The following is a 57,280-nucleotide window of genomic DNA, read 5'->3' on the forward strand; positions in this document are numbered from 1 at the left end:
CGAAAATTGTGCGCTTCGGTCGCAAATCTGAAACGTTTAATAGAATTGTGTTTCGTCGATATGCAATTGGAACGATAGTCTCCCTATCCGGTCATAGTTTCGCTGCTTAGTTTGGCAAAGCAGAACCCATGTTCGCGCCGACGATGTCGGCGCCACGATGTGGACGCCGCAATGTCGAGGATGGAATGCGTCCATCTCTGGTCAGACTGCTCGCGGCAACGATCGGCTTGGCCGTTGGTATTGCGTTGATTGCAGGAAAGCCGCCGGCCGACGGCCATCACAAGGGCCTTCGCCACGCGCACTTCGTTGCCAACTAGAGCATGATCGAGGTTCTGTATTCCGCTCACGCGGGAGGGATAGTCCCTCCCGCACGATTCATGGCCTGATCGGCGCTAGAACTTGAAGTTCGCGAACGCCCTGACGCCGATGCCGGGCAGCAGCACCTCGTCCTTGGTGTAGGACACCGAGTTGCGGATGTTCTCGTTGAGCAGGTTGTTGCCGACGAGGCCGACCAGCATCTCGCGCGCACCGAACGAATTCGGCCTGAGCTTGGTCTTGTAGCTGACTTCTGCCTTCAACAGATTGTAGCCCGCCGTCGGCGTTTCCGCGATCTCGGCCACGTTGTCCTGCGCGAAGGCATGCAACAGGTTGATCCGCATCAGCCAGTTGTCGTCGCGCCAGAACACGCCGCCGCCCATGCGCATGGGCGGAATCCGCGGCACGTTGCTGCCGTCGCTGAAGGTGGCGCGAACAAAGTCGAGCTGGTTCTCGATGCCCCAGATGCCGCCCTGGAAGGCGCCGACGTCGAGCTGCGACTGGAATTCGCCGCCGCGGAAGTTCGCGTTCCGCTGCGAATAGACCGCCTGATTCAGTTCGCCGTCGGGCGCACCGCACGAGGCAAAGTCGTCGTCGCACATGACCCCGGTGAGGCGGCGATAGATGAAATTGTCGAAATGCGTGTAGTAGACGGTCGCCTCGAAGCGGAACGGTCCGGTCGCCCTGCGTACACCGAGCTCGACCGATTTCGCCGTCTCGATGGTGAGGTTCGGGTTGCCGATGTCGAACGTCGCCGTCGCGTCATGACCGCCGCGGGAAAACAGCTCGGCCGCCTTCGGCGCGCGCTCGACATATTGTGCAGTGATGCTGCCGACCATGCCGCCCGGCAGGTCCTGCAGCAGGCCGATGCTGCCGCTCTTCGGCGTGAAGGACGGATTGCGCGCGATCGGCGTCTGCGGCGTGCCGTCGGGCAGGTAATCCGCCGGGAAGTCCGGCGTCGTGCCGTGTAGCTCGACATGCTCGATGCGCCCGGCGACCTGCGCCCGCGTGGTCTCCGTGAACTTGAACTCGTTGAAAGCGTAACCGGCGACGCGCGTGCTGTTGTTCGGGTCCCACAGGCCGTTGAACAGCGTGCCGGGATTGTCCGGGCTCGGCGCGCTCAACTCCTGATGACCGACCTGGAAGCCCAGCGCGGTCGTCACCTCGGCGAAGCGGGCGTTGAACGGCATCAGCTGCACCTCGGTGCGGATCTCCTGCTCCTTGTTGGTGAAGGTCTGCCTGATGCCGTCGGTGTTGAGGTCGGCGGGATCGGCAAGGCCGATCTCGTTGTGCCGGTAGTCGGTCGCGCCGGCCCAGAAGCGGATCGTGTCGATCGCGGCCGCGTCGGGGCGGTACTCGCCCTTGACGTTGATCTTGGTCTGGTGCGCGTCGATCCGCGTCTGGTGGTCGGCCCCGTCGATGCCGGGGATATGGTAGAGCGAGTCGTTCTGCGTGATCGATGCGCCGATATAGCCGCCTTGGAAGAAGTAGGAGCCGCCGATCGAGGCGCCGTCCGAGCGCGTCGCCGAGTTGGGCTGGCGGCCGTTCACGGGACGCGACTGGTCGGTCAGGTAGGGATAGCTCGGGATGTAATAGTCCGAGGTGGTGCGGCCATAGGCGTCGGCATGGAAGGCAAAATTGCCGCCGCCGGTATCGAGCAGAACGCCGCTTTCGACGCCGCGGTCGACCGAGCTGAAGGCGGTGCGCGTCTCGGCGGTCACGCAAGGCGAGGTCGCGGCGCTCGCGAGCGGCGCCTTGGTCGGGAGACCGTAGCTTTGGAACGATGGCGCGCAGGAGGGCAGCGCATCCGGAATCCGGTTGTTGGTGGCGCTGACCACGCCGCCGATCGAGGTCGAGCCGTAGCGCAGTGCCGCCGGCCCGCGCACCACTTCGACCTGGTTGGTTGCGAGCGGATCGATCGGGACGAAATGATCTTCGCCGAGGTCGGAGGCGCCGCCGGCATTGGTGCCGTTCTCGACGATGCCGACGCGGTTGACGTCGAGACCCCTGATGATGGGCCGGCTGGATGCGCCGGGCGCGAAGCTCGATCCGGTGATGCCGGGCTTGGAGAACAGGAGATCGCCGAGCTGACCGCCGCCCTCGCGGCGGATCTCCTCGTTCGGCACCACGGTGACGGTGGCAAACTGGTCGGTGACGATTGGCAGCACGCCCTGCTGAGGCGCGGCGGGCACGGGAGCCGCAGGCGCGGCTTCCGCCGTGCGTTCGCGACTGCGCACTCGCGCCGTTCGCGTGCCCCGGTCCGGATTGCGGGACACCACCGCTCTGCGCACGATGGGGCTCGGAGCCGTCACGGTGACGGCGGGAAGCTCGGTCGACGATTTGTCCTGCGCCGAGTCTTGAGCGAACGCAGATGTGGCGGCAGCGCCGAGCAGGAGCAGGCTGGCTCCGCCAAGACGTTGCGCGCGTCGCGATTTGAATGACATTGTCCTGATTCCAGTCAGGCGCCGTCCGGATGATGGTCTGCTGATCGGAGGCGGCCTGCCGTCGCGGTGCGACGGAATTCGACTTCAACTTCTCCCAGGCATTCGCCCGAAAGCGGCGAGACTGGGCGTGATCAAGCGTTGGATGTCAGGACGCAGGAGGCGCGCGGGGCTGGAACGCCGTGCCGGCCGATTTCAGATGGATGAATTCGGCATCCGTGCTGCGGCGGAGCAGCTCGATCGCCTGTGGCAGCAGCAGCACCGGCGGTGTTGCCGATACGATGGCACCGGCCATCGCAATGACGGCGCAGATCGCGCAACTATCGTCGCCAGGATGCTCGCGGTCAGGACCTGAAGGCGATTGCTTCTGGACCACGACGGGGTCGATCGCAGCAACGCCCTTGGAGCCGTCCGGCTGCTGCAGCGAGGATTGGGCGAGAGGCGCGGCCTGGGCGAACCCATGGCTGTGGCCGAACGTCAGCGCGAGCTGCACCAGCATCGCGAACAACGCGAGCCGGGCGCCGTGCCTGATATTCGACCGGAACCACTTCATCTGGAAACGCCACCCCCACATCGGGGCGTCAATCCCAGGACGCCGCGATGTTACAGTGTAACATCGCCCGATCGATCAGCGGATGTCAACGGCTGGGGGATCAGCGCATGCAGACCGTCGACCCGATGTGTCGTTCCGGCAACTAGCGCCCCTCGCGCACCCAGGTCGCGGCGAATGCGCCGAGCAGCAGCAGCAGGCCGATCAGGCCGGAGAAGATCGGCAGCACGCCGACTCCCTTCACGACGCTGGCATCGCGCATCCGCACGCCCATCCAGCCGTCACCGTTGAAGACACTCGCTGAGCGCACCGGCAGGATGCGCGGCAGCTCGACGCTGGTGCTACTCGCCACGCGCACGGCGTTGCCGCCCGTTGCCTGTGTCAGCGGCTTCAGCGTATCGACCGTGGAGGTGACTTCCGAAAACTCCTTCGGATTGGTCGGGCCGACATTGATCAGCGCCTTCAGCGTGCCGTCGGTCGCCTGCCACAGGCCGAGCTCGTTCGCCGGCAGGTTGGCGCGCCACTCGCCGGGATCGGCAGCCGCCAGCGTCAAATCGTGCGACACGCCCGACGGCGAGGTCACGCTCACCGGCTGGACGCTGTCCGCCATGGTCTGACGCACCACGACGAGGTCCTTGCCCTGCACCTGGAGGCGCAGCGCTTCTTCATCGAGATCAGGCTGCTTCATCAGCCAGTGCGACATCCGCCGGAGCAGATCGAGATGCGGCCCGCCGCCCTCATAGCCGCGCGCCCACAGCCAGATGTGGTCGGAGAGCAGCAGCGCCACGCGGCCCTCGCCGAAGCGCGACAGGAACAGGAGCGGCTTGCCGTCGGCGCCGGTCATGACGGGCGGGTTCACCGCATTGCGGGTATCGACGGTGCGGAAGAAGCGGCTCCAGTGCGGCGGCTCGCTGGCGGAGCCCTCCAGCCCGCGCGTGACCGGATGGCGTTTGCCGATGTCGGACAGATGCGCATAGAACGGCTTTTCGGTCACGCCGACCGGCTCGGCCGGCAGCACCGAATCCAGCGGCGTGCGCCAGATGCTGGTATTGGAGGCGTAGTCGGGCCCGGCCGAGACCAGTACCGCGCCGCCGCCGCGCACATAGCGCGCGATGTTGTCGAAATAGGCGATCGGCAGCACGCCCTGGCGGGCGTAGCGGTCGAAGATAATCAGCTGGAATTCGTTGATCTTCTGCTGGAACAGCTCGCGCGTCGGAAACGCGATCAGCGACAATTCGTTGATCGGCGTGCCGTCCTGCTTCTCCGGCGGGCGGAGAATGGTGAAATGCACGAGGTCGACGCTGGCGTCGGACTTGAGCAGATTGCGCCAGGTGCGCTCGCCCGAATGCGGCTCGCCCGAGACGAGGAGCACCCGCAGCTTGTCGCGCACGCCGTCGATGGCGACGACCGCACGGTTGTTCACCGGCGTCAATTCGCGTTCGAGCGGCGAGGCCTCGATCTCGACGATGTTCGGCCCGGCGTGCTTGATGTCGACGTCGACGCTTGCGCTCTGGCCGCTTCCCAGCGTGCGCTCGTTGATGACCTCGCCGTCCCGGCGGATCGTGACCTTGGCGCGCTCTCCGGAGACGCCCTGGTCGTCGAGGCGGTAGTTGATGGACTGGGTCTGCCCGACGATGCCGAAGCGCGGCGCCGCCGTGATCGCGATGCGGCGGTCGCGCTCGTCCTTCTGTCCCGTGACCAGCGCGTGCACCGGCGCCTGGAAACCGAGCGCGGCGGCGTTCGCCGGGATGTCGTGGACGCGGCCGTCGGTGATCAGGAACGCGCCGGCGACGCGGTCGACCGGGACGTCCGACAATGCCGAGGCGAGGGCGCCGAACAGTTTCGTGCCGTCGGTCTCGCCGTCGGCCTGCCCGGCCTCGACGACGCGGACTTCGAGGCCCTTGATCTTCTTCAGGCTGTCGACCAGCGCTTCCTGCGCCTGGGCGGCTTCGCGGTTGCGGTTGCCGAAATTCTGGCTCGGGCTCTTGTCGACGACGACGGCCGCGACCGAGGTGAGAGGATCGCGGTCCTCGCGGGTGAAGGAGGGATTGGCGAGCGCCAGCAGGACCAGCGCCAGCGCGGCCACGCGCACCGCGGCGCCGCGCGCGCGGGCCAGCAGCAGCACGAGCGCGATGATGACGATCGCGGCGAGCGCGAGCCACAGCACGATCGCGGGAACAAGCGGCGTGAACGCGATTCCGTAATTCATGAGGTGGGCCTATCAACGTAATTCCGGGGCGATGCGAAGCATCGAACCCGGAATCTCGAGATTTCGGGTTCGGCTCTTCGAGCCGCCCCGGAATGACGGGGTGTGTGGATCAAGCGCGTCATGCGCATCTCTATTGCCCCAGCCGTTCGATCAACGCCGGAGCGTGCACCTGGTCGGCCTTGTAGTTGCCGGTCAGCGTGTACATCACGATGTTGGCGCCGGCGCGGTAGGCGAATTCGCGCTGGCGAGGGTCGCCGCCGGTCACCGGCAGCATGGCCTGCCCGTCGGGCCGCACGGCCCAGGCGCCGGCGAGGTCGTTCGAGGTGATGATGATCGGCGAGACGCCGTCGCCGCCGCGCGCCGGCCGCTGCGCGCTGTCCTCGTCCTCCTCGCGCGGCAGGGTCTCGACCCAGGTCTGGCCCGCGGTGAAGCGGCCGGGGAAGTCGCGCAGCAGATAGAAGGTCTTGGTCAGCACGTGCTCGCGCGGCACCGGTTCGAGCTCGGGCACGTCGAGGGACGACAGAATCTCGCGCAAGGTCTGCATTCCCGGCGTCTGCGACGCCCCGTTCGCGCCGGGCGGTGCCTCGATCGCATCGCGGGTGTCGAACAGCACCGTGCCGCCCTGCTTCATGTAGGCATCGATCCTGTTGATGGCGTCCTGCGGCGGCTTCGGTGCGCCCGGCACGATCGGCCAGTAGATCAGCGGGAAGAAGGCGAGCTCGTCGCGCGCGGGATCGACGCCGACGGGATCGCCGGCCTCGAGCGCGGTACGCTGGGCCAGGAACAGCGTCAGCCCGTTCAACCCCGCCTTGACGATGGAATCGACATCGGCATTGCCCGTCACGACATAGGCGAGTCGCGTCTGCGACACCGCTTTCATCGCGAACTCGTCCGCGGTGCCGTCGGCGCGCGCCGGCGTCGGCGCAAACGATATCAGGCCTGCGAGCACCATGGCGAACACGATCATTGCGGGCGCGGCGCGGCGGCGCAGCAGCGCGGCAATCCCACCGCCGAGCACCGCGACGATGATGGCGTCGATCAGGAACAGCGCGAGCGCCGTCGACAGCAGCCAGCCGCGCAAGTCTCGCGGTTCGGCATTGGTGTAGGTGGCGTGCCGTGCGCGCAGGCTCGCGGTGTTCAGGGCCGCGATGCGGTCGGCGGCGGCAAGTGTGTTCACGGCAAGCGGTCCTTCTGCCGGACCATAGAAGCCCGGCGGGTGATCGGGTGTGGCCCGATCGCGATAATCGGCAGGCAACGGCTTTGCGGTCGCCGGCGGCGGGCCGAAGGCGCCGAAGCCGTCGAGGATGTGGAGCGGCGCCACCGTCTCGGCGGTCGCCTCGCTGGCAACGCCCGCGCCGGGCTTGGTGGTGTAGCCGGACATGTCGACCACCCGCCGCAGCATTTCGACGAAGGTGCCCGACATCGGCAGGTCCGACCAGCGCATGTCGGCGCTGACGTGGAACAGGCTGACGAGCCCTTTGCCGCGATGCTCGCCGGTTACCAGCGGCGTGCCGTCTTCCAGCGAGGCCCAGCTCTTGGTGGCGAGCACGGCGTCGGGCTCGGCCAGCACCTGGCGGCTCACGGTGACGTCCTTGGGGACCATGATGCCGGCAAACGGGCCATCGGCCGCGAAGGAGGCCAGATGCTGCGGCTTCTCCCAGGTCAGGCTGCCGCCGAGCGTCCGACCGCCCTTGCGCAGCTTGACCGGCACGAGATCGTCCTCGGCCTGTGCCAGCCTTGGCCCTGCGAACCGCACCAGCACGCCGCCCTGGTCGATCCAGGCATTGAGGCGCTCGCGGAGTTCAGGGGAGATGGTGCCGACATCGGCGAGGATGATCATCGGCAGCTTCTGGTCCAAAAATTGTGTGATGCCCTGCTGCGGCGAGCCCTTGTCGGCGAGCCGGACGTCGGCGAACGGCGCCAGCGCGCGGGTGAGATAGAAGGTCGGCGCCAGCAGCGGCTGCGCGGTCTCGCTGGTCGAGCCCGAGACGATGCCGATGGCGCGGCGGCGCCAGCGCTTGTCGAGCAGCTGCACCGCGCCGGCGGACCGCTCGCCGGATATTTCGAGCCGGGTGATGTCGTTGCGCAGCTCGACCGGCAGATCGAACGCGGCTTCGGTTTCCTTGTCCTGCGGGCCGAACGAATAGCGCGCTTCTCCGATCGGCGAAGCCTTCTGGTCGAGCGCGCGCACGGTGCCGACCGCGATGCCGCTGTCGGTGCGCAGCACCTTCACCGTCATCTTCGCTGCAGCGTTCTCTGCCGCGACCAGCGCCAGCGGCGAGGAGGTGCCGCCTTCGAACACGGTCAGGCTGCGATCGCCGATGGTCTTGCCGAGGCCCTGCACGAAGTCCTCGCCGCGGCCGGTGTCGACGCCGTCGGAGAGCCAGGCGATCTCGCAGTCGCCGGTGACCTTGAGGAAACGGTCGACCGCAGCCAGCGTTTCGACACGATCGATCGAATAGGGCTTCGGCGCGAGCTGCCGCAGCGCGACGCGCGCCGCACCCGCCGGCATCAGGGTGATGTCGCGGTTCGGCTCCGACAGCGGCACGAGCGCGATGGCGCGGCGGTCGTTGTCGGCGTTGGCGATCAGCTCGTCGGCGGTCCTGATCCTGACGTCCCAGTGCGATGCGGCGCTCCAGCCGTCGTCGAACATGATCATCAGCGGCGCCTTGCTGCCGGCGCTGCCTGTTTGCGGATTCCAGATCGGGCCGGCGGCGGCAAAGATCACCAGCGCGGCGGCGAGCAGGCGCAGCGCAGTCAGCCACCACGGCGTCCGCGAGGGCGTCTCCTCCCTGGGTGCGATGTCGAACAGCAGCCGCGTCGGCGGAAACTCGATGCGGCGCGGCCGCGGCGGCATCACGCGGAGCAGCCACCACAGTACGGGCAGGCTGATGAGGCCGATCAGGAGCAGCGGTTGAGTGAAGGCGAGCGGCAATCCCATCATGCGGCCGGCCCCACCTTGATCGTCGTGGTGCGGGCGCCGGACTTGCTCACCTGCATGCCGGCATGCAGGAACAGCAGCAGCTCCGCGGCCGAGCGGTCGGTCGCGTGGGTCGTGAACAGCCAGTCGAGCTTGCCCGTCTCGGCGCGGATTTGGTCGCGGTGCAGGGCAAGGCGCGCGGTGTAATCCTGCGCCCAGCTTTCGGCGCGGCCGGCGGTGATCACGCCAAAGCCTTCCGGCTCGACGAACTCGACGCGGCCGGAATAGGGAAACGACTCTTCGGCGGGGTCGACGACCTGCACGAGGGCGCCATGCGCGCCGGCGCCGGAGAGCCCCGCGAGCATCGTCCTGATCTCGGAGATCGGCGACCAGAAATCCGACAGCACGATGATCTCGGCGAGCGCGGCCGGAACGAAGGACGGCGGCAGGCTCAGCCGGTCGGCACCGTCGTGCAGCATCGCCTGCGCCATCCTGTCGATCACGCTACGGCTTGCGGTCGGCGCCATCAGCCCGGGAATGCCGACGCGCTCGCCGCCGGCGACGAGCAGCTCGGCCAGTGCGAAGGCGACGATCAGCGTCCGCTCGAGCTTGGACTCGCGCGCGGTCTTCGAGGCGAACGCCATCGAGGGCGAGCGGTCCGGCCAGATCCAGACCGTGTGCGAGGCTTCCCATTCGAGCTCGCGGACATAGAGATGGTCGTCGCGCGCAGAGCGGCGCCAGTCGACGTTCTGCGCCGGTTCGCCCGAGACGAAGCGGCGGTACTGCCAGAAATTTTCGCCGGCGCCGGCGCGGCGCCTTCCATGCAGGCCGTGGATGACGTTGGCGGCGATGCGGCGGGCCTCGAGCACCAGGCGCGGCAGCGAAGCGGCGAGCGTGCGGCTTTCGCCATCGGCACGTCGGATCGCCAGTGTCTCCTTCGCTGCGTGCCCGCTCTCTGCTGCCATCAACCGATCCGAGTCTTCAATTGCCGGATCACGTCCGGAATCGTGCGGCCTTCGGCGCGCGCCTGGAACGTCAGCGCCATGCGGTGCTTCAGCACGGGTTCGGCGAGGTCGAGCACGTCGTCGACCGACGGCGCGAGGCGTCCGTCGATCAGCGCACGTGCGCGAACAGCCAGCATCAGCGATTGGCTGGCGCGCGGGCCGGGTCCCCAGGCGATGAACTTGCCGGTTTCGCCGGCGTCCGGACCCGGGCGGGCCGAGCGCACCAGCGACAGAATGGCTTCGACGACGGAATCGCCGACCGGCAGGCGCCGGATCAGCCGCTGCGCGGTGATCAGCGCATCCGCGGTCATCGAGCCCCTGGCCAGCGTCTCCTCCGCGCCGGTGGTCTCGAACAGGATGCGGCGCTCCGCCTCACGATCGGGATAGTCGACGTCGATCTCCATCAGGAAGCGGTCGAGCTGGGCTTCGGGCAGCGGGTAGGTGCCTTCCTGCTCCAGCGGGTTTTGCGTCGCGAGCACATGGAAGGGTTTCGGCAGATCGTGACGCGCGCCGGCGACGGTGATGTGCTGCTCCTGCATCGCCTGCAACAGCGCCGATTGCGTGCGCGGTGAGGCGCGGTTGATCTCGTCGGCCATCAGGAGCTGCGCGAATACGGGACCGGCAATGAAGCGGAAGGCGCGCTTGCCCGCGGTGCTCTCATCCAGCACCTCGGCGCCGAGAATGTCCGAGGGCATCAAATCGGGCGTGAACTGGATGCGCTTGGCGTCGAGACCGAGCGTGACGCCGAGCGTCTCCACCAGCTTGGTCTTGGCAAGGCCCGGCACGCCGATCAGGAGCGCATGGCCGCCGGAGAGAATGGTGACCAGCGTGTTCTCGATCACGCGATCCTGGCCGAAGATGACGGAGGCGATCGCGTCCTTGGCCGCGCGAATCTGGCTCGACACCTGCTCGGCCGAACGGACGATCCCGTCCTCGAGTTTCTCGACACTCTCCGCCATTCGCTCGCTCCTTAAGCCTGCCACGCGGCTTGCTTGCATCGTCACGTCGGCACGTCACGTCAGGTCATCACGTCACGTCATGGGCCCTATGCTAGACTTGCAGGAAGGCCATGTATTCATTGAATTAACCTATCCCCACCTTATCGGCTTCGGGGTATGTACGGCATCACGAAGTGGCGACCTCCACACCGGACTATTCCGGATGGAACCGCACACCCGAGTACAACGTAGACCTGCACCAATCGTGCCAATCACAGAGTCAGGGTAAACCATGGCGAACCAAGGGCAGAGCGCCGATCGCGGTCTTGAGGGGCTGACTGCGGCCGCCAAAGGCGCTGCCAATGCCGAAGGCGCCAAAAAGGGCCTGCCTCCGGTGCATCTGTGGAATCCGCCGTTTTGCGGCGATCTCGACATCCGAATCGCATCCGATGGTACTTGGTTCTACTTGGGGACGCCAATCGGACGTCCTGCCTTGGTCCGCCTGTTCTCGACCATCCTCAAGCGCGAGGGCGACAAGCATTTCCTGGTCACGCCGGTGGAGAAGGTCGGTATCCGCGTCGATGATGCGCCGTTCATGGCGGTCGAGATGCAGAAGGACGGCGAGGCCAACCATCGCGTGCTGCGCTTCCGCACCAATGTCGATGACTGGGTGACCTGCGATGCCGCGCACCGGCTGCGATTCGAGCAGGCACGGGATGGCGGGCTGACGCCTTACTTGCACGTCCGCGCCGATCTCTGGGCCAAGGTCACGAGGGCGCTCTATTACGATCTGGTTGACATGGGTGAGGAGCGGATGGTCGATGGCCAGCCGATGTTCGGCGTCGAGTCGGCCGGCGAATTCTTCGCCATGGCCGATGCGGAGCAGGTGAGGGCCGCGCTTTGAACAAGCCTATCCCGAGAAGCGATCCCGCCATCCTGGGCGCGGCGGATTTCTTCGCCCGCTCCCGGGCGAAGCTCGGCTTCGACGTGCCGCCGGGCCTGTACGATCCGAACATCATCCCGGCCTCGGGCGATCCCGGCACCGACAAGATGCTCGAGATCATCGCGCGCGAGCAGCCGGTGCGGCCGGCGGCGGTCCTGATCGCCGTGGTCGATCATCCCGAACCGACCATCCTGCTGACGCAGCGCTCTGCCCATCTCAACGACCATGCCGGTCAGATCGCCTTTCCCGGCGGCAAGATCGACGCGACCGATTCCTCGCCGCTGGATGCGGCGCTGCGCGAGGCCGAGGAGGAGGTCGGGCTGTCCAGAGACTTCGTCGAGCCGCTCGGCTATCTCGATCTCTATGGCACCGCCTTCGGCTTCCGTATCCTGCCGACGGTAGCTAAGGTCAGGCCCGGCTTTTCGCTCACCATCAACCATTCGGAGGTTGATGATGCGTTCGAGGTGCCGCTATCCTTCCTGATGGATCCGGTGAACCACCAGGTGCACAGCAAGGAATTCCGCGGCACGCCGCGGTCCTACTACGCGATGCCGTTCGCGGAACGCTACATCTGGGGTGCGACGGCCGGAATGTTGCGTGTGCTGTATGAGCGGATCTATTCATCATGATCCGGACGGTTCTGACCGAGATCGGAATCTTCCTCATCCCCTTTGCTGTCTATGCGCTGTTCCTGGCCGCAACGCGGTCCGGCCTGTTCGCGCGATCCTCCTGGCCGGTCGCGATCGTCGCGCGCCTTGCGCTGGTGGCGATCGTGCTCGTCATCGCGGGCCTGATCGGCCTTGCGCATTTCTCCGGCGCGCCGCCGGATTCGACCTACGTTCCCGCCCATATCGAGAACGGCAAGCTCGTGCCGGGCACGGAAAAATAGGGGCCGATCGATGAGCGCGGAGCCGTTGCTTGCCCATGCGCCCTGGCTGACCGCAGGCGGGACCGCGCGTGTCCTGCAACTGCTCGGCACCGATGGCGAGGAGGCGCGCGTGGTCGGCGGCGCCGTCCGCAATGCGCTGCTCGGTCTCTTGCCTGGCGACATCGACATCGCGACCACGGCGCTGCCGGAGGAGGTGATGCGGCGTGCCAAGGCCGCCGGCATCAAGGGCGTGCCGACCGGCATCGACCACGGCACCGTCACGCTGGTGATCGAGGGGCACCCCTATGAAGTCACCACGCTGCGCGAGGACACCGAGACTTTCGGCCGCAAGGCCAGGGTCGCGTTCGGCCGCGACTGGGTGAAGGATGCCGAGCGCCGCGACTTCACCATGAACGGCTTGTCGGTCGATGCTGCTGGTGTCGTGTACGACTATGTCGGCGGTATCGCCGATGCGAGAGCCCGCCGCGTACGCTTCATCGGTGATCCCGGCCAGCGCATCGCCGAGGATTATCTGCGCATCCTGCGCTTCTTCCGCATCCACGCCGCCTTCGGTGCCGGCGATCCCGACCGCGAGGGCTATCTCGCCTGCATTCGGGGACGTGCGGGCCTGGCCAGCCTGTCGGCCGAGCGGGTGCGCATGGAGATGCTGAAATTACTGGTGGCCGGCGGTGCAGCCGCGGCCGTGATGGCCATGGCCGAGGGCGGATTGCTGCAGGCGTTGATCGGCGGCGTCGTCTATACGGGCCCTCTCTCGACGATGATCGCGATCGAGCGCGAGCTCGGTCTTGCGCCAAGCAGCACGCGACGCCTGGCCGCGCTGTCGGTCGCCGTGACCGAAGACGCCAAACGCGTCGCCGCGCGCTTGCGGCTCTCCAATGCCGAGGCCAAGGCGCTGGATTCGATGGGGCATCGCTGGTGGCGCTTCGTCAAGAAGGACGAGGCCAATGCACGGCGGCTGCTCTATCGGCTCGGTGCCGAGCGCTATCACGATCGCGTGTTGCTGGGGTGGGCGAGGAACGGCGACGACGACAGTTGGCCGCGCTGGCGCGCGCTCGCCGAGCTGCCGCAGCGCTGGACCGCGCCGAAGTTTCCGCTGAAGGCCGCCGACTTCATCGCACGCGGTCTGGCCGAAGGACCTGCGCTCGGACATGTGTTGACGCTCGCCGAGGACGCCTGGCTTGCGGCGGATTTTCCACTGGAGCAAGCCGCGCTCGCTGCCATCGCCGATCAAGCCGTCGCGCGCGTCAGCCGCGATGAGAAGCCGTAAGCTTCGGCGTCGAGCCCGCGGTGGCGATCATCGCGGTCTGCGGGAGCTTTGCCAATGCTAGCCGCATGGTCAGCTAGGCCGATCGCCTTCCCGCACGCATGACGCGGCGGTCTTCCGCCCGGGGCGCCCACGGGTCCCCTGAGGGATCGTCACCGAGGCTCTCTGCAAGGAAGTCGATGAAGAGGCGGAGCCGGCTCGGTACGAAACGCCGATGCGGGTAGAGGACATGAACGCCGAGACTGCCCCAGTCGCAGTCATCGAGGATCGGGATCAGCAGGCCCGCCTCGATGTCCTTGCCGCAGACAAATGACGGAAGCCAGGAGACGCCAAGGCCCGCAACGGCCGCCTTGCGCAGCGTATCGGCGCTGGTCGAGGCGAGCCGGGCGGTCATTCTGACCTTGCCGTGCATCTCACGCCGGCGCCAGGACCAATCGAGACGAGGTGCGGGCTGCGAGAAGGTCAGCGCGGGCAAGGCCGAGAGCATCTCGGGCGTGTCGGGAACGCCATGCCGGGCCAGGAAGTCGGCGCTTGCCACGACGCGAAAGTGGGTCGTCGCGAGCTTGCGTCCTATCAGTGCGGTGTCGAGCGACGGCGCGACCCGGATCGCCACGTCGAAGCCTTCCTGCACGAGATCGACCGGGCGGTTCGTCAGGTCGGCGACGACGGCAATGCCGGGATGCCGCGACATGAAATCGACGAGCAGTGGCGCCAGGTGATCCTGGCCGAGCTCGACCGGCGCCGTCACGCGGAGCGTCCCGCGCGACTCCCGGTTTTCCGCCCCGACGGTGCCCTCCGCCTCGTCGACGGCTTCGAGAATCGCGAGCACCTTGTCGAGATAGAGTTGGCCCTCCGGCGTCGGCCGCACCGACCGGGTGGTTCTGTCCAGAAGCCGGGCTCCGGTGCGCTCCTCGAGATGAGCGACATGCTTGGCCACCATCGCGGCCGACATCGCGCAGGCGCGGGCCGCCGCGTTGAAGCCGCCGAGCTCAACCACCCGCACGAAAACACGCATGCTGCTCAGCGTATCCATGGTCTATCCCACACTCCCAGTCAGCATCGATCCTACCAGACGGTGAATTCACGCAAGCGTGGAGGCGACATAGACCGCTGCGTGAGCCCGATCGGGTGATTGCGAACCAGAGGTACCACATGAGGACATTGCTGCAATTCGACTTCGCGTTTGATGGGCCGTGGGGTCAAGATCTCCAGATCGCCTGCCGTGATCTTGCGGACGACATCGCGGCCCAGCCCGGGCTCATCTGGAAGCTCTGGGGCGAGAACCGCAGCGCGGGCCGCGCGTGCGGTGTCTATCTGTTCGAGACGCCGGAAAGCGGCCGCTGCCTATGTGACCAGGCATCGGCCGCGGCTCGCCGCCTTCGGCGTGACCGACCCGACGATCTCGTCCTTCAGCCTCAATCTGCCGCTGTCTCGCACGACGCGCGCGCCGCTGTGAGAGGGCAAGCGATGTACACGACCATTGCCGAAGTCGAGATCGAGAATCTCGCGCGCTTTCTTTCCATCTTCGCAACGGACGGCCGCAGCAAGCGGGAGGCGCATGGGAGCCTCGGGGCCGAAGTGCTGTTCGCATCGGATGGTTCGGACAGGGTCATCGTCCTGATCGACTGGCGGGACGAAGCGGCCTACGACGCCTTTCGATCCGACGCCTCGGTGCCGCCGACGATGGCCAAAGGCGGCGCCAAGGGCCGCCCGCGGTTCACTCCCGTCATCAGGGCGGGCCGGTTCGCCGCATGACGCCGGACGCGGCGGCCGGTTCGGCCGCCGCGTGCCTCGGCGGTTGCCTCGCCGCGGATTCTCCACTCGACGAGGCCGTGTCGCTTCCGTCGCACATCAGGCTGCGGCTCGAAATCAGCCGCGATCAAAAAAATTGACCATCGTCTCAGGCTTCGCCGACATCTCGCTTCTGCAGCTCCTGCTGGTCGCAACGATGGCGTTGTTTGCTTCGATCATCGGCGGTCTCGCCGGCTACGGCACCGGCGCCCTGATGCCGCTGGTGCTGGTGCCGCTGGTCGGCGCCGAGCCCGTGGTGCCGATCATCGCGATCTCCGCGATGTTCACCAATCTCAGCCGCGCCATCGCTTATCTGCGTTACGCCGACCGCCGCCGCGCGCTGATCGTGCTCGCCTGCGCAGGCTTGACGACGGCGCTCGGCGCCTACGGCTATACGCGCCTGACCAGTGCGGGCGCGGCGCTCGTGATCGGCACCATGCTGATCCTGAGCGTGCCGCTGCGCCGCGTGCTGCGACGGCGCAGCGTGCGGATCGGCGACAGCGGCCTTGCCGCCGGCTCCGTCGGCTACGGCGTGCTGGTCGGCGGCACCTCGGGCTCCGGCGTGATCCTGCTGTCGCTGTTGATGGCCACGGGACTCGAAGGCGCCGCCGTGATCGCGACCGATGCGATGATCTCGCTCGGCACCGGCCTCATCAAGATCTCCGTGTTCGGCCTCGCCGGCGCCGTGACGGCGCAAGTGCTCGCCTTCGCGCTTCTGATCGGGGGAATGGCCGTGCCCGGCGCGTTCCTGGCAAAAGCCTTCGTCGAGCGGATGCCTGTGCATATCCACACCGCGATCCTCGACGTTGCCGTCATCACGGGCGGGCTGGTGATGATCTCGGCCGCAGCGAGGCAGTTGATCGCTTAGATGCCTCGGCTCCATCCGGCATTCACGCCCGGACTGTGGATCGGGCCGACAGCGGACACGTGGGGGCAAAACGTTCAGTCGAGTTCCCGGTTCGATGCTTCTGCGCTGAACGTCGTTGAAATCGCCGCCGGGATGACCTAGTTCTTTGCCGTGCACCACGGCTCCGCCCACCGTTTCCGTCGATTCGCCAGAACGGCCATGTTCGTGGCGATATGTGCGTTTGTGCTTCAGGCGACGCTGATTTCAGTCTCGCAGGCGAAAGCGGCCGTTGGCGCCATGCCGGCGCCTTCCGTCACTCTCAGCGGCTCGCTGCATTTTCACGACTACTTGGCAGGTCACGTGCACTCCCACGGCGGTGACGGCGCCGAAGGCCACGTACATGACGGGCCGGACCACGACGATGACGAAGGTGCTCCAAGCTTGGCTTGGAACATCTTTGGCATTTCGATCGCCTCACCGCAGTTCATCAGCCTGCTCAGTTCCTTTGAACCGCTCGGCGCAGTCGAACTCCCGGTTGTGCGAGCCACTGTCGGGGTGAGCCCCGAAGGACTCATCCGGCCACCAAGTACCTTCAGCATCGCGTAATCAGGGCGGCCCTGCAGCCGCCGCCTTTTCGCATGTCTGAAGGACCTTTCCATGTTCATGAATCAGCGCTGCCCGAAACGGCGGCTCGCAGCCCTTGGGCTGGTCGCTCTCGGCTGTTTAAGCCTGCTTTTTGGCTTGTCAGGCGCCCTTGCCCATGAGGGGCACGATCACGGCGACGCGGACCAGCCGGCGGTTGTGTCATCAGCCCATCCGAGGGTCGCCGCACGCTCGGAGCTTTACGAAATCGTCGGCATCCTGAAAGACGGCAAGCTTTCCGTCTTCATTGACGATGCGATCACGAACGAGCCGGTTTCGGACGCTGCCTTGCAGGTCACGATCGGCGATTCCGCCCCGATCGAGGCTCCGAGCCAGAACGGAGTCTACACCGCCGCGATCCCGAATGGCACGCTGCCCGGATCGGTTGAGGTCATCTTCTCGATCAGCGCCGGCAAGGGAAATGATCTGCTGGTGGACTCGCTCGCGCCGACGCGTGCCGGCGATGCCCGGCCCCCGGACCAGGAGCACGAGCATGGCTGGTTCTTCCCAAGTCGAACCGCCGTCGCCGCCTCCGCGCTCGCTGCCCTGGGCCTCGGCCTTCTCTTCGCCTATTGGAGGCGACATGGCCGCGGCACGGCTGTTCCCATCTCCGCCGCGATGGCAGGAGCGTTCGTCGCCCTCGCCGCCATCATGCTCGGCGAGGGCCGGACGAACGCAACACAACCAAATCCGCCGGATGCTCCCGTGCTGAGCGACGCCCCGCGGCGCCTGCAAGACGGCACCGTCTTCGCGGCCAAGCCGACGCAACGGTTGCTCGATGTGCGGACCGCTGCAGCCGAGCCGCGGACAATTCGACCCGCCGCCACGCTGATCGGCCGCGTCATTGCCGACCCGAACCGCAGCAGCATCGTGCAAAGCGTCTACGGGGGCCGCGTCGTTCCGGGCAAGGGCGGCATACCTCGCATCGGACAAACCGTCCGCAAGGGCGATCTGCTCATCCAGATCGAGCCGCATCTGCCGGTCGCGGACCGCACGACGATCCTCGAGAAGGTCGGCGAGATCGAGCAATTGATGGCAGTCACGGAAAACAAGCTGCGGCGTCTGAGGCCGCTGGCCGAGCGCGGTGCGGTGCCGCAAGGACAGGTCAACGACCTCGAAAGCGAGTTGGAAGGCCTGCGGGCGCGCCGCGAAACCGTCGGAAACTCCCGCACCGGGTTTGAGGAGTTGCGGGCATCGACCGACGGCATCATCACGTCCGCCAAGGTCGTGCCGGGCCAGGTCATTCAGCCGCAGGACGTCCTGTTCCAGATCGCCGATCCCCGCAGCCTTTGGGTCGAGGCACTGGCCTATGACGATCTGGGTTCGAAGCCGTCTGAAGCCGCAACGGCAGTGGCCCCGGACGGGCAGCAGATTGCGCTGAGCTTCGTTGGAACGAGCCGGGCGCTGCGCCAGCATGCGTCCGTGGTTCAGTTCGCCGTTCCGGAGCCGCCGGCGGGCCTCAACATCGGTCAGCCGCTGAATGTGATGGTCCAGAGCGGGGCGCCCGTGGCTGGCCTGATCCTTCCGCGCAACGCCGTCGTTCGGAGCGGCAACGGTGAGAATATCGTCTGGCTGCACACCGGGCCCGAGCGTTTCGAGCCGAAACCGGTTCGCGTGCTGCCGGTGGATGCGGCCCGCGTAATGGTGGCGGCCGGTGTCAACGAGGGCGAACGTGTCGTCGTTCGCGGTACCGATCTCGTCAACCAGATCCGGTAGGCCGCTCATGTTCAAGCTCATCGTCCAGACAAGTTTGCGCAACCGCCTGTTCGTGCTGGCGGTCGCCGCCGTGCTGGTCGGCTACGGCCTCTTGGTCCTGCCGAGCGTGTCCGTCGACGTCCTGCCGGACATCAATCGCCCGACCGTGAACATCCTGACCGAGGCAGAGGGACTGGCGCCCCAGGAGGTCGAACAGCTGGTGACGTTCCCGATCGAGACTTCGATGAACGGCATGCCCGGCGTCATCCGGGTCCGCTCGGTTTCGGGAGTCGGTCTGTCGGTCGTCTACGTCGAATTCGATTGGGGTGTCGACGTCTACCGCGCGCGGCAGTTCGTCTCGGAGCGGCTGGCGCTGATCCGCGACCAATTGCCGTCTTCGGTCAATCCCCAGATGGGACCGGTGACGTCGATCATGGGCGAGATCATGCTGATCGCGCTGACGAGCGATGGCACGGCTTCGCCCATGGAAGTACGCGAGATCGCCGATTTTGTCGTCAGGCCGCAGCTTCTCGCCATTCCCGGTGTCGCCCAGGTGATACCCATCGGCGGCGAGGTCCGCCAGTATCGCGTGACGCCGAATGTTGCGAAGATGCAGGCGCTCGGCGTCACCCACGAGCAGATCGAGCAGGCGCTGGCAAGGTTCGGCACCAATAGCGCCGGTGGCTTCGTCGACCAGCATGGCCGCGAATATCTGATCCGCAATCTCGGCCTCACCAGGCGCATCGAGGATCTCGGCAACACTGTCGTCGTCACCCGCGGCGAGCAGCCGATCCTGCTGAAGCAGGTCGCCTCCGTGGATTTTGCAGCGCGCACCAAGCGGGGTGACGCCGGCTACAACGGCAAGCCCGCCGTCATCGTCAGCATCATGAAGCAGCCGGCTGCGGATACGGTGGCATTGACGCGCAGCATCGAAGCCTCGCTCGGGGAGCTGCAACGCACCATGCGCGGGGGGATCAACGTCACCAACGTGCAATTCCGTCAGGCCACGTTCATCGAGACCTCGATAGGCAATGTCGAGCGCGTTCTGGCCGAGGCCGCCATCGTCGTCGCATTGGTCCTGTTCGTCTTCCTGATGAATGGACGCGCAGCGTTCGTTTCGCTGACGGCCATTCCGATATCGATCCTCGTGACGGTCCTGGTGTTCCGCGCGTTCGGCCTCACGATCAACACCATGACGCTTGGCGGCCTTGCCATCGCCATCGGCGAACTGGTCGACGATGCCGTGGTGGACGTGGAAAACATCTTGCGGCGCTCGCGGGAGAATGCCGCGTCGAGCACGCCGCGTCCCGTTCTGGAGGTGATCTCCGGGGCAAGCCAGGAGGTTCGTTCCAGCATCGTCTATGCAACGATGATCATCGTTCTCGTCTTCGTGCCGCTGTTCGCGCTACCGGGAATCGAAGGGCGGCTGTTCACGCCGCTTGGCGTGGCCTATGTGGTCTCGATCCTTGCCTCGCTGCTGACGTCGATCACCGTGACGCCGGTTCTGTCCTACTATCTGCTGTCGGGACGAGCTCGTTCCGTCGGCCGCGAGAGCCTGATCGTCACCAGGCTGAAGCAGGCCAATCGGCGGGTGCTCGGATGGGCGTTCGAGCAGCGGCGCCTAGTCCTCGGCTCCGTCGCGGCGGCGGTCGTGGTGGCCGGCTACGCCGCGAGCCAGATGCCCCGCAGTTTTCTTCCGCCCTTCAACGAAGGGACACTGGTCCTGTCGCTGCAGTACAATCCAGGCATTTCGCTCGCGGAATCGAACCGTCTTGGACTGCTGGCGGAACAATTGCTCGCAAGGGTGCCCGAAGTGAGATCGGTCGGACGCCGCACCGGCCGCGCGGAGCTCGATGAGCACGCCGAAGGCGTGCACTACAGCGAAATCGATGTCGATCTCATACTGTCCAGACGCCGGAAGGCGGACATCTATGCGAGCATCCGGGACGCCCTGTCCGCGCTGCCGGCGTCGGTGGCCATCGGACAGCCGATCAGCCACCGCCTGGATCATCTCCAGTCGGGCATTCGTGCCCAGATCGTGCTCAAGATCTTCGGTCAGGACATCGAGATGCTGCGCCGGCTGTCCGAGACGGTGCGCCAGCGACTATCGTCGATCCCCGGTCTGGTCGATCTCCAGGTCGAGAAGCAGGTGCTTATTCCGCAAGTGCGGGTTCAGGTCGATCATGCACGCGCCGCACTTCATGGCCTGACGCCGGCCGCAATCACCCAAGCGCTCGATTCGCTGTCCAATGGCCGAAAGGTCTCTCAGATCGTTGACGGCAATCGCCGTTTCGACGTCGTGATGCGTCTGTCGGAGCAAGACCGTTCGACGACGGGACTGCAAAATCTGCTCATCCCGACCGGCCTGGAGTTCGTCCCGCTGAGCGCTTTGGCCGACATCGTCGAGACAGACGGGCCGAACCAGATTCAGCGGGAGGGGACCCAGCGCAGGATCGTTGTCTATGGCAACGAGGACGGACGTCGCGACGTCGCCGATATCGCTGCGGACATTCAGAAGGCGGTTCGCGATCTCGATCTTCCGCAAGGCTACACCACGAGCCTCGAAGGCGCATTTCAGGCGCAGCAGCAGGCATCCTGGCGGATCGGTATTCTGTCGCTGGCGTCGATGGCGATGATCTTCATCGTCCTCTACAGCCGCTACCGCTCGACCGCACTGTCGCTGATCATCATGGGCGGCATACCGCTCGCCCTGATCGGCAGCGTTGCGGCGCTGAAGATCTCCGGGCAGCCCCTGTCGGTGGCCTCGATGATCGGCTTCATCACGCTTGCCGGCATCTCGGCGCGCAACGGGATCTTGAAGATCTCCCATTACATCAATCTCGCCATTCACGAAGGCGAGCGTTTCGGGACCGGGCTGGTCATTCGAGGCAGCATGGAGCGCCTCAACCCCGTTCTGATGACGGCGCTTTGCGCAGGGCTAGCGCTGACGCCGCTCTTGATCGGCGCGGACCAGCCGGGCCGGGAAATCCTGCATCCCGTCGCGGTGACGATCTTCGGAGGTCTGCTCAGCGCGACGATCCTGGACACCATCGTGACCCCAATTCTGTTTCTGATGTTCGGCAAGCAGCCGTTGGAGCGGCTCGCGGCCGGACATGCCGCAACCTTCACGTCCGCGGAAGCCTATTGACCTCCGCACAAAACCAGAGGAGCCCCCATGAGAAAATACATTCTCCCGGCCATGATGGCCGCGATCGCGGCAATGCCGGACCTTGCCGCGGCACAGACGAGAGGCAGCAGCGGCGGTCCCGTTGTCAAGTCGCAGGGGCATCCGATCGAGTTTGTCAGCAAGGGCACGGATATCGTCTTCTATGTGGGGGACGACGATGGTTCTCCGCTCTCGACCAGGGATATGCGGGGGCGCGCAACGATTCAGGACGCCGGCAAGACCGTTACCGTTCCGCTCGCTCCGGCCAGTCCCAACATGATGGCGGGAAAGCTGCAGACCGAGCTGTCGCCGAAGGCCATCGTGGTGTTTTCCGCGAGCTTGCACGGTCATTCCCTGACGGCGAGATATACTGTGGAATAGTTGCCGCGTGGAAAGCGAAGCACATGCAGCGCGATCGATCGTCTATTCAATTGCCTGGCGTTCCGTTCGCTCTTGGTGCGGCCCTGCGCGCGTGGCCTCAACCGTCGCTGCGCGCGGCGCTGCGCAGCATCTTGACGAAGGCCTCCGCCGGCGGCGTGAGCGCGAGCCCCCGCCGCTGATAGATATAGTAGCGGCGGCGGATGTCCGGAGCGCGCAGCTTGATGAAGCGCACGTCGAAGTTGGGCGCGAACAGGCGTCCATAGTCCGGAACGAGCGCAAGGCCGGTGCCGACGCCCACCAATGACAAGGCGGTGGTGAGATATTTGACCTCGACGGCCGTCTGCATCGAGAGCGAGCTGTCGTGCGCATGCAGCAGGCGCTCGATGTGGCGGTTGAACTCGCTGGAATAGATCACCCAGCGCTCGTCGCGCAGCTTCCGCCACGAGACGGCGCGTTGCTGCGCAAGCCTGTGCCGGGCTGAGCAGACCACCCGGATCGGGACATCCATCAGGAACGTGCTGGTGACATCCTCGCCGGTGGCGCGCTCGGGGCCGACGCCCAGTTCGGCCTCGCCGCGCCGCACGATGCTCACCACCTCGTCCGCCATCGCGTCGGCCACGCGCAGGCCGATATCCGGATGATCGCGCTCGAATTCGCCGAGGACCGCGGCCACCCACGTGCAAGCCAGCATCTGCGGCGCAACCACGCGCAACAGGCCGGTACGGAGCGCACGAAGGTCCGAAGCGCCCTCCGCGATCTGTTGCAGGTCATCCAGGATACGGCGCGCGAAGGGGAGCAATTGCTGGCCCGCCGCCGTCAATAGCACCACCGCGCCGCGATCGAACAGTTTCAGGCCGAGCGTGTCCTCGAGCTGCTGCACCAGCATGCTGACGGCCGACTGCGTCAGGTGGATCTGGCGCGCTGCCGCCGTGAAGCTGCCGGCGCGCGCGACTGCGGCGAAGGCGCGCATCTGGCGCACGCTGAGATGGGAGAGATCTACGGGGCGCATCGATTATCCTCGGTCGAATGCAGCGACTATCAGAAAACCTGATAAGAGTATTAAAAGAATTCGCTTGTGTGATGGTGGAATTATTTCTCAGAATTCACCGCCATGCATATTGTCGTCATAGGGACCGGAATCGTGGGCGCCTGCAGCGCGGCTTGGCTGCAGCGCGACGGTCACGACGTGACGTTCGTCGATCCTCTGGATGCGGGCGAAGCCTGCTCGTTCGGCAATGCCGGCTCGCTTTCGCCCAGCGCCTGCCTGCCGGTGGGCATGCCGGGCATGTGGAAGAAGGTGCCGCGCTGGCTGCTGGACCCGTTGGGGCCGCTGACGGTGCGCTGGACCTATGCACCGCGCGTGATGCCGTGGCTTCTGCGCATGCTCGGCCATTCATCTCGCGAAGAGGTGACGCGCATCGCCACCGCGCTCCGTTCGCTGCTGTCCCCCATCTTCGACTGTTACGATCCGCTGGTCGCCCATGCCGATGCCCGGGATCTGGTCCGGCGCAGCGGCTGTCTCTACGTGTTCTCCTCGCGCGAGACCGCGGCGCAATGGGCCTGGGGCATGAACCTGCGGCGATCGCTGGGCGTGCGGATGCAGGACGTCGAGCAGGATGAGCTGGAAGCGCTGGAGCCCGATTTGAAGGGACGTTTCCGGTTCGGCATTCTCGCGCCCGAGAACGGCTCGACGTCCGACCCGTCCGCGCTCGTCAAGGCGATCTACAATCGCTGCATCGCCGATGGCGCGCGCCACGTCCGGGACCGCGTCCGCGGTTTCGAACGGCAGGGCCGGCGCGTCACGGGGGTGAGCCTGGAGCGCGGCGAGCCGCTGGCGGCGGATGGCGTGGTGGTGGCGGCCGGCGCCTGGTCGGGGCCCTTGGCCGCGTTGCTCGGCAGCCCTGTGATGCTGGAGACCCAGCGCGGCTACCATGTCACCGTGCAGAGTTCGAACCTGGCACTCCGCCACACGGTGATGGCGGTCGAGCACAATCTCATGGTCAATCCGATGGCCATGGGCCTGCGGCTGGCCGGCACGGTGGAGTTCGCCGGCCTGAAAGCGCCGCCCAACATGGCGCGCGCCGACGCTCTGCTTCGCCAGGGCCGGCAGCTGTTTCCCCATCTGGATACGTCGTCCGTGACGCGCTGGATGGGCCATCGGCCCTGTCTTCCGGACAGTCTGCCGGTGGTCGGTCCGGTCCATGCGGCTGACAACGCCTGGCTCGCCTTCGGCCACGGCCACATGGGCATGTGCATGGGCGCGGCAACCGGCCGCGAGATCGCGCATCTGGTGGCCGGCCGCCCGACGCAGGTGGATCTGGCGCCCTTCTCGCCGGAGCGCTTCCGGTGACCGCCCGGTGGTCGCTTGCCGTGGACATGGGTGGCACCTTTGTCGATGCGGTGGCCTTGCGCAGAGACGGTCACGTCGCGGCGCTCAAACATCCCCGGGCCGGACGCGGGCTGGCGGAGCCGATCGTCGAGGCACTCGATCGACTGTGTGCGCAGGCGGGCATCGTGTCCGGCGACGTCGACCGCGTGGTGCACGGCTCTACGATCGTCATCAATCTGCTGCTGGAGCTGAACGAGCCGCCGGTCGCCCTCGTCCTGACGCGCGGGATGCGCGATGTGCCGGTGCTGGCGCGACAGGACCGCAAGGAATTGTATGAGCCGGTGATCAAGCCGGCCGTGCCCGAGGCGAAGCTGTTTCCTGAATCTTTGCGTTTCGAGATCGGCGGACGCATCGATGCCGACGGTCACGAGGTGGATCCGCTCGAATTGTCGGCGGTCGGTACGATCGCTGATGCCATGAGCGCGGCCGGCGTGCGCGCGGTGGCGATCGGGCTGTTGTTCTCGCACCGCAATCCCGCGCATGAGCGCGCGCTACGTGCCGCGCTTCACGCGCGCCTTCCGGATCTGGACATCTCCCTGTCCAGCGAGGTCGATCCGCAGCCGCGGGAGTTCGAGCGCTGGCTGACCACGGCGCTGGACGCCTATGCCAAGCCGTTGACCGCAGATTATCTGCGCACGCTCGCCGAAGCCTTGAACAAGCGCGCTCTGCCTTCGCTGCGTCTGATGCGATCGGCGGGTGCCACCGCGCCCTGGCAGGAGATGGCGGCGCAGCCGATCGGATTGGCCATGTCCGGCCCCTGCGCGGCCTTGCAGGGCGTGGCCGCCTGCCTGGGCGCATGGCGGGAGCCCGCGATCAGTCTGGACGTCGGCGGTACCAGTGCCGACATCAGCGTCCTCCGCGACGGCCGGCCGACGTTCACCGAAGAGCTTGAATGTGGCGGCCTGCCGATCCGCCAGCGCTGCGCGGACATCACCTCCATCGGCATCGGAGGCGGCAGCGTGGTCTCGGTGCTGCCGGGCGGTGCTCTGCGTCTCGGTCCGCGCTCGCAGGGCGCCTGGCCGGGTCCGGCCGCCTTCGGTCTGGGCGGTGACCTGCCGACGCTGGGCGATGCGCTGTGCGTCCTGGATCGCTTGCCGCCCCGGCTGGCCGGCGGGATGGCGCTGGACCGTGCCGCCGCGGAGGCGTCGCTGCGCGATGTGGCCGGCGCGCTCGGTCTGTCGTTGCCGCGCACGGCCGAAGCCGTCGTGAGCGCCGCCGCCGCCGGGATGGCGGAGGCGCTCAAGACCCACGCCTTCCAGCGCAGGCTGGATCCGGCGGATGCGGTGCTCGTCGCCATCGGCGGCGGCGGCGCACAGCATGCGGCCGAAGTCGCGGAGCTCGCCGGGATGCGCCGCGTGCTGGTGCTGCCGCACGCCGGGGTGATGGCGGCGCTGGGCATGCTCTGCGGTCCGGACGAGGGCGACGTCCGCATGGCGGCGAGCGAAAGCCCGTGGGGCTCGCTGCCGCCGCAAGGCGAGGGGCCGCAATCGCTGTTCGCGCCGATGACCACCGTCTGGGTGCCGGCAGGCTGGTCCTGGCGGCTGCTGCCGGACCAGACGCTCGCGCTGGAGGCAAAGGTCTGATGACGCGCGTCTGCGACCTCGCACCCGATGAGGCCATCGCACTGCGCATGGAGCCGCTGCGTCTGGCGCTGCAAGGCACGGCCGACCGCATGCAGGCCGGCATGATGCGTGCCGCCGTGTCGTCCATCGCCCGCGAGAGCGGCGACTGTGCCGCAGCGCTGTTCCTTCCGGACGGACGGTTGCTGGCCCAGGCGCGTTCGCTGCCGCTGTTGCTGGGATCGCTGATACCGGCGGTTGCCGGCGTGCTCGCGCGCTTTCCGCTTTCGGCGATGTCGGAAGGAGACGCCTATCTGCTCAACGACCCCTGGTCTGGCGGCACGCATTTGCCGGACCTCGTCCTGGTCCACCCGGTCTTTCAGGATGGCCAGGTGATTGCCCTGGCCGCCGCCAATCTGCATCACCAGGATGTCGGCGGCATGGCTGCGGGCTCCATCCCGCCCGACGCCACCGAAGTCTATCAGGAGGGCCTGCGTCTGCCGCCGGTGCGCTGGCGCAGCGCCGAGGGCGTGCGACCCGACATCGACGCCATCCTGGCCGCCAACTCGCGAACACCCGACAATCTGCGGGGCGATCTGGAGGCGCAGTGGGCAGCGCTGACGCAAGGCGCGCGCGAACTGAGTCAGATCGCGCGTCACACCGGACCTCGTTTCCCCGATGTTTGCGATGCCTTGATTGCGCAGACGGAGCGCATGACCCGCGCTGCCCTTCTGGCCGCGCCCGACGGCGAATGGATCTGGCGCGATCAACTGGATGGCGACGGCGTTGACAGCGCGCCGGTGGCCATCGTGGTGACCTTGCGCAAGCGGGGTGACGCGCTGGAGATCGACTTCGAGGGGAGCGCGCCGCAGGTTCGTGGGCCGCTCAACGCCTCGCCGGCGGCGATGCTGTCGGCAGCCCTGTTCTTCATGCGCACGCTGGCGCCGGAGGCTCCCAACAATGCAGGTTGCCTGGCGCCGCTGACGTTGAAGCTTCCACCCAGCAGCCTGGTCAATCCGAAGCTGCCGGCGGCGGTCAATGCGCGCACGGCTACCGTGAAGCTGGCTTGCAACGCCATTCTCGGCGCCTGGTCGCAGGCGGCAAGCGGGACGGGCGTGGCGCCGCATGCCGGCGTCGCCACCGTGCTTGTGCTCAGCGGCACGCGAATGGACGGGCGGCGCTGGATGTTCACCGAGATCATCGCCAGCGGCGCCGGCGCCAGCACCGATGCGCCGGGGCGCGCGGGCGTTTCCACGGACGTCGGCAACGCGCGCAACACGCCCGTGGAGGTGATCGAGGCCGAAGCGCCGCTGCGTGTCGAATGTTACGAGATTTGTCGCGGCAGCGGCGGCTCCGGCGCGCAACGCGGCGGCGATGGCGTGCGCCGCGTCTATCGCCTGCTCGAAGGTCAGGGGTGGATCGCCTATCGCGGAGAGCGCCATGTCGGTCGTGCGCGCGGTGCGCGAGGCGGCGAGCCCGGCGCAAATTCGATGGCCCGCATCTTGCGTGTGGACGGAGCGGTCGAGCTCTTGCCCGCGCGTGCCCGCATCGCCTGGTCCGACGGCGACCGGCTCATCATCGAGACCGCCGGCGGTGGTGGCTGGGGTCCTGCTTCAGCTGACGCCACGAAACCCATGTAGGAAGTTGCCCATGATCGATCTGCCTGTTTCGCGCCGCGCAACGCTCGTCCTGGCCGCCATCGCGATGCTCTTGCCCGCGTCGGGTCATGCGCAGGCAACCTACCCGAACAAGGCGATCCATATCGTCGTGCCGTTCGCGCCCGGCGGCAGCACCGACGTGCTCGCGCGGCGTCTGGGCGACAAGCTCGCCGCGGCCTGGAGCCAGCCCGTCGTGATCGAAAATCGCCCCGGCGCCGGCGGCGCCCTGGGCGCCGACTTCGTCGCCAAATCCGCACCTGACGGCTACACCCTGCTCGCGGGCGTCACCGGCAGCAACGCCATCGCGCAGGCGCTGTACCCGAAATTGCCCTACAACGTGATCAAGGACTTCGCGCCCGTGTCGATCATGGTGACTGCGCCGCTGGTGCTGGCCGTCAATCCCGACGTGAAGGCGAACAGCGCGGCCGAGTTTCTCGCCTTGGTCAAGTCGAAGCCGGGAGCGCTGAGCTTCGGCTCGGCCGGCAACGGCACGTCGATGCATCTCACCGGCGAGATGTACAAGCAGGCCGCCGATGTCTCGATCGTGCACGTGCCCTATCGCGGCAGCGCCGCCATGCTCACCGACCTCATGAGCGGTCAGATCCAGGTCACGTTCGGCGACGTCCTGGTGCTGATGCCGCAGATCCAGGCCGGCAAGGTTCGCGCGCTGGCGGTCACCTCGAAAACGAGACACCCCCTGTTGCCGGATGTGCCGACGCTCGATGAAACGGGGCTGAAGGGATTCGAGGCGCTGTCATGGCAGGGCCTGTTCGCGCCGGCCGGCACGCCGCCCGAGGTGGTGCAAAAGCTGAGCGAAGAGGTGAACAAGATCATGCAGTCCGCCGACATCAAGAACTATTTCGCGGCGCAGGGGTTCTCGGTCGAGGGGTCGACGCCGGAGGCGTTCAAGGCCTTCGTCATCAGGGAAGTGGAGAAGTGGACGCCGATCGTGAAGACGGCGGGCGTCGAGGCGAATTGAGACGAGCTCGCGCGATGTCCTCGCGCCTTCTGCCTGGGTCGCAGTACGCTTGCGGCCCACGCTGGCCTGATGATCTGCGCCGTTCATGCAGCGCGGGGGGATAAGCACCTTGCCGAGCTCGATGAAGATCGCGCGCGAGCGATCGGCGGGATCGGCGATCAACGAGAAGTCGGCGAGAGACTTAAGTCGGCGAGAGCCTTCGGTGTCGTCGCCGCGGAATCCGCGGCATGCGATCGAGATCACATGATCGCGAGGCTTGCGACCGGGGAGGCAAATTGATGCGGACCAGGCATCGCATCCCCATTGGCGCCTCCCGATTTGGTTCCGGAGCGCGCCACCGCGGGATGAGCTGAGGCGGAGCTATTCGTCTTCCTCGTCTTCCTCGTCCTCTTCATCCTCGTCGTCCTCGAGTTCGTCCTCCTCGAGCCGCTCGAGCACGGCGAGCGGCAGCGTCTCGCGGAACAGCTCGCCTTCCATGCCCATCCACAGGCAGACAACCTCTTCGCCCTTCACTTCCGCAACGGTCAGCGGCTGGCCACCGGATTTGAGCATAACGACATCGCCGGCTTTCAAGTCCATGAGGTGGTCCTTTCAGGTAGATCAGACGTGACGCTAGCAAGCCGTTGTGACAGACCGATCACGGGCGCCCCGATCTGGCGCGGCGCGGTGGTCACGCACGAGAGGTTCGAGGGGGCCTGCTGGTTGCGTTGGCCGAACCTTGCGACGATGACACTCTACCCCTGTTTTGCCCGACGGATCAGAAAAAATTTCGGCGAAACGGTAAGTGCTTGAAATTCCAGCAGGCGCTTACTTTGCATGGGGTTGTTTTCGCTGTTTTGTGTCGGGCCTGGTTACGCCTGGTCAGGCAGCAGCTCGCCGAGCGAGCGGATGATGCGGTCTGGCTTGACCGTCGAGCCTTCGGGCAAGCCGTCTCCATGCACGTCCATCCAGATCGAGTAGATGCCGAGACGCTGTGGCGTCACGACTTCCCATTCCAGATTGTCGCCGATCATCCAGGTCTCCTCGGCGGTGACGCCGAGCGCCTCCATCGCGTGCAGATAGGCGCGCTCCTCGGGCTTGCCGAAGCCGTGCTCGCCCTCGATCTGGATGTGGGGGAAGCGATGCGCCAGCTCGAAGCGCTCGACCTTGGCGCGCTGCATGTCGGCGGCGCCGTTGGTGACCAGCGCGAGCTTGATGCCGAGCGCCTTGAACTGGTCGATCGCCTCGTGCGCGCCGGGAAACACGAACATCTCTTCCTCGCGATAGGCGGTGAAGCGATCGGCAAGGCGAATGGCGAGGTCGTCGGGAAGGGCGCGGTGGCCGGCCGCCGCAAGCGCGGCAAAACCGCCCTTGACCGTCAGGTGCCGCGCTTCGGCAAGCTTCATCCGCCACGCCGCTTCCGCATTCGCCCAGAAGTTTCGCGCGAAAGCCAGCACCGCGGTGGCGACCTGGGCCGGCGGCAGCGGCGCGAGCTCCTCCGCAAACTCGTTCGCGATCGTGTTCCAGGCGATCTCCGGCCGGCCATAGGCCGACAGGATGGTGTCGTCCATGTCGATCAGCATGGCGCGCGGCAGCGGCCTCACTGCGAGCTTCATCGTGGTCATGGCCACTTCACCTCCGGGGGCAGCGACGACAGGATGGAGTCCACATTGCCGCCGGTCTTGAGTCCGAAGATGGTGCCGCGGTCGTAGAGCAGGTTGAACTCGACATAGCGGCCGCGCCGGATCAGCTGCTCCTCGCGATCCTCCGCGGTCCAGCCTGTCGCGAAATTGCGCCGCACGATCTCAGGATAGATCTTCAGGAAGGCGCGGCCGACGTCCTGGGTGAAGGCGAGGTCGGCGTCCCAGTCGCCGCTGTCGTGCCAGTCGTAGAAGATGCCGCCGATGCCGCGCGCCTCTTTCCGGTGCGGCAGGTAGAAATACTCGTCGCACCACTTCTTGTACTTGTCATAGTCGGCAACGCCGTTCGGCTGCGCGCAGGCCTGTCTCATCGCGGCATGGAAGGCGATCGTGTCGGCATCCTCCTGCGTCCGCCTTCGCTCCAGCACCGGCGTGAGGTCGGCGCCACCACCGAACCAGGCCTTGGTCGTGACGACGAAGCGGGTGTTCATGTGCACGGCGGGCACGTTCGGGTTGCGCATATGCGCGATCAGCGAGATGCCGGAGGCCCAGAACTTCGGATCTTCCGCGGCGCCCGGAATCTGGGCGCGGAATTCAGGCGCGAACTCGCCGTGCACGGTCGAGCAGTGCACCCCGACCTTCTCGAACAGGCGGCCATGCATCATCGACATCACGCCGCCACCGCCGGCCGCGCCGGTGTGATCGGTGCGCTGCCAGGGCGTGCGCTTGAAGCGGCCGGCTTCGCCGGGATAGAGGCTTTGCGGTGCGTCATCCTCGAGCCGCTCGAAGCTCGCGCAGATGTCGTCGCGCAAACGTTCGAACCAGGTGCGGGCGCCGGCTTTGCGGTCGTCTATCGTTGAGGCGTCCATCTGCATTCGCGGTCGCGTCCTATCTGATGCCGAGCGATTTATGCGTCTGCACGCTGAGCCGCCATTGCGGATGGCGCAGGCAGTAGTCGATCGCCTGCGCAGTGTTCCTGATGACCTCGGGCCCGTCCATCGGCTGCAGCGAGAAGCGCTCGAAGGCGAGATGCTCGAACGTCTCGGGCGCGGCGAGCGGCTGGGGATAGACCAGCTTCAGCTCGTGGCCCTTGCGGAGGACCAGCTCGCTGCCGCCCTTCGGGCTGACGCAGATCCAGTCGAGCCCTTCCGGCGCAGGGATCGTGCCGTTGGTCTCGACGCCGATCTCGAAGCCGCGGGCGTGGAGCGCTTCGATCAGCTCGGCATCGACCTGGAGCAGCGGCTCGCCGCCGGTCAGCACCACGTAGCGATTGCCGCCTGAGGCGGTCCATTGCGCGGCAATGGTGTCCGCAAGTTCCACGGCCGAAGCATAACGGCCGCCGAGGGTGCCATCGGTGCCGACGAAATCGGTGTCGCAGAACTTGCAGGTCGCGTCGGCGCGATCGGCCTCGCGGCCGCTCCAGAGGTTGCAGCCGGCAAAGCGGCAGAACACGGACGCGCGCCCGGCATGGGCGCCTTCGCCTTGCAGGGTCAGGAAGATTTCCTTGACCGCGTAACTCAATCGTCTCTCCTCAACCTGTCAGACTTGCGGGTTCCGGATCTGCCGCAGCGCCTCGCCTGCGGCCATCGCCGCGCTCATCGCCACATTGAGCGACCGCAGCCCCGTTTTGATCGGGATCACCAGCCGCGCATCTGCGGCCTCGACCACTGCGTCCGTGACGCCGGCGCTCTCGCGCCCGAATAGCAGGATGTCCGACGTCTGGTAATGAAAATCGCGGTAGTCGGTCGCAGCCTTGGTGGTGAACAGCAGCAGCCGATAGCCCCGTGCGGCGCGCCAGTCCTCGAATTTCGCCCAGGAGTCATGGCGGGTCAGCCTGACATGGTCGAGGTAATCCATTCCCGCCCGGCGGAACAAGCGGTCGGAGACGGGGAAGCCCGCAGGTTCGATGATATGGGCGGACATGTCCAGACAGGCGCAAAGCCTGAGAATCGTGCCGGTGTTCTGAGCGATGTCAGGCTGAAAAAGCGCTATCTGCATGGGCCGTGTCGGGGGTCGATGCGGGCGAGAATGTCTCAATAAAACATCGGCCGCCCGGGAATTGGTGCATGGCACGCTCCCACGCCGTTAGCGGGCTTGCGCTCGCCCGGCAAGGGTGCCAATAGAACGATTCTGGACTGCTGTTTCACCCGTTTAGAGGTGAACAAGCCAAGTTCTGCCGCCGCGGGGGGCCGCGGGCGCCGGCAGCCTTTCCGGGGACCTCTTGGGCGCCCCTCGGAGCGGTTCCACCGGTAGCACAAGAAGAAAGGGTTGGAATCGTGACGACAGCGTCTTCGGCGGACCATCCGACACGCCGTGATTTCTTATTCGTTGCAACAGGGGCAGCTGCAGCAGTAGGGGGCGCGGCTGCGCTCTGGCCCTTCATCTCCCAAATGAATCCTGACGCCTCGACCATCGCCGCCGGTGCGCCGATCGAGGTCGATCTCAGCCCGATCGCGGAAGGGCAGGACATCAAGGTATTCTGGCGCGGCAAGCCGATCTACATCAGCCACCGCACCAAGAAGCAGATCGACGAGGCGCGCGCCGTCAACGTGGCGAGCCTGCCAGATCCGCAGACCGACGAGGCCCGCGTCAAGTCCGGCCACGAGCAGTGGCTGGTCGTGATCGGCATCTGCACCCATCTCGGCTGCATCCCGATCGCTCATGAAGGCAATTACGACGGGTTCTTCTGCCCCTGCCATGGTTCGCAGTACGATTCGTCCGGCCGCATCCGCCAGGGGCCCGCGCCCTTGAACCTTCCGGTTCCGCCGTACCAGTTCGTTTCCGACACCAAAATCCAGATCGGCTGAGCCTCGGACTTTCGTCCGAAGCTTCGCGCCGTCTCGTCGTACTATTTCCTCAGGATCGCATCATGAGCGGACCATCCGACTACCAGCCGAGCAATCCGGCCCTGCAATGGATCGAGCGGCGTCTGCCGATCTTTGGTCTCATGCATTCGTCTTTCGTTGCCTATCCCACCCCGCGCAACCTGAACTATTGGTGGACCTTCGGTGCCATCCTCTCTTTCATGCTGGGGATGCAGATCCTGACCGGCGTGATCCTGGCGATGCACTACACGCCGAACGCCGATCTCGCCTTCAAGTCGGTCGAGCTGATCGTTCGTGACGTGAACTACGGCTGGCTGCTGCGCAACATGCACGCGGTCGGTGCCTCGATGTTCTTCGTCGCCGTCTACGTCCACATGTTCCGCGGCCTCTATTACGGGTCCTACAAGGAGCCGCGCGAGGTGCTGTGGATCCTCGGCGTCATCATCTACCTCCTGATGATGGCGACGGGCTTCATGGGCTACGTGCTGCCGTGGGGCCAGATGAGCTTCTGGGGTGCCACCGTCATCACCAACCTGTTCTCCGCCTTTCCCTATGTCGGTGAGAGCATCGTGACGCTGTTGTGGGGTGGCTATTCGGTCGGCAACCCGACGCTGAACCGCTTCTTCTCGCTGCACTATCTCCTGCCCTTCGTGATCGCGGGCGTCGTCGTGCTCCACGTCTGGGCGCTGCACGTCGCCGGTCAGAACAACCCTGACGGCGTCGAGCCGAAAACGGAAAAGGATACGGTGCCGTTCACGCCGCATGCCACCATCAAGGACATGTTCGGCGTCGCCTGCTTCATGCTGCTGTACGCCTGGTTCATCTTCTACATGCCGAACTATCTCGGCGACGCCGACAACTACATTCCGGCGAACCCGGGCGTGACGCCGCCGCACATCGTGCCGGAATGGTATTACCTGCCGTTCTACGCGATCCTGCGCTCGATTCCGGACAAGCTCGCCGGCGTCATCGCGATGTTCGGGGCGATCATCATCCTGTGCTTCCTGCCCTGGCTCGATAGCGCCAAGACGAAGTCGTCGAAGTACCGTCCGCTCGCCAAGCAGTTCTTCTGGATCTTTGTCGCGGTCTGCATCCTGCTCGGCTATCTCGGTGCGCAACCGCCGGAAGGCATCTACGTCGTTGCCGGCCGGGTCCTGACGTTCTGCTACTTTGCCTACTTCCTGATCGTGCTGCCGCTGCTCGCGCGCATCGAGAAGCCGCGGCCGGTGCCGAACTCGATCTCGGATGCAGTCCTGGCCAAGACCGGGAGCAGATCGACACCGATGGTCTCGACCGCGATCGTGCTGGCGCTCGCAGGTTCGTTGCTCGCGGGCTCGATCGACAGCGCGAAAGCATCGGAAGGCAGCGACACGCCGCCGGGCAACAAATGGTCGTTCTCGGGCCCTTTCGGTACGTTTGACCGCGCGGCGCTCCAGCGTGGCCTGAAGGTCTACAAGGAGGTCTGCTCCAGTTGCCACGGCTTGTCTTACGTCGCCTTCCGCAACCTCGCAGAGGCCGGCGGGCCCGGCTATTCTGTGGCGCAGGCGTCGGCGTTTGCTTCCGAGTACAAGGTCAAGGACGGCCCGAACGATGCGGGCGACATGTTCGAGCGTCCCGGCCGGCCGGCGGATTATTTCCCCTCGCCATTCCCGAACGAGCAGGCCGCGCGTGCCGCGAACGGTGGTGCGGCGCCGCCCGACCTGTCACTGATCACCAAGGCGCGCTCCTACAAGCGCGGCTTCCCCTGGTTCATCTTCGACGTCTTCACCCAGTACCAGGAGCAGGGGCCTGACTATGTCACCGCCGTGCTCCAGGGTTATGAGGAGAAGGTGCCGGAGGGCGTCACCATCCCGGAGGGGTCGTACTACAACAAGTACTTCCCGGGCCACGCCATCAAGATGCCGAAGCCGCTCAGCGACGGCCAGGTGACCTATGACGATGGCTCGCCGACCACGGTCGCCCAGTACGCCAAGGACGTCACCACGTTCCTGATGTGGACTGCTGAGCCGCATATGGAAGCGCGCAAGCGCCTCGGCTTCCAGGTCTTCGTGTTCCTGATCATCTTCGTGGGCCTGATGTATTTCACCAAGAAGAAGGTCTGGGCCGACTCGCACTAGCCGCGCGAGACTCGATGAAATGAAAAGCCCCCGTAAGGGGGCTTTTTTGTTGGCTTCGTCTGTGTCCCGGACACGCTGCAGCGTGCAACGCTGCTGCGCAGAGCCGGACCCAGCGTGCTCGTGGCTGGGCCCCGGATCAGCAATGCGCCACGCCGCGAAGGGCGGCGCACTGCATTGCATCCGGGGCACGAGAGTGTGTTGCTTGGCGCGATTGCGTATCGCTCGCTCAACCGCCAAGATACCGCCAACCGCTCCCCCAAAACTCATCGGAGGACACCATGGGAACCAGCATCACCTTCAAGCGACCGGACGGCAAGGACGCCTCGGGCTATCTCGCCAGCGCCGCGCGCGGCAACGCGCCGGGCGTGGTCGTGATCCAGGAATGGTGGGGCCTGTCGGACCAGATCAAGGGTCTGTGCGATCGCTTCGCGCTGGCCGGCTTCGATGCGCTCGCGCCCGATCTCTACAAGGGCAAGGTGGTGCCCTATCACGACACGGACAGCGCCAACAGGGAGATGAACTCGCTCGACTTCATGGACGCCACCACGCAGACCGTGCGCGGTGCCGCGCAATATCTTGCGCGCAACGGCGCCAAGGTCGGGTTGACCGGTTTCTGTCTCGGCGGCGCCGTGACCATCATCGGCGCGACCAAGATCCCGGAGCTCGCGGCGGGCGTCGTGTTCTACGGCATCCCGCCCGAGCAGGCGGCCAAGCCTGCCGACGTCAAGATCCCGCTCCAGGCCCATTTCGCCAACAAGGACGATTGGTGCACGCCGGACCTGGTCAATGGCTTCGAAAAGGCCATGAAGGCCGCCGGCAAGTCGCTGGAGCTGTTCCGCTATGACGCCGAGCACGCCTTCGTCAACGAGCAGCGCCAGGCTGTGCACGACCGCGCAGCCGCCGAGCTCGCCTGGGGCAGGGCGACGGAGTTTTTCAGGAAACATCTGGGGTAGGGGCCGTCGGCGGTATCCGCGAGAGCGGCTTTTCGCTCAGGTGCATACCACCTATACTGATTGCGTTCTGCTATTATGCCCGGTGGAACGGGGCTGGAGCCATCATGGCCGAGTCAGACCCGCAAGAAGATGTCGCTAAGGTTGCAAGCCATACCTTGGCGTATCCGCGTTCGCTGGACAGGAAAATGGACCTGGTGCTCGAAACTCAGGGGCGCCATACCGAGCGTTTTGGGACGTCTGGAGCGCGACGTTGCCGAGGTGCGCAGGGACCTGACCGAAATCAAGAGTGATATCGCACTCTTGGAAAACAAGACTCTGACCACAGACAGAAATTCTATCACTGTTGCATCGTATCGAGCAGTCAACGGTCCCAGCGATTGATCAGTTTGAGGATATGCCGCCCAGCCGGTAGGTTGGAGGCGCCACCCTTGACGCCGTCCCCGCGCCATGGTGAGTATCCGCCCATGAGCACCGCCGTCCGCCCAGCCCGTCTTTGGTGGCGCACCTCCTGACGAGGTGGCCGGTGCGATTACTTTTCCCAAAATCGCTAGAGGTCGCCAGCACAGCGCGGCGGCCTTCTCGTTTGTCCTGTGTGGCGTTCCCTCGGCAAGTCTCGTAAGAGGACCACATGAACAGGACAGTCTTCGCCCTCCCGGCCAGAAGCGACTACGTGACCCGCGCAGGCCTCGCGATCACGCGCGTGGCGGAGCAGTTTACCGGCGGCGCCAACAGGCTCGACGACCTCGTCAGCCTGCTCGACCGCCGCCGCGGCGTGGTGCTGTCCTCGGGCACGACCGTGCCTGGGCGCTATGAGAGCTTCGACCTCGGATTCTCCGATCCGCCGCTCAAGCTCGAGACTGTGGGGGTCAATTTCAAGCTGGAAGCGCTGAACGAACGCGGGCAGGTGCTGATCGCCTTTCTCGCCGACGTCCTGCGCGAGCCCTGCGTCGTGATCTCCGAACGCACCGCTTCGCGCCTTGCCGGCCACATCATCCGCGGCGCTGCGCCGGTCGAGGAGGACCAGCGCACGCGCCGCGCCAGCGTGATGTCGCTGGTGCGTGACCTTGTCGCCGCCTTCTCCGCCAATGACGACGGGCTGCTCGGTTTGTTCGGCGCCTTCGCCTACGACCTCGTGTTCCAGATCGAGGACCTCGTGCAGAAGCGCCCGCGCGAGGCCGACCAGCGGGACATCGTGCTCTATGTGCCCGATCGCCTGTTGGCCTATGACCGCGCCACCGGCCGCGGCGTGGTGCTCACTTACGATTTCGCGTGGAAAGGCAAATTCACCGGGGGCCTGCCGCGCGAGACCGCCGACAGCCCGTACTTGAAGACGCCGCGGCAGGGCTTTGCCGATCACGCGCCCGGTGAGTATCGGGCGACCGTCGAGACCGCGCGCGCGGCGTTTGCCCGCGGCGATCTGTTCGAAGCCGTGCCGGGCCAGCTCTTCGCCGAGCCCTGCGACCGCTCGCCGGCCGAGGTTTTCCAGCGGCTCTGCGTCATCAACCCGTCGCCCTATGGTGCGCTGATGAATCTCGGCGAGGGCGAGTTTCTGGTCTCGGCTTCGCCGGAAATGTTCGTGCGCTCGGACGGTCGCCGGGTCGAGACCTGCCCGATCTCGGGCACGATCGCGCGCGGCGCCGACGCGATCGGCGATGCCGAGCAGATCCGCCAGCTGCTGAACTCGGAGAAGGACGAGTTCGAGCTCAACATGTGCACCGACGTCGACCGCAACGACAAGGCACGTGTCTGCGTGCCCGGCACCATCAAGGTCCTGGCGCGCCGCCAGATCGAGACTTACTCAAAGCTGTTCCACACCGTCGATCACGTCGAGGGCATGCTGCGCCCCGGCTTCGACGCGCTCGACGCCTTCCTCACCCATGCCTGGGCGGTGACCGTGACAGGCGCGCCAAAGCTCTGGGCGATGCAGTTCGTCGAGGATCACGAGCGCTCTCCGCGGCGCTGGTATGCGGGGGCGATCGGCGCGGTGAACTTCGACGGCAGCATCAACACCGGTCTCACCATCCGTACCATCCGCATGAAGGACGGTCTTGCCGAGGTGCGCGTCGGCGCGACCTGCCTGTTCGATTCCGATCCTGCCGCGGAAGACCGCGAATGCCAGGTCAAGGCCGCCGCGCTGTTCCAGGCGCTGCGCGGCGATCCGCCAAAACCGCTGTCGACCTTTGCACCCGATGCCACCGGCTCGGGCAAGCAGGTGCTGCTGATCGATCACGACGACAGCTTCGTGCACATGCTCGCCGATTATTTCCGCCAGGTCGGCGCCAGCGTCACGGTGGTCCGCTATGTGCATGCGCTCGAGATGCTCAAGCAGAAGAGGTGGGATTTGCTGGTGCTGTCGCCCGGCCCGGGCAGGCCCGAAGATTTCGGGATCAAGAAGACCATCGATGCGGCGCTGGAGAAGAAGCTGCCGGTGTTCGGCGTCTGCCTCGGCGTGCAGGCGATCGGCGAATATTTCGGCGGCGAGCTCGGCCAGCTCACCCATCCCGCCCACGGCCGGCCCTCGCGGGTGCAGGTGCGCGGTGGTCGCCTGATGCGCAATCTCCCGAACGAGATCGTCATCGGCCGCTATCATTCGCTCTTCGTCGAGCGCGACAGCATGCCGGAGGTGTTATTAGTCACCGCCAGCACCGAGGACGGCGTCGCCATGGCGCTCGAGCACAAGACCCTGCCGGTCGCCGGCGTGCAATTCCATCCGGAATCGCTGATGTCGCTCGGCGGCGAGGTGGGCTTGCGTATTGTCGAAAACGCGTTCCGGCTGGATGCTGGTGCGAATTGAGTAAGGACCGTCATTGCGAGGAGCTCGCGACAAAATTGCGAAGCAATTTTGCGCTGGCGACGAAGCAATCCAGACTGTTGCCGCGGAGAAGATCTGGATTGTTTCGCTTCGCTCGCAATGACGGTGGAAAAGCCAAAGCGAGATAGCCAATGACTTTTGACCACGATATCAAGGCCAGCGTCCGCACCATCCCGGATTATCCGAAGCCCGGGATCATGTTCCGCGACATCACGACCCTGCTCGCGGACGCGCGCGCGTTCCGCCGCGCGGTGGACGAACTCGTCAACCCCTGGGCCGGAAACAAGATCGACAAGGTCGCCGGCATGGAGGCACGCGGCTTCATCATCGGCGGAGCGGTGGCGCACCAGCTCTCGGCCGGTTTCGTGCCGATCCGCAAGAAGGGCAAGCTGCCGCACACTACGGTGCGCATCGCTTACTCTCTGGAATACGGCATCGACGAGATGGAGATGCATGTCGACGCGATCCAGCCCGGCGAGCGAGTGATCCTGGTCGACGACCTCATCGCCACCGGCGGCACCGCGGAAGGCGCGGTAAAGCTGCTGCGGCAGATCGGGGCCAACGTGGTCGCGGCGTGCTTCATCATCGATCTGCCCGAGCTCGGCGGCGCCGCCAAGCTGCGCGCGATGGACGTGCCGGTGCGCACGCTGATGACGTTCGAGGGGCACTGAGAGGCTGCCGCGACCTTAGATCGCCTCGGCCTTTAGCTCGGCCCGCCAATGCAGCAGGCGCTCCTTCAGGAGTGGGTTCCTGATATAGGCGGTCTCCTCGTCCAGACGCTCGCATTCGCCAAAGGTCAGGCCGGCCTCGCCATGCGCGTTCCATGCGGCCTGGAGGCTGCGGCTGGTGTGGCTGCCCTGGCGCAGCGAGAACCAGATGCGGTTCTGGATCGTCTCCAGGTTCGGCGCCTGGCCGACCCAGGCCTGGCCCGACGCCGCGCAGCGCACGACATAGATGCCGGCGATGGTCTTGCGCTCCTTGTAGGCGGCAATCGCTGCTTTCCGGTCGATGGTCACGGGACGGCCTGGCTGAAGTGAGGATGCGGATAGCCTCACTAGCGGCCGATCCGCCGCGCGTCAATATTGCCCGGATAAAAAATCAGGATCGCTGCAGGATCAGGTTGAGCTCGAGCTCACGGAAGGCGATGTAGTTCCGCCGGGTCCACTGATGCAGCTCGGTCGAGGAATCCTTTTCCTGGCGTAGATAGCCGGTGAAGGAGAAGCTCAGCCGGTCGATATAGGTCTTGAGGAAGCCTGGCAGCGCGGGCAGGCGGAACAGACGGCCGCCCTCCATCGCAGGCGGCAGCTCGCCGCGCACGACATATTCGTTGTCCACCGTGATCAGGTTCATGCGCGGGATCTGCCCGCGCAGCATCTCATGGGCGCGAGCCGAGACGCGGTCGGTGTCGGCGACGAACAGGATCTGCGGTGTGACATGGCGACGTGCCGCCTCCTTCAGAAGGCCGATCTCGTCGGTCATCTTGAAGAACTCGTCGAAGGCGTGGAAGCCGAGGTCGATCACCTTGGCAATGCCGTCATCGAGGATGACGCGGTCCATCAGCTGCATCTTGCCGTAGGTGTCGATCACGTCGGCGGTCTCGGTCACCTTCGGTAGGTAATCGAGCAGCGACGGCTCTTTCAGGTTGACGTCGAATGCCGCGACGTTGCCGTTCTTGAGCAGCAGGAATTCGCTCAGGAGCCGCGCCAGCAGGGTCTTGCCGACCTGCGGGCGAGGCGAGCAGATGATGTAAACGGGCGTTGCGGGCATCGACAGCTATATCAGGCCAACTCACCGCCCAATCCAGCCGTATCAACCCGGCATGCGCAACTATTTTTCGCTGTTGCGGGTCACCGGCTTCGAACCGACGATGTCGGTCAACCGGATGCGGTCGAACTCGCTCCAGACATTGGCCAGCCAGTGCCGGACATAGCCGCGCAGCACGAAGGAGTAGTTCGCGGCTTCGTCGTTGATGCCCTTGTTGGCGACGAATTTCAGGAACGGGACGGAGGAGACCTCGACCTGCTCATAGGCCATTTCGTTGAGCTTGGGGATGGTCAGCTCGGTCGCGTCCTTGATGCGGTGGAAGTAGGAATTGTAGGTCGCCTGGTCCCACTGGAAGAACTGGGTGTCGTTGATGAAGTTCTTCACCAGGAAATATTTCGCGCCGCTCATGAAGCCCGCGGTCTCCGCGATCTCCTCCAGCGAGGCGATCGAGGGACCCAGGATGTGGAACACGGCAAAGGTGATCTGCCCGGCCTTGGCGGCATCGAGGAAGCCGATGTCGCGCAGCGAGGCGAGGGCCGGCGAGAGCAGGCCGGCGCGGACGTCGATGACGGTCACCGACGGACTCACTGCATTGAGCGTGTCGAAGATCTTCATCTGGTCCGCCGTCGTCGTCATGTCGACGATCTCGGTGATATCGGGGTGGAAGCGCTTCAGGGTTCCGCGCGGAGACTCCGTATCGAACGCGCGCGTCGGCACGTTGTTGGCTGAGAAATAATCGAGCAGGGTCCGCGATACCGTGGTCTTGCCGACCCCGCCCTTGTCCGCGCCCACCACAACCACTGCCGGCTTTGCCATTGCTGTCCCCTAACGCGCGCCCCCGATCGCGAGGTCGCAATCGGCCGGGCCCCAAGTCGATGTCCCGAGTCTGCTGTTGGGCGCGAACATGGCAGAAACAAGGGAGAATTCAATTCCTTGGGCCCCAACTACGGCAATTCCCGAGGTTTTTCCTGATCACCAGGAAACCCGCCACGAATAGCGGTAAATCACGCCCTCAATGGCGGCCCCAGGGTCCCATCGGATTTGCCAGGGGATCCTGAGGGGCCTGGAGCGGGCACGGGCGGCGGATTGGCCGGGCGGCCTGTGTCGCTCCACGGCCCATGCGGCAGCGGCTGCGCATCCTGCGGGGTGGCCTGCGCCTCTGGTTGTTCCGTCTCGGGCTGATCCGTCTCTTCAGCGGGGTCCGGCAGCGGACCGGGGTCATGGCCGCCGGCGAACTTGACCAGCGCGTCGACCCGGGACTGCACCGACGGATGGGTCGCGAATAGATCGGCAAAGCCCTCGCGCGGATTGTCGACGCAGAGCTCCATCACCGCCGAGGTCGCGCCCGGCAGTTCGCCGCGACCTTCGATCTTACGCAACGCCGAGATCATCGCATCAGGATCTTTCGTCAGCTCGACGGAGCCCGCGTCGGCGAGAAATTCACGCGACCGCGACAGCGCGAGCTTGACCACCTGGGACAGCAGCCAGGCCACCACGATCAGCACGACCGCGATGATGATCACGATCACCGCGCCGCCGCCGGAGCTCTTGCTGTCGCTCGATGACGAGGACGACCGGGACGAGGAGGACCCCGAGCCCCCGGAGCTCCAGTTGAAGTTCGTGAACAGGCGGAAGAACAATTCGCCGAAGAATCCGACGACGCCGGCAATGATGACGGCGACCACCATGAGCTGCACGTCGCCGTTCTTGATGTGGGTCAGCTCGTGGCCCAGCACTGCCTCGATCTCCTTGTCGTCCAGCGCGTCAAGGAGACCGGTGGTGACGGTGATGGAGTATTGCCGCGGATTGAGGCCGGTCGCGAACGCGTTCAGCGCCGGGCTCTCCATGATCTTCAGCTTCGGCATGGTGATGCCGCGCGAGATGCAGAGGTTTTCAAGCAGGTTGTAGAGCTGCGGTTGCTCCTGACGGGTGACGTCGTGGCCGCCCGTCACGGCATCGATCATCGACTGGTGGAAGAAATAGGCGATCACGACCCAGACCGCCGCCGCGATCGTCGCGACCGGCGCGGCCTTGAGCAGGTCGGTGAAGGCGCGGCTCAGATAGTAGGTGACCGTGCCATTGCCGTCGATGATGACCTCCGCGACCAACGCGCCGGCATAGACCAGCACGTAAACCAGCATGAACAGGCCGGTGAGCAGCAGCATCGAACGAAACTTGTTCGAGGCAATGTGCGTGTAGAGACCATACGCGGCCATGGCTGCTTCCGTTTAATCACCGTCATTCCGGGGCGCGCCAACGGCGTGAACCCGGAACCCAGAGGTTGGTGATCTCGATGAGATTCCGGGTTCGATGCTGCGCACCGCCCCGGAATGACAGCTCTTAATCAGAACTTCACCTGCGGCGTGGCCTCGACCTCGGTACGGCTGGCGCCGAGATCGAAGAAGTCCTTCCTGGTGAAGCCGAACATGCCGGCGAACAGCGCAGCGGGCATCTGCTGGATGCCGGTGTTGTATTCCTGGACCGCGTTGTTGAAGAAACGGCGGCTCGCCGCGATCTTGTTTTCGAGGTCGGAGAGCTCGGATGCGAGCTGCTGGAAATTGGCATTGGCCTTGAGGTCGGGATAAGCTTCCGACAGCGCGATCAGCCGGCCGAGCGCGCCGGAGAGCTGGTTCTCGGCTGCGGACACCTGCGCCGGGCCCTGCGCCGACATCGCCGAATTGCGCGCCTTGATGACGTCGTCGAGCGTGCCGCGCTCGTGCGAGGCATAGCCCTTCACGGTCTCGACCAGGTTGGGGACCAGGTCGTGACGCTGCTTGAGCTGCACGTCGATGTCGGCAAAGGCCTGGCCGACGCGCTGGCTCAGCGCTACCAGGCGGTTGTAGGCGCTGAAGGCGAACAGCACGAGGACGACGATGACGCCGAGAACGATCCAGCCGGTCGACATGGAGAACTCCTGAAGAGGAAAGAAGACGGGCGCCAGGGTAGACCAAATTGGCGCTGAACGAGAGCCCGAGGGGGAGGTAAGATTTGGTCGGACCGGGAGCCATCCGAGTTCAAGGCGAAAGCCCTTAACGAGGTTAACTTTCGGCAACAACGGCATCGCCCCAGCGCCAGCGCCGGGCACGTGCATAGGCGGTCTTGTCGCGGCGGGGCACCTTCGCAAGTTCAATGTCGCCCTGGGTGCAGAGCCTTGCCGCGATCTCGGCCTTGCCGACATTGGGCGGCGCCAGCACGCGCGCGGCGCGGGCGGCAGGCGGCGTGCGGGTCAGGGCCACGTAGATGAAGCGCTCGTCCTCGAACGGGACCTCGGCACCCTTGATCTGGCGATGCGCTTGCGAGCGCGGCAGGCGCTGGCTGAAATGGCACCAGTCGGGCGGAGTAAGCGGGCAGGGCTTTTCGTGCGGGCAGGGCGCGGCGACGTAGGCGCCGGCCGCGATCAATTGCTGGCGCAGTGCGAGGATGCGGGCATAGCCGGCGGGCGTGCCGGGCTCGATTACGACCAGCGCGTGGCGCGCCTTCGCCCACATCGCCTCGGCGAGCGCGCGCTGCTCCGTCTCGCTGAGCTCGCCGATGACGTAGCTCGCAACGACGAGATCGGCTGGCGAGACCTCCATGAGGTTGCCGCTGGCGTCACCGGGCAGATAGCGGCACTCCGCGAGTCGCGAGCTGTCACGCGCCAGTTCGAGCGCGAGCCGGCTCAGCGTGGCATTGGCATCGAGCAGCGTGAAGTCTTGCAGCGAGGGAAAGGCCTCCGCCGCGGCCCAGCTCGCGGTGCCAGGGCCGGCACCGACGTCGAGCAGCGTTTCCGGGGCAAGGTTCGGTGCGATCTCGGTCAGCGCGTTCAGGCTTGCGGCGACCGCCGCATAGGTCGCCGGCATGCGCGCAAGCGCGTAGGCGAGGGCATCGGCTTCCGACTTGATCGTGCCGGAGCCGCCGCCTGCGCGATAGCTGGCCGAGATTTTCTGGGAGCGCTGTGCGGCATCGCTACGCGAGAAGCCCTGAAGCTTGCCGTCGAGGGCCGCTTTCAGTTCGGCGGGCAGGGTGGGTGAGATCATGTCGGCCCACCGTCATTCCGGGGCACGACGAAGTCGCGAACCCGGAAGCTCGAGATTGCAGCGCGAGATTCCGGGTTCTCGCTGCGCGAGCCCCGGAATGACGCTGGAGATATCACGCCACGTTCTGGTCGAGGATCTCCACCGCCTCTTGCAGGCTGACCGACACCAGCTGCGAGACGCCGCGCTCGGCCATGGTGACGCCGAATAGGCGGTTCATCCGCGCCATCGTGATCGGGTTGTGCGTGATGATGATGAAACGCGTATCGGTCGAGCTGGTCATCTCGTGCAGCAGGTTGCAGTACCGTTCGACATTGTGGTCGTCGAGCGGTGCGTCGACTTCGTCCAGCACGCAGATCGGCGACGGGTTGGTGAGGAACACTGCGAAGATCAGCGCCATCGCGGTCAGCGCCTGCTCGCCGCCCGAGAGCAGCGACAGCGTCTGCGGCTTCTTGCCCGGCGGCTTGGCGATGATTTCGAGGCCCGCCTCCAGCGGGTCGTCGCTCTCGATCAGATGCAGCGCGGCCTCACCGCCGCCGAACAGCTCGACGAACAGGCGCTTGAAGTGGTTGTTGACGACCTCGAACGAGGTCAGGAGCCGCTCGCGGGCCTCCTTGTTGAGGCTCTGGATACCCTGGCGCAGCCGCTTGATGGCCTCGACCAGGTCGTCCCGCTCGGTGACGAGGCCGGTATGCTGGGTCTCGACCTCGCGCAGCTCTTCCTCGGCGCGCAGGTTGACCGCGCCCAGGCGCTCGCGGTCGCGGCGCATCTTTTCGAGGTCTTCCTCGATGTCGTGCAGCGGCGGCAGCTCGGCGCCTGGCTCGATCTCGGCAAGGCCGGCGACCGCCTGCGGCTCGACCTCGAGCATGTCGCGGATCTCGCGCTCGACATCCTCGAGCCGGCGCCGCGCGCCTTCCATGCGCTCCTCGGCGCGGGCAGTGGCCTCGCGGGCGCTGGACAGCGCCTCAAGCGTCAGCTTGGCGACGCGATCGGTCTCCGCCATCGCGCTTTCGGCGGTGGCGAGCGCGTCGGCTGCCATGCGGCGGTCATTCTCTGCGTACTCGATCTCGGTGATCAGCGCGCTGCGCTTCTCCGCGAACACGGCCGGCGCGTTTTCGAGCTCGCTGCGCTCGATCGTGAGTTCGGCGATACGGGCCTGGATGGTGTCGATGTGGGAGGCCGCGCTCTCCTTGCGATTCTGCCACTCGGTGCGCTCGGCGAGGATCGCCTGCACCCGGCGGTCGGCGAGCTCGGCTTCGCGTGCCAGCGCCTGTGCCTCGGCGCGGACCTGGGCGGCCATGCGGCGATGGCCTTCGATATCGCTGCGGACGGCGGCGAGACGCGTCTCGGTGTCCTCGCTCGACGGCAGCTCGCCGATGCCGGCCTGGGCGTATTCGTAGGCCGCTTCGGCCTCGGCGCGGTCGGCGGCGAGACGGCTGTGCGCTTCCGACAGCGTCGCCTTGCGCGCAGCGTGGCGGCTGATCTCGCGCTCGGCGGTGGCATGGCGTTCACGCGCGACGTTGAGCTCGCGCTGCGCGGCGCGCCAGGCTTCGCGGGAGGCGCCTTCCGTGCTGGCCGCCATCTGCAGCTCGGACTCGGCGTTCTCCAGCGCCTGGCGCTTGATCTGCGCGTCGATGCGGGCCTGCTCCAGCTCGTTCTCGATGTCGACGAGGCGGGCGCGCTCGGCAAGGCGGCGTGCGGCCCCGGTCGGGGCGTGAGCCGCGGCGACAAAGCCGTCCCAGCGCCAGACGTCGCCCTCGGGCGAGACCAGCCGCTGGCCGGTCTTGAGCTGCGACACGAGCTCCGCACCGCGCTCGCGCGGCACCACGCCGATCTGCGCCAGGCGGCGCGCCAGCTCGGCCGGCGCCTGCACGTGATTGGCAAGCGGCACGACGCCTTCGGGCAGCGCCGGATCGCCTTCGGTGTGTCCGACATTGGTCCAGCGCATCGGCGCCGACGGGTCGATCGGCGCATCGAGATCGTCGCCGAGCGCGGCGCCGATCGCCTTTTCAAAGCCCTTGTCGACGGTGATGCCGTCGATGATCGGCGGCCACAGATTCTTGGTCTCGCCATTGACGATCTTGGAGATCGTGCGCGCCTCGGTCTCGAGCCGCTGCACGCGCTTGTCGGCCTCGACCAGCGGCGAGCGGGAGGATTCCAGCGTCTGCCGCGCCGCGACGTGGGCCGCTTCGCTCGCCTGTGCCGTGGCTTCCGAGGCCGCGAGCGTCTGCTCAGCGGTCTCGACCACAGCGGTCAGCTCATCGAGATCGCCGAAGCCGCCGGTCTCCTGCGCAAGCTTCTGCTCTTCGGCCGCCACATTGGCGATTTCCTGGTCGAGACGGGCGAGCTTGTCGCGGTGGGTGCGGACGTTGGCCTCGAGCTGGTTGCGCTTCGCCGTGAGGTCGGCGAGCGCCGTCGTCAGTTCGGCGAACTTCTGCTCGGTTTCGGTCAGCACCGCCTCGGCTTCGGCGACGCGTTCGTCGACGCCGGAGCGCTTCTCGACGCGCGACTTGATCTCTTCCTTCAGCTCGGCGTCTTCGGCGTCGAGCCGCTGGAGGGCGACGTCGGCGTCCATGGTCTGCTGCTGGGCGCGGGAGATGTCGCCTTCGAACTGCGCGAGGCGCCGCTCGAGCTCGGCGACGCGCTCCTTGGCGCGCTCTTCCTCGCGGTCGAGCAGCTCGCGGGCATTGGTCAGGCGCTGGAGCCCGGCTGCGGCGCGGGCCTCGGCATCGCGCAGCGCCGGCATTTCGGCGGCGCGGATGGCCTGGATGCGGGCGGCTTCGGCCTGGTGCTGGGTGCGCTCGGCCATTTCGCGCACCGCGAGATCGTGGGTCTGCCCGGACTCGTTGACGTCGGCATGCGCGCCGATCCAGCGCAGATGGTACAGCGTGGCTTCGGCCTTGCGGACCTTGGCGGCGACCTCGCGATAGCGCACGGCCTGGCGGGCCTGCTTCTTCAGGCCTTCCATCTGGCCCGAGAGCTGGCCGATCACGTCCTCGACACGGGTGAGGTTGGTTTCGGCCGCCTTCAGCCGCAGCTCGGCCTCGTGGCGGCGGGCATGCAGGCCGGCGACGCCGGCGGCGTCTTCCAGCACGCGGCGGCGCTGTTCCGGCTTGGCCTGGATGATCTCGCCGATCTTGCCCTGGTGGACGAGAGCCGGCGAGCGCGCGCCGGTGGCGGCGTCCGCGAACAGGATCTGTACGTCGCGCGCGCGCACGTCGCGGCCGTTGATGCGATAGACCGAGCCGGCCTCGCGCTCGATGCGGCGGGAGACTTCCAGAAGCTGGCTGTCGTTCATCGCCGCCGGCGCGGTGCGATCGGCATTGTCGATCGTCATCGTCACTTCGGCGTGGTTGCGCGCCGGACGGTTGCCGGAGCCGGCGAAGATCACCGCGTCCATGTCGGCGGCGCGCAGCGATTTGTACGAGGTCTCGCCCATCGCCCAGCGCAGCGCTTCGACGAGATTCGACTTGCCGCAACCGTTGGGACCGACCACGCCGGTCAGGCCGGGCTCGATGACGAAGTCCGTGGGCTCAACGAAGGACTTGAAGCCGTGAAGGCGCAGGCGGGTGATTTTCATAAACACGCATCTCTGTTGGCAGGCGCGAATCTCCCTGCCGGGACAATACCATGGAAGGCAATGTCGCTGTCTGGGTGAGTCGCGCGAGGCGGCTCATGCGGCTGGACAATGGCCGCGGTGCGCCACGAGGGCAACCAGCGAAAGCCGCTTTTCCCAAGGGATTTATGCCGGGAAGAATGCGGCTTGAAATGCGCGAATCAGGATTGCCGCGTGCGAATCAGCTCTTGAGCAGCGGATTGATCTTCTTGGCGAATTCCTCGAACGAGGCCTCGCCCTTGATCTTCTCGCCGTTGATGAAGAAGGTCGGTGTCGAATCGACCTTCAACACGTCGCTGGCATATTTCTGGTCGGCGGCGATCTTGTCGAGCAGCGCCTGGTCCTTCAGGCAGGCCTCGACCTGCTGCTGAGTGAGGCCGGCCTGCTTGCCGATCCGGGTCAGGGTCTCGGTTGTATTCTTCAGCACCCAATCGTTCTGCTGGCGGAACAGCATGTCGGTGACCGCGAAATATTTCGGCGCATCGTCCTTGGCGATGCAGCGCGACAGCATCGATCCGGCGGCGGCTTTGATGTCGAGCGGGAACTCGCGGAAGATGTAACGCACCTTGCCGGTGTCGATGTATTCCGTCTTCATCTTCGGGAACACCTGCTCGTTGAAGGCGGCGCAGTGCGGGCAGGTCATCGAGGCGTATTCGGTGATGGTGACGGCGGCGTCCTTCGGGCCCAGCGCCATGTCGGGCAGCGACACCGGCTTGGCCACATCGGCCGCCGATTGCGCCATGGCTTCCGAGACGAACCGCAGCGGCGAGAGCCCGGCGAACGCGGCAAGCCCGGTCAGCGACAGCATCGTGGTGAAGGCGCGGCGGGTGATGATCAAGGTCGGCTCCCGGGATTGGCAAGGTTCGCCCAAAGGACGGGTCAAGGTTCCCGCTGGACGGCCTGTCGCTAGCTTGAAACGTCGATTGAGGCAATGGCGAGCCGTAGGGACGGGTCCAGTTTGGCGGCAGAATGAGGCTCAATTTCGCTTGATGGCGGCCCCGAGCCGGGCCAGCGCCGACTTGAGCTCGTCATCCTCGATGTCGGTCAGGCCTTCCGCCACCTTGGCGACGGCCTTCGGGTCGGGCGGTCCCGGTCGCTTCCGGGCTCGGGGCCGCGACAAGGGCGCCTGGCGGAACGCCAGCTTGCCGACCGCGCTCCAGCCGAAGAAGCGGTTGACCCGCTCCAGGATCACATCGGCTGAATGCTGGATCTCCAGCGCCATCGGCCCCTCGACCCGCAGCACCAGGGTTGCCGGCTCCTGGGGCTGACCCTCGACCGGCCGCGGCCATTGCATCTTGAGCGGCTCGGCATGGGCGGCGATCTCCGGCCCCGCGATCTGCGCCCACCGCGTCACCAGCTCGCGCGCGGCAAAGCCCTGCTTGGCATAGGCCTCGGCGAAAACGTCGTCGAGCAGGATCCCGAGCGGTTTGGCGCTGATGGGACCGGGCTTGAAGATCGGACCGGATTTGGACATGGGGCCTTATAGCACTTCGGACGTCGGGCCACAGCCCGAGGCCCGTCATGGCCGGGCTTGTCCCGGCCATCCACGTTCTTCCTGCGAAGAAAGGCGTGGATGCCCGCGACGAGCGCGGGCATGACGTGGAGAGGCCAGTGCATTGCCGCTACAGTGAGGAATGAGCCCCAGATCCGTACGCAAGCCGAAGCCGGAAGCTTCACAGCCGGAGACCTCATCGCGCCCGCTCGCGCTTCTCCAATGGTACGATCGCCATCGCCGCCGATTGCCCTGGCGGGCGACACCCGGCGAGCCGTCTGACCCCTATCGCGTGTGGCTCTCCGAGATCATGCTCCAGCAGACCACCGTGAAGGCGGTCGGCCCTTACTTCGAAAAATTCGTCGCGCGGTGGCCTGACGTCACGGCGCTCGGACGCGCCTCGCAGGACGACGTGCTGCGGATGTGGGCCGGGCTCGGCTACTATTCGCGCGCACGCAATCTCCATGCCTGTGCGGTCGCGGTGACGCGCGAGCATGGCGGCGTGTTTCCCGACACCGAGGAGGGACTGCGCGCGCTGCCGGGGATCGGGCCCTATACGGCGGCGGCGATCGCGGCAATCGCGTTCGACCGCCGTACCATGCCGGTCGACGGCAACATCGAGCGCGTGGTGTCGCGGCTGTTCGCGGTCGAGGAGGAACTGCCGCAAGCCAAGCCGCTCGTCCAGCAACTCGCCGCGACGCTGCTGGCGGACACCCGCGCCGGCGACAGCGCGCAGGCGCTGATGGATCTCGGCGCCTCGATCTGCACCCCGAAGAAGCCGGCCTGCTCCCTGTGCCCACTGAATGAGGACTGCACGGCGCGCGCGCAGGGCACCCAGGAGGCGTTTCCGCGCAAGGCGCCGAAGAAGAGCGGGACGTTGCGGCGGGGGGCGGCTTTCGTGGTCACGCGCGGCGACGAGTTGCTCGTCCGCTCAAGGCCCGAAAAGGGGCTGCTCGGCGGCATGACGGAAGTGCCGGGCTCGGACTGGCTCGCCGGCCAGGACGATGCGACGGCGAAGCAGCAGGCGCCGGAGCTGAAGGGGCTGTCGCGCTGGCAGCGCAAGGTGGGCGTCGTCACCCACGTCTTCACGCATTTTCCGCTGGAGCTGGTGGTCTACACTGCGAAGGTGCAAGCCCGCACCCGCGCGCCAGAGGGCATGCGCTGGGTGCCGATCGCAACCCTGGCCGGCGAAGCGCTTCCGAACGTGATGCGCAAGGTCATCGCGCATGGATTAGGTCTCTAGGATCCATCCTGCTGACAGCAGGCTGTCAGCAGCCTTGCGCTAACAGTGGCGTAACGGAGATCTCGCATGGTCAAGACCGCGCTCGACAACATCCCACGGCCCCCCTGTGCCGAGCTATTGGGCTGGCGCCTGCTCGATGCGCGTCCGGAGGAGGGTTGGATCAAACTCGCCTTCGACGGCAAGCCGGAGTTCTGCAACCCCGCGGGGTTCATCCAGGGCGGGATGCTCTCGGCCATGCTCGACGACACGATGGGCCCGACGGTGCTCGTGATGAGTGAGGGCCGGCTCTACACCACCACCATCAGCATGACCGTGAATTTCCTCAGCCCCGCGAGACCCGGGACAATCATCGGCGAGGCCAAGGTGATGCAACTCGGCAAGACGATTGCCTTCGTCGAAGCCAAGCTGATGGCGGAGGACGGCACCCTGCTGGCGACGGCCAGCGCCAGCGAGCGGCTGCTGGAGGCGGCGAGGGTGGTGGGTAAATAGTTTAGCGTTGCGCAATCAACGGGCATCTCGCGTCGTGCGAAAGCTCACGCACTCGCCCGCGCGTCCTTGCTCACGATCGGCGGCTTGGCATTCAGCGCGTCGACCTGGAAGCCCGCCACGCGCTTGTAGTTCGCGGCGATGCCTTCCAGCTCCTGCTGGGACAAGACGTCGGTGACGACCTCAAAGCCGTCGGGCGCGCGCTCCTCGACGAGCTGCATCACCTGCTCCGGGCCGTTCTTGCGGTTGAGCAGGACGAGGTCGGTGGTTGCGGGCCGGCGCTCGGCCTCATAGGCGAGCAGCGCCGCGGTCGTCGGGCCATGCGCGAGAATCTCGCGGGTGATGACGCGGGCGTCGAGGATCGCCTGCGAGGCGCCGTTCGAGCCGATCGGGTACATCGGATGCGCGGCATCGCCCATCAGCGTGACGCGGCCGAAGGTCCACTGCGACACCGGATCACGGTCGACCAGCGGATATTCGTAGGCGTGCGGGCAGTTCCTGATCAGCCCGGGCACATCGAGCCACTCGAATTTCCAGCTTTCGAACCAGGGCAAGAACTCTTCCAGCCGCGCGGTGCGGTTATAGTCCTCGCGCCGCCACTGATAGGTCGGGGGCATGTGCCGCTCGGCGACCCAGTTGATCTGATAATTGCCTGCCGCATCCGGCGCCTTGCTGATCGGATAGCAGACGAATTTCAGGATCTCGTGCCCCGCCATGATCATGGTGCGGCCGCTGAGGAAAGCCTTTGCCGGCGTCACGCCGCGCCAGAGGATGCGGCCGTTCCAGATCGGCGGGCCTTCGCCCGGATAGAGCTTTTCGCGCACGGCGGAATGGATGCCGTCGGCCGCGATCAGGATCGCGCCGTCGTAAGTCCCCACGGCTTTGCCGGTCGCCTTGTCGATGAAATCGGCGCGCACGCCATCCGCAGTCTCGGTCCAGCCGGTCAGATGGTGGCTGGTGAGGATGTTCTCGCGGCCGAGCCGCTCGATCGCGGCGTCGAGCAGAAGCTGCTGCAGCGTGCCGCGATGGATCGAGAATTGCGGCCATTTGTACCCGGCCTCCAGCCCGCGCGGTTCGCTCCAGATCGGCTTGCCGTGCTTGGAGAAATAGGCGAGCTCGCGGGTCCGCACGCCACTGGCGTCCAACTTGTCCATCAAGCCGAGCTCGATCAGCTCGCGCACTGCATGCGGCAGCACGTTGATGCCGACGCCGAGCGGCTTCAGTTCCGCGACGCTCTCGAACACTTTTACGGGAACGCCGATTTCGTGCAGGCTGAGCGCAAGTGTCAACCCGCCGATGCCGCCACCGGCGATAAGTACCGTCATGAGAAGACCCCTCCGATTGCAGGCGTCTTGGCACAGCCGCATGGCGGTGGGCAACTGCGAAGAGGATGTTGTGCTATGGACGTCGGGCCCGACAGTCGTTAATTTTCGGCTTTCCCATGAGGTCCGACATGCTCAAGCTCTACTACGCCACCGGCACCTGCGCGCTCGCCACCTACATCACCCTGGAGGAGGCCGGTGCCGACTACTCGGCCGAACGGCTGAGCTTCAAGGACAACCAGCAGAACAGCCCGGACTATCTCGCGATCAACCCGAAGGGCCGGGTGCCGGCGCTGGTCACCGACCGCGGCGTCCTGACCGAGACGCCGGCCATGCTGGCCTACATCGCGCAGACCTTCCCCAAGGCGAGGCTCGCGCCGCTCGACGATCCCTTCGACTTCGCCGAGGTGCAGTCGTTCAACTCCTATCTTTGCTCGACCGTGCACATCAATCACGCCCACAAGATGCGCGGCGCCCGGTGGGCGACGGAGGAGAGCTCGTTCGCCGACATGAAGGCGATGGTCCCGAAGACCATGGCCGCCTGCTTCAAGCTGATCGAGCAGAAGATGTTTCGGGGGCCCTGGGTGATGGGCGATCAGTTCACGATCTGCGATCCCTATCTCTACACGCTCTCGACCTGGCTCGAAGGTGACAGCGTCGACATCAATGCCACGCCGAAGATCGCCGATCACTTCAAGCGCATGTCCGACCGCCCCGCAGTAAGCAAGGTGATGGCGGCGCAGAAGGCGTAAGGCTCGGCGTCATGTTCCGCCGTCGTCCCGGATAAGCGAGCGCTGGTCCGGGACGACAGCATGATCGGTGAGGGGCAATCCTAACCAGCGCGCCGCTTCTCCAGCCCCCGCCCTGTTTCCAGCATCAGCCGCCGCAGCCAGATCGAGCCCGGGTCCATCTGCGCCCGCGTCGGATGGAACATGAACTGCTCGTCGATCCCGGGATCGAGCGGCGGCGTCACCGTGACGAGACCGAGCTGCTTCGACAGCGCCGCGATCAGCCGGCGCGGCACGAAGGCGACGAGGTCGGTGCGGGCGGCGACGTGCAGCGCTTCGAGATAGCCTGAGACCACCAGCGCAATGTGCCGCTCGATGCCCTTGGCTCGCAGCCAGGTGTCGATCAGGTCCTCGCTGTTGCCGCGGATGATCACGCCGACATGGCGCGCGGCGAGGAACGTCTCGCGCCGTTTCAGCTTCGCGGCCATGGGGTGGCCGCGCCGCACCGCCAGCGCGTCGCTGTCGGTATAGAGCAGCTGGCGGTGAAAGCCCTTGAAGGCATTGCCGATCGAGATCACGAGATCGATCGTGCGGGCGAACTCGGCGTGGAAGATCGCAGGTCCCCGCCACGGCACGACGTCGATGCGGACATTGGGCGCGGCCTGCGTCACCTTCTCCATCAACGGCGGCATCAACAGCTCGACCGCGAGGTCGGGCATCATCAGGCGGAATTGCCGCTCGCTGCGCGCGGCATCGAATTCGTCCGGCACGAACAGCCCACGCACCTGATCCAGCGCCTGCGCCAGCGGGGCGCGCAGCGCCTGAGCCCGTGGCGTCAGCTCCATCCGTGCACCGGTGCGTACCAAGAGCGGATCGCCGAAGATGTCGCGCAGGCGCTGGAGCGCATGGCTCGTCGCCGGCTGCGAGAGCCCGATCCTGAGTGCGGCGCGGCTGACATTGGCTTCGCGCAGCAAGGCGTCGAGCGCGGTCAGCAGGTTGAGGTCGAGCGCAGTCAAATTCATCAGATGAATAGATATCATATAAGGTATCAATTTGAAGAATTTGGATTCTGCGTCGAAGATCCTCCTGTTCTCAGCACAAGGAGATGCCGCCATGAGCGCTGCCGCCAACAAGAAACTGATGCAGGATATCTTTGCCGCCGCGGCCCATACCGATCCGGCCGCGCGGGACCGAGCCTTGTTTGCCGCCAGCCTTGCCGACGACGCCAAATGGGTCGTGACCGGGCAATATTCCTGGTCACGCGCGTTCTCGGGCAAGGAGGCGATCCTCAACGATCTGCACGGCTATGTGCGCACGCGCCTGCGCGATCGCACGCGCACAATCGCCCACCGCTTCATTGCCGAGGGCGACATCGTCGTGGTGGAAGCCAGGGGCGACAACGTCACGCCAGACGGGGTCCGTTACGACAATGACTATTGTCTCGTGTTCCGCCTCGAGGACGGCAAGATCAAGGAGATCCGGGAATACTGCGACTCGGTCCTGACCGAGAAGGCGCTGGGTCCTTTTCCGCAGGCTCCGGTCAGGGTTGCGAGCTAGCGGGACTGAACTGCTGCCAATCCCATCCGGGCAAAGCCGGTGATGGTTGTGCGGCCCTGGAAGGCCCTGGTCGAGATGGTCCGTATCAGGCGCACACGTCCAGGGCCCGGGATCGACTCGCTGCCATGACCGAGCGGGAGCTTCTGGCCTCGGAGATGAGACTTGGGCATGACACGGTCGGAGATCGCCTGCGAGCTGCACAAGCCCCGCCGGCGAAGATGAGGAGTGGCGGGACACGGCCCGGCGTCCGCTTATGAATGCCGGCGGAACTTTCGGGTTTCGCCGGCGTTCCTTCGCTTCCCGGGGCAATTGCGCCCCCGGGCATCGAGCGCGCTTGGGAATTTCATGCTGGCTGGGGTTTCTAACGTCTCGATACAGCTCAACCACAGCTTCCCCGGACTGCGCGAGCGACTGAGAGAAGCGACTGCGGACGCGCACCGGGAACTCGACGCACAGTTTTCATCGTTCGATCTCACCGTCATTGCGGGCTATCGCCGCTTTCTTCAAGCCAGCGCCGGCGCGCTGCTTCCACTCGAAGCCGCGCTCGAGCAGGCAGGCGTCGCTCGGGTGTTTCCGGACTGGCCGGAGCGGTCGCGTCGCGCCGCGATCACAGCTGACCTCCGACGGCTCGGCAGCGCCGCGCAATCCATCGTGTTTGTGCCGCCGCTGACGTCCGGTGGTGTGCTCGGCACGATGTACGTGCTGGAGGGCTCGCGGCTCGGAGCCAGGTATTTGCTGAAGCAGGTCGCGGATGCGGTCGACCCTCGTATCAGTGCGGCCACCAGCTATCTCAGCCATGGTGCAGGCAAGCGGCTCTGGCAGAGCTTCCTGTCGAAGCTTCAGGGCGATGGGGCTTGTGACGAGGATGACGTGATCCAGGCGGCGCGCGCCGCCTTTGCCGCATTCGAGCAGGCGGCGGACCGCGCATGAACGAGGCGGTCGATCTCACCAATTGCGATCGCGAGCCGATCCACATTCCCGGCAGCGTGCAGCCGTTCGGTTTCCTGCTCGCTGTGCTCCCGGATTTCACGATCTGCATGGCATCGGACAATGTCGGCAGCTTCCTCGGCGCTGACTTCGCCGAGCTGCTCCACCAGCCGCTGTCGAGCGTTGTCTCTGAGGCGGCCGTCGAAACGATCCGTAGCCGTGTCGATCATCTGGGCGGTCCGGACGCGACCGAACGGCTGTTCGGCGTGGAGCTGCAGCCGGGCAGGGCTCCCTTCGACCTCTCCATTCATCTTTCCGGTGTCTATCTGATCATCGAGGCGGAGCCGAGCGTCCACGAGCCCGGCGTCAATTCCGGCGAACTCGTGCGCCTGATGCTCGAAAGGATTCGCAAGACGCGCGGCGTGGCCGATCTGGCGCGGGAGGCGGCGCGCCAGCTCAAGGCGCTGACCGGTTTCGACCGCGTCATGGTTTATCAGTTTCATCCGGACGGGTCAGGCGAGGTGATCGCCGAGACCGCGGAGGCCCGGCTCGAATCCTTCCTCGGCCTGCGTTATCCCGCATCGGACATTCCAAGGCAGGCGCGGGCCCTCTATCAGCGCAACTGGCTGCGCATCATCGCCGACGTCAACGCAAGGCCGGCCGCGCTGGTATCGACGGCTACGCACAACGCAGGGCTGCTCGATCTTTCGATGAGCGTGCTGCGCTCGGTCTCGCCGATCCACATCGAATATCTGCGCAACATGGGCGTTGCCGCCTCCATGTCGGTGTCGATCCTGCGCGATGGCAAGCTGTGGGGCCTGTTTGCCTGCCATCATTATTCGCCGCGGTATATTTCGTTCGACAAGCGTACGGCCTCCGAGCTGTTCGGGCAGATGTTCTCCTGGATCGTGGAAGGCCGCGAACGCGAGGGCGATGTGGCCTATGAGGCCCGCGCCCATCAGGTCCAGGAGCGGTTGATCGAGATGGCGGCTTCCCACGAGCACAGCCGCCGCGCGATCGTCGATTTCCTCGGTGACTACCGCAAGATGATCGAGTGCGACGGCGTCGCGGTCTGGTCCGACAACAAGATCGCGCTCGATGGAGAGACGCCGACCGAAGACGAGGTGAAGGATCTTGTCGGCTTCATCAACCGGACTTCGCCGGGGCGGATCTTCGCGAGCGCCGAGATCGCCAAGGTCTATGCCGCCGGCCAGGCCTTCCGTGAC

The 57,280-nt window shown here is 66.0% G+C and carries 50 protein-coding genes and 1 pseudogene (1 of these 51 running past the window's edge); 27 read left to right on the top strand and 24 right to left on the bottom strand.

Annotated elements, in window-relative coordinates:
- Positions 1-128: 128 nt before the first annotated feature.
- Complete coding sequence (locus tag ABIG06_RS21220) at positions 129-317, top strand: hypothetical protein (RefSeq protein ID WP_370138498.1); 189 nt, start codon at positions 129-131, stop codon at positions 315-317.
- Positions 318-392: 75 nt separating this feature from the next.
- Here the strand turns inward: ABIG06_RS21220 and ABIG06_RS21225 are convergent, their stop codons facing one another.
- From ABIG06_RS21225 to ABIG06_RS21250, 6 genes are all read right to left on the bottom strand, one after another.
- Positions 393-2,759, bottom strand: a complete 2,367-nt coding sequence (locus ABIG06_RS21225; protein WP_370138499.1) for a TonB-dependent receptor — start codon at positions 2,757-2,759, stop codon at positions 393-395.
- A gap of 145 nt (positions 2,760-2,904) precedes the next feature.
- Entirely contained in the window at positions 2,905-3,309 is a 405-nt protein-coding gene (locus ABIG06_RS21230) for a DUF2946 domain-containing protein (RefSeq protein ID WP_124163344.1), read from the bottom strand.
- 142 nt (positions 3,310-3,451) lie between these two features.
- Positions 3,452-5,515, bottom strand: a complete 2,064-nt coding sequence (locus tag ABIG06_RS21235) for a hypothetical protein (RefSeq protein WP_424578385.1) — start codon at positions 5,513-5,515, stop codon at positions 3,452-3,454.
- A gap of 130 nt (positions 5,516-5,645) precedes the next feature.
- Positions 5,646-8,459 (bottom strand): DUF4159 domain-containing protein, encoded by a 2,814-nt coding sequence (locus ABIG06_RS21240; protein ID WP_370138500.1) that lies wholly within the window; start codon positions 8,457-8,459, stop codon positions 5,646-5,648.
- A complete protein-coding gene (locus ABIG06_RS21245; protein WP_124163347.1) occupies positions 8,456-9,400 on the bottom strand; it encodes a DUF58 domain-containing protein in 945 nt (314 codons plus the stop codon). The genes ABIG06_RS21240 and ABIG06_RS21245 overlap by 4 nt, the downstream gene beginning before the upstream one ends.
- Complete coding sequence (locus ABIG06_RS21250) at positions 9,400-10,398, bottom strand: AAA family ATPase (RefSeq protein ID WP_370138501.1); 999 nt, start codon at positions 10,396-10,398, stop codon at positions 9,400-9,402. The genes ABIG06_RS21245 and ABIG06_RS21250 overlap by 1 nt, the downstream gene beginning before the upstream one ends.
- Positions 10,399-10,669: 271 nt before the next feature.
- Here ABIG06_RS21250 and ABIG06_RS21255 point away from each other — a divergent pair, with 271 nt between their 5' ends.
- Genes ABIG06_RS21255 through ABIG06_RS21270 form a run of 4 tightly spaced genes read left to right on the top strand, consistent with a single transcriptional unit; the run spans position 10,670 to position 13,476 of the window.
- On the top strand, positions 10,670-11,281 hold the full coding sequence (locus ABIG06_RS21255; protein WP_370138502.1) for a DUF1285 domain-containing protein: 612 nt from the start codon (positions 10,670-10,672) through the stop codon (positions 11,279-11,281).
- Positions 11,278-11,949 carry a CoA pyrophosphatase gene (locus tag ABIG06_RS21260; protein WP_124163350.1) on the top strand — a complete coding sequence of 224 codons (672 nt, stop codon included), beginning with the start codon at positions 11,278-11,280 and terminating at the stop codon, positions 11,947-11,949. Before ABIG06_RS21255 ends, ABIG06_RS21260 begins: the two co-directional genes overlap by 4 nt.
- Positions 11,946-12,209, top strand: coding sequence for a DUF6111 family protein (locus tag ABIG06_RS21265; protein WP_124163351.1), 264 nt, complete (start codon positions 11,946-11,948; stop codon positions 12,207-12,209). The genes ABIG06_RS21260 and ABIG06_RS21265 overlap by 4 nt, the downstream gene beginning before the upstream one ends.
- A gap of 10 nt (positions 12,210-12,219) precedes the next feature.
- On the top strand, positions 12,220-13,476 hold the full coding sequence (locus tag ABIG06_RS21270; protein ID WP_124163352.1) for a CCA tRNA nucleotidyltransferase: 1,257 nt from the start codon (positions 12,220-12,222) through the stop codon (positions 13,474-13,476).
- A 73-nt stretch (positions 13,477-13,549) separates the two neighbouring features.
- On the opposite strand, the gene ABIG06_RS21275 is transcribed toward ABIG06_RS21270, so the two are convergent.
- Positions 13,550-14,506, bottom strand: a complete 957-nt coding sequence (locus ABIG06_RS21275) for a LysR family transcriptional regulator (RefSeq protein ID WP_370138504.1) — start codon at positions 14,504-14,506, stop codon at positions 13,550-13,552.
- A 119-nt stretch (positions 14,507-14,625) separates the two neighbouring features.
- Between ABIG06_RS21275 and ABIG06_RS21280 the strand changes: the two genes are divergently transcribed.
- The 7 genes from ABIG06_RS21280 to ABIG06_RS21310 all read left to right on the top strand — a co-directional run bounded on the left by ABIG06_RS21280 (position 14,626) and on the right by ABIG06_RS21310 (position 21,995).
- Positions 14,626-15,228, top strand: coding sequence for a YdhR family protein (locus ABIG06_RS21280; protein WP_370138505.1), 603 nt, complete (start codon positions 14,626-14,628; stop codon positions 15,226-15,228).
- Positions 15,225-15,365 carry a hypothetical protein gene (locus tag ABIG06_RS21285; protein WP_370138506.1) on the top strand — a complete coding sequence of 47 codons (141 nt, stop codon included), beginning with the start codon at positions 15,225-15,227 and terminating at the stop codon, positions 15,363-15,365. Before ABIG06_RS21280 ends, ABIG06_RS21285 begins: the two co-directional genes overlap by 4 nt.
- Complete coding sequence (locus tag ABIG06_RS21290; protein ID WP_124163356.1) at positions 15,362-16,132, top strand: sulfite exporter TauE/SafE family protein; 771 nt, start codon at positions 15,362-15,364, stop codon at positions 16,130-16,132. Before ABIG06_RS21285 ends, ABIG06_RS21290 begins: the two co-directional genes overlap by 4 nt.
- 198 nt (positions 16,133-16,330) lie before the next feature.
- Positions 16,331-16,717, top strand: a complete 387-nt coding sequence (locus ABIG06_RS21295; protein WP_370138507.1) for a hypothetical protein — start codon at positions 16,331-16,333, stop codon at positions 16,715-16,717.
- Between the two features lie 51 nt (positions 16,718-16,768).
- Positions 16,769-18,469, top strand: coding sequence for an efflux RND transporter periplasmic adaptor subunit (locus ABIG06_RS21300; protein ID WP_370138508.1), 1,701 nt, complete (start codon positions 16,769-16,771; stop codon positions 18,467-18,469).
- A 7-nt stretch (positions 18,470-18,476) separates the two neighbouring features.
- The gene (locus tag ABIG06_RS21305; protein WP_370138509.1) at positions 18,477-21,596 is read left to right on the top strand and encodes an efflux RND transporter permease subunit; all 3,120 of its coding nucleotides are present in this window, start codon (positions 18,477-18,479) and stop codon (positions 21,594-21,596) included.
- Between the two features lie 27 nt (positions 21,597-21,623).
- Entirely contained in the window at positions 21,624-21,995 is a 372-nt protein-coding gene (locus tag ABIG06_RS21310; RefSeq protein ID WP_370138510.1) for a hypothetical protein, read from the top strand.
- A 97-nt stretch (positions 21,996-22,092) separates the two neighbouring features.
- Here the strand turns inward: ABIG06_RS21310 and ABIG06_RS21315 are convergent, their stop codons facing one another.
- Complete coding sequence (locus tag ABIG06_RS21315) at positions 22,093-23,004, bottom strand: LysR family transcriptional regulator (RefSeq protein WP_370138511.1); 912 nt, start codon at positions 23,002-23,004, stop codon at positions 22,093-22,095.
- A 102-nt stretch (positions 23,005-23,106) separates the two neighbouring features.
- On the opposite strand from ABIG06_RS21315, the gene ABIG06_RS21320 reads away from it, so the two are divergent.
- The 4 genes from ABIG06_RS21320 to ABIG06_RS21335 are packed head-to-tail and all read left to right on the top strand — an operon-like array spanning position 23,107 to position 28,580.
- Entirely contained in the window at positions 23,107-24,345 is a 1,239-nt protein-coding gene (locus ABIG06_RS21320; protein ID WP_370138512.1) for an NAD(P)/FAD-dependent oxidoreductase, read from the top strand.
- Entirely contained in the window at positions 24,342-25,967 is a 1,626-nt protein-coding gene (locus tag ABIG06_RS21325) for a hydantoinase/oxoprolinase family protein (protein ID WP_370138513.1), read from the top strand. Before ABIG06_RS21320 ends, ABIG06_RS21325 begins: the two co-directional genes overlap by 4 nt.
- A 47-nt stretch (positions 25,968-26,014) precedes the next feature.
- A complete protein-coding gene (locus ABIG06_RS21330) occupies positions 26,015-27,583 on the top strand; it encodes a hydantoinase B/oxoprolinase family protein (RefSeq protein WP_370140883.1) in 1,569 nt (522 codons plus the stop codon).
- Between the two features lie 10 nt (positions 27,584-27,593).
- Positions 27,594-28,580 carry a Bug family tripartite tricarboxylate transporter substrate binding protein gene (locus tag ABIG06_RS21335; RefSeq protein WP_370138515.1) on the top strand — a complete coding sequence of 329 codons (987 nt, stop codon included), beginning with the start codon at positions 27,594-27,596 and terminating at the stop codon, positions 28,578-28,580.
- A gap of 360 nt (positions 28,581-28,940) precedes the next feature.
- On the opposite strand, the gene ABIG06_RS21340 is transcribed toward ABIG06_RS21335, so the two are convergent.
- The 5 genes from ABIG06_RS21340 to ABIG06_RS21360 all read right to left on the bottom strand — a co-directional run bounded on the left by ABIG06_RS21340 (position 28,941) and on the right by ABIG06_RS21360 (position 32,197).
- Positions 28,941-29,159: a DUF2158 domain-containing protein gene (locus ABIG06_RS21340; protein WP_124163363.1), complete on the bottom strand. Its 219-nt coding sequence runs from the start codon at positions 29,157-29,159 to the stop codon at positions 28,941-28,943.
- A 272-nt stretch (positions 29,160-29,431) separates the two neighbouring features.
- Positions 29,432-30,184 carry an HAD family hydrolase gene (locus ABIG06_RS21345; protein WP_370138516.1) on the bottom strand — a complete coding sequence of 251 codons (753 nt, stop codon included), beginning with the start codon at positions 30,182-30,184 and terminating at the stop codon, positions 29,432-29,434.
- The gene (hemF, locus tag ABIG06_RS21350; protein ID WP_199752310.1) at positions 30,181-31,068 is read right to left on the bottom strand and encodes an oxygen-dependent coproporphyrinogen oxidase; all 888 of its coding nucleotides are present in this window, start codon (positions 31,066-31,068) and stop codon (positions 30,181-30,183) included. The genes ABIG06_RS21345 and hemF overlap by 4 nt, the downstream gene beginning before the upstream one ends.
- Before the next feature lie 19 nt (positions 31,069-31,087).
- A complete protein-coding gene (gene queE / locus ABIG06_RS21355; RefSeq protein WP_370138517.1) occupies positions 31,088-31,720 on the bottom strand; it encodes a 7-carboxy-7-deazaguanine synthase in 633 nt (210 codons plus the stop codon).
- A gap of 18 nt (positions 31,721-31,738) precedes the next feature.
- Positions 31,739-32,197 carry a tRNA (cytidine(34)-2'-O)-methyltransferase gene (locus tag ABIG06_RS21360; protein WP_124163367.1) on the bottom strand — a complete coding sequence of 153 codons (459 nt, stop codon included), beginning with the start codon at positions 32,195-32,197 and terminating at the stop codon, positions 31,739-31,741.
- A gap of 278 nt (positions 32,198-32,475) precedes the next feature.
- Here ABIG06_RS21360 and petA point away from each other — a divergent pair, with 278 nt between their 5' ends.
- From petA to ABIG06_RS21385, 5 genes are all read left to right on the top strand, one after another.
- Positions 32,476-33,006, top strand: coding sequence for a ubiquinol-cytochrome c reductase iron-sulfur subunit (gene petA, locus ABIG06_RS21365; RefSeq protein WP_035699881.1), 531 nt, complete (start codon positions 32,476-32,478; stop codon positions 33,004-33,006).
- Positions 33,007-33,068: 62 nt separating this feature from the next.
- Positions 33,069-35,141 (top strand): cytochrome b/c1, encoded by a 2,073-nt coding sequence (gene fbcH / locus ABIG06_RS21370; protein ID WP_370138518.1) that lies wholly within the window; start codon positions 33,069-33,071, stop codon positions 35,139-35,141.
- Positions 35,142-35,419: 278 nt separating this feature from the next.
- On the top strand, positions 35,420-36,094 hold the full coding sequence (locus tag ABIG06_RS21375; RefSeq protein WP_370138519.1) for a dienelactone hydrolase family protein: 675 nt from the start codon (positions 35,420-35,422) through the stop codon (positions 36,092-36,094).
- A 628-nt stretch (positions 36,095-36,722) separates the two neighbouring features.
- Positions 36,723-38,888, top strand: coding sequence for an anthranilate synthase component I (locus ABIG06_RS21380; protein WP_370138521.1), 2,166 nt, complete (start codon positions 36,723-36,725; stop codon positions 38,886-38,888).
- Positions 38,889-39,037: 149 nt separating this feature from the next.
- Positions 39,038-39,577: an adenine phosphoribosyltransferase gene (locus ABIG06_RS21385; RefSeq protein WP_018323310.1), complete on the top strand. Its 540-nt coding sequence runs from the start codon at positions 39,038-39,040 to the stop codon at positions 39,575-39,577.
- Positions 39,578-39,592: 15 nt separating this feature from the next.
- Here ABIG06_RS21385 and ABIG06_RS21390 read toward each other — a convergent pair whose 3' ends face one another.
- The 9 genes and pseudogenes from ABIG06_RS21390 to ABIG06_RS21430 form a co-directional block, all read right to left on the bottom strand.
- Positions 39,593-39,922 carry a GIY-YIG nuclease family protein gene (locus ABIG06_RS21390; protein WP_370138522.1) on the bottom strand — a complete coding sequence of 110 codons (330 nt, stop codon included), beginning with the start codon at positions 39,920-39,922 and terminating at the stop codon, positions 39,593-39,595.
- 82 nt (positions 39,923-40,004) lie between these two features.
- Positions 40,005-40,673 (bottom strand): hypothetical protein, encoded by a 669-nt coding sequence (locus ABIG06_RS21395; protein ID WP_370138523.1) that lies wholly within the window; start codon positions 40,671-40,673, stop codon positions 40,005-40,007.
- Between the two features lie 60 nt (positions 40,674-40,733).
- Entirely contained in the window at positions 40,734-41,486 is a 753-nt protein-coding gene (locus ABIG06_RS21400) for a hypothetical protein (protein WP_035699870.1), read from the bottom strand.
- A gap of 196 nt (positions 41,487-41,682) precedes the next feature.
- Positions 41,683-42,886: pseudogene (locus tag ABIG06_RS21405) on the bottom strand (M48 family metallopeptidase).
- A 128-nt stretch (positions 42,887-43,014) separates the two neighbouring features.
- Complete coding sequence (locus ABIG06_RS21410) at positions 43,015-43,575, bottom strand: LemA family protein (RefSeq protein WP_370138526.1); 561 nt, start codon at positions 43,573-43,575, stop codon at positions 43,015-43,017.
- 133 nt (positions 43,576-43,708) lie between these two features.
- Complete coding sequence (locus tag ABIG06_RS21415) at positions 43,709-44,686, bottom strand: small ribosomal subunit Rsm22 family protein (RefSeq protein ID WP_370138527.1); 978 nt, start codon at positions 44,684-44,686, stop codon at positions 43,709-43,711.
- Positions 44,687-44,798: 112 nt separating this feature from the next.
- Positions 44,799-48,263: a chromosome segregation protein SMC gene (gene smc, locus ABIG06_RS21420; RefSeq protein ID WP_370138529.1), complete on the bottom strand. Its 3,465-nt coding sequence runs from the start codon at positions 48,261-48,263 to the stop codon at positions 44,799-44,801.
- Positions 48,264-48,480: 217 nt separating this feature from the next.
- Complete coding sequence (locus ABIG06_RS21425; RefSeq protein WP_370138530.1) at positions 48,481-49,137, bottom strand: DsbA family protein; 657 nt, start codon at positions 49,135-49,137, stop codon at positions 48,481-48,483.
- Positions 49,138-49,275: 138 nt separating this feature from the next.
- The gene (locus tag ABIG06_RS21430) at positions 49,276-49,773 is read right to left on the bottom strand and encodes a DUF721 domain-containing protein (RefSeq protein ID WP_124163379.1); all 498 of its coding nucleotides are present in this window, start codon (positions 49,771-49,773) and stop codon (positions 49,276-49,278) included.
- Between the two features lie 160 nt (positions 49,774-49,933).
- On the opposite strand from ABIG06_RS21430, the gene mutY reads away from it, so the two are divergent.
- Both mutY and ABIG06_RS21440 read left to right on the top strand, forming a co-directional pair.
- Complete coding sequence (gene mutY, locus ABIG06_RS21435; protein WP_370138531.1) at positions 49,934-51,034, top strand: A/G-specific adenine glycosylase; 1,101 nt, start codon at positions 49,934-49,936, stop codon at positions 51,032-51,034.
- A gap of 66 nt (positions 51,035-51,100) precedes the next feature.
- A complete protein-coding gene (locus tag ABIG06_RS21440; protein WP_370138532.1) occupies positions 51,101-51,523 on the top strand; it encodes a PaaI family thioesterase in 423 nt (140 codons plus the stop codon).
- Between the two features lie 44 nt (positions 51,524-51,567).
- Here ABIG06_RS21440 and ABIG06_RS21445 read toward each other — a convergent pair whose 3' ends face one another.
- Positions 51,568-52,845: a flavin-dependent oxidoreductase gene (locus tag ABIG06_RS21445; protein ID WP_370138534.1), complete on the bottom strand. Its 1,278-nt coding sequence runs from the start codon at positions 52,843-52,845 to the stop codon at positions 51,568-51,570.
- A 128-nt stretch (positions 52,846-52,973) separates the two neighbouring features.
- On the opposite strand from ABIG06_RS21445, the gene ABIG06_RS21450 reads away from it, so the two are divergent.
- Positions 52,974-53,594 carry a glutathione S-transferase family protein gene (locus ABIG06_RS21450; RefSeq protein ID WP_370138535.1) on the top strand — a complete coding sequence of 207 codons (621 nt, stop codon included), beginning with the start codon at positions 52,974-52,976 and terminating at the stop codon, positions 53,592-53,594.
- Positions 53,595-53,674: 80 nt separating this feature from the next.
- Here ABIG06_RS21450 and ABIG06_RS21455 read toward each other — a convergent pair whose 3' ends face one another.
- Entirely contained in the window at positions 53,675-54,592 is a 918-nt protein-coding gene (locus ABIG06_RS21455) for a LysR family transcriptional regulator (RefSeq protein WP_370140884.1), read from the bottom strand.
- A gap of 91 nt (positions 54,593-54,683) precedes the next feature.
- Here ABIG06_RS21455 and ABIG06_RS21460 point away from each other — a divergent pair, with 91 nt between their 5' ends.
- From ABIG06_RS21460 to ABIG06_RS21470, 3 genes are all read left to right on the top strand, one after another.
- Positions 54,684-55,127, top strand: coding sequence for a nuclear transport factor 2 family protein (locus ABIG06_RS21460; RefSeq protein ID WP_124163385.1), 444 nt, complete (start codon positions 54,684-54,686; stop codon positions 55,125-55,127).
- Positions 55,128-55,472: 345 nt separating this feature from the next.
- On the top strand, positions 55,473-56,057 hold the full coding sequence (locus ABIG06_RS21465; protein ID WP_370138536.1) for a biliverdin-producing heme oxygenase: 585 nt from the start codon (positions 55,473-55,475) through the stop codon (positions 56,055-56,057).
- Positions 56,054-57,280, top strand: partial view of an HWE histidine kinase domain-containing protein gene (locus ABIG06_RS21470; protein WP_370138537.1) — the beginning only. 1,320 nt of this gene lie beyond the right edge of the window; only the first 1,227 of its 2,547 coding nucleotides appear in the window; it begins with the start codon at positions 56,054-56,056; its stop codon lies beyond the right edge, outside the window. Before ABIG06_RS21465 ends, ABIG06_RS21470 begins: the two co-directional genes overlap by 4 nt.

The sequence above is a fragment of the Bradyrhizobium sp. USDA 326 genome, assembly GCF_049739485.1.
GTDB lineage: Bacteria > Pseudomonadota > Alphaproteobacteria > Rhizobiales > Xanthobacteraceae > Bradyrhizobium.

Coding starts and splice junctions, on each gene's coding strand:
- ABIG06_RS21220 (WP_370138498.1), top strand. CDS start 129: ATGTTCGCGCCGACGATGTCGGCGCCACGATGTGGACGCCGCAATGTC.
- ABIG06_RS21225 (WP_370138499.1), bottom strand. CDS start 2,759: ATGTCATTCAAATCGCGACGCGCGCAACGTCTTGGCGGAGCCAGCCTG.
- ABIG06_RS21230 (WP_124163344.1), bottom strand. CDS start 3,309: ATGAAGTGGTTCCGGTCGAATATCAGGCACGGCGCCCGGCTCGCGTTG.
- ABIG06_RS21235 (WP_424578385.1), bottom strand. CDS start 5,515: ATGAATTACGGAATCGCGTTCACGCCGCTTGTTCCCGCGATCGTGCTG.
- ABIG06_RS21240 (WP_370138500.1), bottom strand. CDS start 8,459: ATGATGGGATTGCCGCTCGCCTTCACTCAACCGCTGCTCCTGATCGGC.
- ABIG06_RS21245 (WP_124163347.1), bottom strand. CDS start 9,400: ATGGCAGCAGAGAGCGGGCACGCAGCGAAGGAGACACTGGCGATCCGA.
- ABIG06_RS21250 (WP_370138501.1), bottom strand. CDS start 10,398: ATGGCGGAGAGTGTCGAGAAACTCGAGGACGGGATCGTCCGTTCGGCC.
- ABIG06_RS21255 (WP_370138502.1), top strand. CDS start 10,670: ATGGCGAACCAAGGGCAGAGCGCCGATCGCGGTCTTGAGGGGCTGACT.
- ABIG06_RS21265 (WP_124163351.1), top strand. CDS start 11,946: ATGATCCGGACGGTTCTGACCGAGATCGGAATCTTCCTCATCCCCTTT.
- ABIG06_RS21270 (WP_124163352.1), top strand. CDS start 12,220: ATGAGCGCGGAGCCGTTGCTTGCCCATGCGCCCTGGCTGACCGCAGGC.
- ABIG06_RS21275 (WP_370138504.1), bottom strand. CDS start 14,506: ATGGATACGCTGAGCAGCATGCGTGTTTTCGTGCGGGTGGTTGAGCTC.
- ABIG06_RS21280 (WP_370138505.1), top strand. CDS start 14,626: ATGAGGACATTGCTGCAATTCGACTTCGCGTTTGATGGGCCGTGGGGT.
- ABIG06_RS21285 (WP_370138506.1), top strand. CDS start 15,225: ATGACGCCGGACGCGGCGGCCGGTTCGGCCGCCGCGTGCCTCGGCGGT.
- ABIG06_RS21295 (WP_370138507.1), top strand. CDS start 16,331: ATGTTCGTGGCGATATGTGCGTTTGTGCTTCAGGCGACGCTGATTTCA.
- ABIG06_RS21300 (WP_370138508.1), top strand. CDS start 16,769: ATGTTCATGAATCAGCGCTGCCCGAAACGGCGGCTCGCAGCCCTTGGG.
- ABIG06_RS21305 (WP_370138509.1), top strand. CDS start 18,477: ATGTTCAAGCTCATCGTCCAGACAAGTTTGCGCAACCGCCTGTTCGTG.
- ABIG06_RS21310 (WP_370138510.1), top strand. CDS start 21,624: ATGAGAAAATACATTCTCCCGGCCATGATGGCCGCGATCGCGGCAATG.
- ABIG06_RS21315 (WP_370138511.1), bottom strand. CDS start 23,004: ATGCGCCCCGTAGATCTCTCCCATCTCAGCGTGCGCCAGATGCGCGCC.
- ABIG06_RS21320 (WP_370138512.1), top strand. CDS start 23,107: ATGCATATTGTCGTCATAGGGACCGGAATCGTGGGCGCCTGCAGCGCG.
- ABIG06_RS21330 (WP_370140883.1), top strand. CDS start 26,015: ATGGAGCCGCTGCGTCTGGCGCTGCAAGGCACGGCCGACCGCATGCAG.
- ABIG06_RS21335 (WP_370138515.1), top strand. CDS start 27,594: ATGATCGATCTGCCTGTTTCGCGCCGCGCAACGCTCGTCCTGGCCGCC.
- ABIG06_RS21340 (WP_124163363.1), bottom strand. CDS start 29,159: ATGGACTTGAAAGCCGGCGATGTCGTTATGCTCAAATCCGGTGGCCAG.
- ABIG06_RS21345 (WP_370138516.1), bottom strand. CDS start 30,184: ATGACCACGATGAAGCTCGCAGTGAGGCCGCTGCCGCGCGCCATGCTG.
- hemF (WP_199752310.1), bottom strand. CDS start 31,068: ATGGACGCCTCAACGATAGACGACCGCAAAGCCGGCGCCCGCACCTGG.
- ABIG06_RS21360 (WP_124163367.1), bottom strand. CDS start 32,197: ATGCAGATAGCGCTTTTTCAGCCTGACATCGCTCAGAACACCGGCACG.
- fbcH (WP_370138518.1), top strand. CDS start 33,069: ATGAGCGGACCATCCGACTACCAGCCGAGCAATCCGGCCCTGCAATGG.
- ABIG06_RS21375 (WP_370138519.1), top strand. CDS start 35,420: ATGGGAACCAGCATCACCTTCAAGCGACCGGACGGCAAGGACGCCTCG.
- ABIG06_RS21380 (WP_370138521.1), top strand. CDS start 36,723: ATGAACAGGACAGTCTTCGCCCTCCCGGCCAGAAGCGACTACGTGACC.
- ABIG06_RS21385 (WP_018323310.1), top strand. CDS start 39,038: ATGACTTTTGACCACGATATCAAGGCCAGCGTCCGCACCATCCCGGAT.
- ABIG06_RS21395 (WP_370138523.1), bottom strand. CDS start 40,673: ATGCCCGCAACGCCCGTTTACATCATCTGCTCGCCTCGCCCGCAGGTC.
- ABIG06_RS21400 (WP_035699870.1), bottom strand. CDS start 41,486: ATGGCAAAGCCGGCAGTGGTTGTGGTGGGCGCGGACAAGGGCGGGGTC.
- ABIG06_RS21410 (WP_370138526.1), bottom strand. CDS start 43,575: ATGTCGACCGGCTGGATCGTTCTCGGCGTCATCGTCGTCCTCGTGCTG.
- ABIG06_RS21415 (WP_370138527.1), bottom strand. CDS start 44,686: ATGATCTCACCCACCCTGCCCGCCGAACTGAAAGCGGCCCTCGACGGC.
- smc (WP_370138529.1), bottom strand. CDS start 48,263: ATGAAAATCACCCGCCTGCGCCTTCACGGCTTCAAGTCCTTCGTTGAG.
- ABIG06_RS21430 (WP_124163379.1), bottom strand. CDS start 49,773: ATGTCCAAATCCGGTCCGATCTTCAAGCCCGGTCCCATCAGCGCCAAA.
- mutY (WP_370138531.1), top strand. CDS start 49,934: ATGAGCCCCAGATCCGTACGCAAGCCGAAGCCGGAAGCTTCACAGCCG.
- ABIG06_RS21440 (WP_370138532.1), top strand. CDS start 51,101: ATGGTCAAGACCGCGCTCGACAACATCCCACGGCCCCCCTGTGCCGAG.
- ABIG06_RS21445 (WP_370138534.1), bottom strand. CDS start 52,845: ATGACGGTACTTATCGCCGGTGGCGGCATCGGCGGGTTGACACTTGCG.
- ABIG06_RS21450 (WP_370138535.1), top strand. CDS start 52,974: ATGCTCAAGCTCTACTACGCCACCGGCACCTGCGCGCTCGCCACCTAC.
- ABIG06_RS21455 (WP_370140884.1), bottom strand. CDS start 54,592: ATGAATTTGACTGCGCTCGACCTCAACCTGCTGACCGCGCTCGACGCC.
- ABIG06_RS21460 (WP_124163385.1), top strand. CDS start 54,684: ATGAGCGCTGCCGCCAACAAGAAACTGATGCAGGATATCTTTGCCGCC.
- ABIG06_RS21465 (WP_370138536.1), top strand. CDS start 55,473: ATGCTGGCTGGGGTTTCTAACGTCTCGATACAGCTCAACCACAGCTTC.